This window comes from Pseudomonas sp. R25(2017) (genome assembly GCF_002112565.1).
GTDB lineage: Bacteria > Pseudomonadota > Gammaproteobacteria > Pseudomonadales > Pseudomonadaceae > Aquipseudomonas > Aquipseudomonas ekonensis.
Genome location: NZ_NEHZ01000010.1, coordinates 172,216 through 221,703 on the forward strand (window position 1 = coordinate 172,216; position 49,488 = coordinate 221,703).

42 protein-coding genes, 3 tRNA genes and 1 pseudogene (1 of these 46 only partly in view) are annotated in these 49,488 nt (G+C 64.8%); 23 read left to right on the plus strand and 23 right to left on the minus strand.

Annotated elements, in window-relative coordinates:
- Positions 1-556 carry the 3' portion of an SDR family oxidoreductase gene (locus CAG31_RS15275; RefSeq protein ID WP_085582502.1) on the plus strand. It extends 191 nt beyond the left edge of the window, so only the last 556 of its 747 coding nucleotides appear in the window; its start codon lies off the left edge, out of view; the stop codon is at positions 554-556.
- A gap of 173 nt (positions 557-729) precedes the next feature.
- On the opposite strand, the gene CAG31_RS15280 is transcribed toward CAG31_RS15275, so the two are convergent.
- The 6 genes from CAG31_RS15280 to CAG31_RS15305 form a co-directional block, all read right to left on the minus strand.
- Positions 730-1,806 (minus strand): diguanylate cyclase, encoded by a 1,077-nt coding sequence (locus CAG31_RS15280; protein WP_085582504.1) that lies wholly within the window; start codon positions 1,804-1,806, stop codon positions 730-732.
- A complete protein-coding gene (locus CAG31_RS15285; RefSeq protein WP_085582506.1) occupies positions 1,790-2,668 on the minus strand; it encodes a DUF4434 family protein in 879 nt (292 codons plus the stop codon). The genes CAG31_RS15280 and CAG31_RS15285 overlap by 17 nt, the downstream gene beginning before the upstream one ends.
- Positions 2,668-5,826: a phage receptor gene (locus CAG31_RS15290; protein ID WP_085582508.1), complete on the minus strand. Its 3,159-nt coding sequence runs from the start codon at positions 5,824-5,826 to the stop codon at positions 2,668-2,670. The genes CAG31_RS15285 and CAG31_RS15290 overlap by 1 nt, the downstream gene beginning before the upstream one ends.
- Positions 5,823-7,997 (minus strand): cyclic di-3',5'-guanylate-activated glycosyltransferase NrfB, encoded by a 2,175-nt coding sequence (nrfB, locus tag CAG31_RS15295; protein ID WP_085582510.1) that lies wholly within the window; start codon positions 7,995-7,997, stop codon positions 5,823-5,825. Before nrfB ends, CAG31_RS15290 begins: the two co-directional genes overlap by 4 nt.
- Positions 7,994-9,148, minus strand: coding sequence for a non-hydrolyzing UDP-N-acetylglucosamine 2-epimerase (gene wecB / locus CAG31_RS15300; protein ID WP_085582512.1), 1,155 nt, complete (start codon positions 9,146-9,148; stop codon positions 7,994-7,996). The genes nrfB and wecB overlap by 4 nt, the downstream gene beginning before the upstream one ends.
- 175 nt (positions 9,149-9,323) lie before the next feature.
- On the minus strand, positions 9,324-9,761 hold the full coding sequence (locus CAG31_RS15305) for a co-chaperone YbbN (protein WP_085582514.1): 438 nt from the start codon (positions 9,759-9,761) through the stop codon (positions 9,324-9,326).
- Between the two features lie 322 nt (positions 9,762-10,083).
- Here CAG31_RS15305 and CAG31_RS15310 point away from each other — a divergent pair, with 322 nt between their 5' ends.
- The 10 genes from CAG31_RS15310 to CAG31_RS15355 all read left to right on the plus strand — a co-directional run bounded on the left by CAG31_RS15310 (position 10,084) and on the right by CAG31_RS15355 (position 17,599).
- Positions 10,084-10,332, plus strand: coding sequence for a type II toxin-antitoxin system Phd/YefM family antitoxin (locus CAG31_RS15310; protein ID WP_085582516.1), 249 nt, complete (start codon positions 10,084-10,086; stop codon positions 10,330-10,332).
- Positions 10,322-10,603 carry a type II toxin-antitoxin system RelE/ParE family toxin gene (locus CAG31_RS15315; protein ID WP_085582518.1) on the plus strand — a complete coding sequence of 94 codons (282 nt, stop codon included), beginning with the start codon at positions 10,322-10,324 and terminating at the stop codon, positions 10,601-10,603. Before CAG31_RS15310 ends, CAG31_RS15315 begins: the two co-directional genes overlap by 11 nt.
- 305 nt (positions 10,604-10,908) lie before the next feature.
- On the plus strand, positions 10,909-11,757 hold the full coding sequence (locus CAG31_RS15320; protein ID WP_085582520.1) for a transporter substrate-binding domain-containing protein: 849 nt from the start codon (positions 10,909-10,911) through the stop codon (positions 11,755-11,757).
- Positions 11,758-11,808: 51 nt separating this feature from the next.
- Positions 11,809-12,471 (plus strand): amino acid ABC transporter permease, encoded by a 663-nt coding sequence (locus CAG31_RS15325; protein ID WP_085582588.1) that lies wholly within the window; start codon positions 11,809-11,811, stop codon positions 12,469-12,471.
- Positions 12,472-12,480: 9 nt separating this feature from the next.
- Entirely contained in the window at positions 12,481-13,143 is a 663-nt protein-coding gene (locus CAG31_RS15330) for an amino acid ABC transporter permease (protein ID WP_085582522.1), read from the plus strand.
- A complete protein-coding gene (locus CAG31_RS15335) occupies positions 13,140-13,937 on the plus strand; it encodes an amino acid ABC transporter ATP-binding protein (RefSeq protein WP_085582524.1) in 798 nt (265 codons plus the stop codon). Before CAG31_RS15330 ends, CAG31_RS15335 begins: the two co-directional genes overlap by 4 nt.
- A 30-nt stretch (positions 13,938-13,967) precedes the next feature.
- Positions 13,968-14,357, plus strand: a complete 390-nt coding sequence (locus CAG31_RS15340) for a RidA family protein (protein ID WP_039768794.1) — start codon at positions 13,968-13,970, stop codon at positions 14,355-14,357.
- Between the two features lie 127 nt (positions 14,358-14,484).
- Positions 14,485-15,249: an IclR family transcriptional regulator gene (locus CAG31_RS15345; protein WP_085582526.1), complete on the plus strand. Its 765-nt coding sequence runs from the start codon at positions 14,485-14,487 to the stop codon at positions 15,247-15,249.
- Positions 15,250-15,288: 39 nt separating this feature from the next.
- Positions 15,289-16,506 carry an amino acid deaminase gene (locus tag CAG31_RS15350; protein ID WP_085582528.1) on the plus strand — a complete coding sequence of 406 codons (1,218 nt, stop codon included), beginning with the start codon at positions 15,289-15,291 and terminating at the stop codon, positions 16,504-16,506.
- 160 nt (positions 16,507-16,666) lie between these two features.
- Positions 16,667-17,599, plus strand: a complete 933-nt coding sequence (locus CAG31_RS15355; protein ID WP_085582530.1) for a sugar kinase — start codon at positions 16,667-16,669, stop codon at positions 17,597-17,599.
- Positions 17,600-18,019: 420 nt separating this feature from the next.
- Here the strand turns inward: CAG31_RS15355 and CAG31_RS15360 are convergent, their stop codons facing one another.
- Positions 18,020-18,295 carry a peptidylprolyl isomerase gene (locus CAG31_RS15360; protein ID WP_003225447.1) on the minus strand — a complete coding sequence of 92 codons (276 nt, stop codon included), beginning with the start codon at positions 18,293-18,295 and terminating at the stop codon, positions 18,020-18,022.
- 40 nt (positions 18,296-18,335) lie between these two features.
- Positions 18,336-20,876, minus strand: a complete 2,541-nt coding sequence (locus CAG31_RS15365; protein WP_085582532.1) for a PAS domain-containing sensor histidine kinase — start codon at positions 20,874-20,876, stop codon at positions 18,336-18,338.
- Between the two features lie 104 nt (positions 20,877-20,980).
- On the opposite strand from CAG31_RS15365, the gene CAG31_RS15370 reads away from it, so the two are divergent.
- Positions 20,981-22,090 (plus strand): PilT/PilU family type 4a pilus ATPase, encoded by a 1,110-nt coding sequence (locus CAG31_RS15370; protein ID WP_085582534.1) that lies wholly within the window; start codon positions 20,981-20,983, stop codon positions 22,088-22,090.
- Positions 22,091-22,306: 216 nt separating this feature from the next.
- Here CAG31_RS15370 and CAG31_RS15375 read toward each other — a convergent pair whose 3' ends face one another.
- The 9 genes from CAG31_RS15375 to CAG31_RS15415 form a co-directional block, all read right to left on the minus strand.
- Positions 22,307-24,262, minus strand: coding sequence for an acetoacetate--CoA ligase (locus CAG31_RS15375; RefSeq protein WP_085582536.1), 1,956 nt, complete (start codon positions 24,260-24,262; stop codon positions 22,307-22,309).
- Between the two features lie 166 nt (positions 24,263-24,428).
- Positions 24,429-25,202, minus strand: coding sequence for a 3-hydroxybutyrate dehydrogenase (gene hbdH, locus CAG31_RS15380; protein ID WP_085582538.1), 774 nt, complete (start codon positions 25,200-25,202; stop codon positions 24,429-24,431).
- Between the two features lie 7 nt (positions 25,203-25,209).
- On the minus strand, positions 25,210-26,601 hold the full coding sequence (locus CAG31_RS15385) for a GntP family permease (RefSeq protein ID WP_085582540.1): 1,392 nt from the start codon (positions 26,599-26,601) through the stop codon (positions 25,210-25,212).
- A 446-nt stretch (positions 26,602-27,047) separates the two neighbouring features.
- Complete coding sequence (locus tag CAG31_RS15390; protein WP_085582542.1) at positions 27,048-28,463, minus strand: sigma-54-dependent Fis family transcriptional regulator; 1,416 nt, start codon at positions 28,461-28,463, stop codon at positions 27,048-27,050.
- 109 nt (positions 28,464-28,572) lie between these two features.
- On the minus strand, positions 28,573-30,147 hold the full coding sequence (locus tag CAG31_RS15395) for an ABC transporter ATP-binding protein (protein ID WP_085582544.1): 1,575 nt from the start codon (positions 30,145-30,147) through the stop codon (positions 28,573-28,575).
- 13 nt (positions 30,148-30,160) lie between these two features.
- Complete coding sequence (locus CAG31_RS15400) at positions 30,161-31,183, minus strand: ABC transporter permease (protein WP_085582547.1); 1,023 nt, start codon at positions 31,181-31,183, stop codon at positions 30,161-30,163.
- Positions 31,183-32,244 (minus strand): microcin C ABC transporter permease YejB, encoded by a 1,062-nt coding sequence (locus CAG31_RS15405; RefSeq protein ID WP_085582549.1) that lies wholly within the window; start codon positions 32,242-32,244, stop codon positions 31,183-31,185. The genes CAG31_RS15400 and CAG31_RS15405 overlap by 1 nt, the downstream gene beginning before the upstream one ends.
- The gene (locus CAG31_RS15410; protein ID WP_085582551.1) at positions 32,244-34,112 is read right to left on the minus strand and encodes an extracellular solute-binding protein; all 1,869 of its coding nucleotides are present in this window, start codon (positions 34,110-34,112) and stop codon (positions 32,244-32,246) included. Before CAG31_RS15410 ends, CAG31_RS15405 begins: the two co-directional genes overlap by 1 nt.
- Before the next feature lie 135 nt (positions 34,113-34,247).
- On the minus strand, positions 34,248-34,529 hold the full coding sequence (locus CAG31_RS15415; RefSeq protein ID WP_085582553.1) for a peptidylprolyl isomerase: 282 nt from the start codon (positions 34,527-34,529) through the stop codon (positions 34,248-34,250).
- 399 nt (positions 34,530-34,928) lie between these two features.
- Between CAG31_RS15415 and CAG31_RS15420 the strand changes: the two genes are divergently transcribed.
- Positions 34,929-35,975: a hypothetical protein gene (locus tag CAG31_RS15420; RefSeq protein ID WP_085582555.1), complete on the plus strand. Its 1,047-nt coding sequence runs from the start codon at positions 34,929-34,931 to the stop codon at positions 35,973-35,975.
- Between the two features lie 58 nt (positions 35,976-36,033).
- Here CAG31_RS15420 and CAG31_RS15425 read toward each other — a convergent pair whose 3' ends face one another.
- A complete protein-coding gene (locus CAG31_RS15425; protein ID WP_085582557.1) occupies positions 36,034-37,104 on the minus strand; it encodes a 3-deoxy-7-phosphoheptulonate synthase in 1,071 nt (356 codons plus the stop codon).
- Between the two features lie 620 nt (positions 37,105-37,724).
- On the opposite strand from CAG31_RS15425, the gene CAG31_RS15435 reads away from it, so the two are divergent.
- From CAG31_RS15435 to CAG31_RS15480, 10 genes are all read left to right on the plus strand, one after another.
- Positions 37,725-38,483 carry a carbon-nitrogen hydrolase family protein gene (locus CAG31_RS15435; RefSeq protein WP_085582560.1) on the plus strand — a complete coding sequence of 253 codons (759 nt, stop codon included), beginning with the start codon at positions 37,725-37,727 and terminating at the stop codon, positions 38,481-38,483.
- Positions 38,484-38,927, plus strand: coding sequence for an N-acetyltransferase (locus CAG31_RS15440; RefSeq protein WP_085582562.1), 444 nt, complete (start codon positions 38,484-38,486; stop codon positions 38,925-38,927).
- A gap of 128 nt (positions 38,928-39,055) precedes the next feature.
- Complete coding sequence (gene uvrY, locus CAG31_RS15445) at positions 39,056-39,697, plus strand: UvrY/SirA/GacA family response regulator transcription factor (RefSeq protein WP_085582564.1); 642 nt, start codon at positions 39,056-39,058, stop codon at positions 39,695-39,697.
- 2 nt (positions 39,698-39,699) lie between these two features.
- Positions 39,700-41,523 carry an excinuclease ABC subunit UvrC gene (uvrC, locus tag CAG31_RS15450; RefSeq protein WP_085582566.1) on the plus strand — a complete coding sequence of 608 codons (1,824 nt, stop codon included), beginning with the start codon at positions 39,700-39,702 and terminating at the stop codon, positions 41,521-41,523.
- Positions 41,524-41,555: 32 nt separating this feature from the next.
- Positions 41,556-42,116: a CDP-diacylglycerol--glycerol-3-phosphate 3-phosphatidyltransferase gene (gene pgsA / locus CAG31_RS15455; RefSeq protein ID WP_085582590.1), complete on the plus strand. Its 561-nt coding sequence runs from the start codon at positions 41,556-41,558 to the stop codon at positions 42,114-42,116.
- Positions 42,117-42,176: 60 nt separating this feature from the next.
- Positions 42,177-42,252: transfer RNA gene (locus CAG31_RS15460), tRNA-Gly, on the plus strand.
- A gap of 46 nt (positions 42,253-42,298) precedes the next feature.
- A tRNA-Cys gene (locus CAG31_RS15465) sits at positions 42,299-42,372 on the plus strand.
- A 194-nt stretch (positions 42,373-42,566) separates the two neighbouring features.
- Positions 42,567-42,653: transfer RNA gene (locus tag CAG31_RS15470), tRNA-Leu, on the plus strand.
- 369 nt (positions 42,654-43,022) lie between these two features.
- On the plus strand, positions 43,023-43,925 hold the full coding sequence (locus CAG31_RS15475) for an NAD(P)-dependent oxidoreductase (protein ID WP_256578274.1): 903 nt from the start codon (positions 43,023-43,025) through the stop codon (positions 43,923-43,925).
- A gap of 121 nt (positions 43,926-44,046) precedes the next feature.
- Positions 44,047-44,484 (plus strand): GNAT family N-acetyltransferase, encoded by a 438-nt coding sequence (locus tag CAG31_RS15480; protein ID WP_085582568.1) that lies wholly within the window; start codon positions 44,047-44,049, stop codon positions 44,482-44,484.
- An 8-nt stretch (positions 44,485-44,492) separates the two neighbouring features.
- Here CAG31_RS15480 and CAG31_RS15485 read toward each other — a convergent pair whose 3' ends face one another.
- The 5 genes and pseudogenes from CAG31_RS15485 to CAG31_RS15505 form a co-directional block, all read right to left on the minus strand.
- Positions 44,493-46,346 carry an ABC transporter ATP-binding protein gene (locus CAG31_RS15485; RefSeq protein ID WP_085582570.1) on the minus strand — a complete coding sequence of 618 codons (1,854 nt, stop codon included), beginning with the start codon at positions 46,344-46,346 and terminating at the stop codon, positions 44,493-44,495.
- Between the two features lie 117 nt (positions 46,347-46,463).
- Positions 46,464-47,393: a DUF72 domain-containing protein gene (locus CAG31_RS15490; RefSeq protein ID WP_085582572.1), complete on the minus strand. Its 930-nt coding sequence runs from the start codon at positions 47,391-47,393 to the stop codon at positions 46,464-46,466.
- Positions 47,394-47,453: 60 nt separating this feature from the next.
- Complete coding sequence (locus tag CAG31_RS15495; RefSeq protein WP_085582574.1) at positions 47,454-47,930, minus strand: hemerythrin domain-containing protein; 477 nt, start codon at positions 47,928-47,930, stop codon at positions 47,454-47,456.
- A 197-nt stretch (positions 47,931-48,127) separates the two neighbouring features.
- The gene (locus CAG31_RS15500; protein ID WP_085582576.1) at positions 48,128-48,709 is read right to left on the minus strand and encodes a DUF4123 domain-containing protein; all 582 of its coding nucleotides are present in this window, start codon (positions 48,707-48,709) and stop codon (positions 48,128-48,130) included.
- Positions 48,706-49,488, minus strand: a pseudogene (locus CAG31_RS15505) (type VI secretion system tip protein VgrG); the annotation flags it as partial. The gene CAG31_RS15500 and the pseudogene CAG31_RS15505, both read right to left, overlap by 4 nt.

The following is a 49,488-nucleotide window of genomic DNA, read 5'->3' on the forward strand; positions in this document are numbered from 1 at the left end:
GGACGAAGTGGTCGCCCTGTTCCACCGGGTCGACACGGAGCTGGGCCGGGTCACGGCGCTGGTGAACAATGCCGGCACGGTCGGCCACAAGTCGCGGGTCGACGAAATGTCCGAGTTCCGTATCCTCAAGATCATGAAAACCAACGTGCTGGCGCCGATACTCTGCGCCAAGCACGCGATCCTGCGCATGTCGCCCAAGCACGGCGGGCAGGGCGGCAGCATCGTCAACGTCTCGTCGGTGGCCGCCCGCCTGGGCTCGCCCAACGAATACGTCGACTACGCCGCTTCCAAGGGCGCGCTGGACACCTTCACCATCGGTCTGTCCAAGGAAGTGGCGGGCGAGGGCATCCGGGTCAACGCGGTGCGGCCGGGCTACATCTACACCGATTTTCATGCCCTGAGCGGCGATCCGGACCGGGTCAGCAAGTTGGAGTCGGCGATTCCGATGGCACGGGGCGGGCGGCCGGACGAGGTGGCGGAGGCGATTGTCTGGCTGCTGTCGGACAAGGCGTCCTACGCCACCGGTACCTTTGTCGATTTGGGCGGCGGGCGCTAGGTTCACCGACGCTTGACCGGCGGCCTTGCTGGCGCCATCGCCAGCAGGCTGGCTCCCACAGGGCGCAATGGCGGGCAGACAATCCTTGGCCTGCACCGAACAGGGTGGGAGCCAGCCTGCTGGCGAAGAGGCCGGCAACGGCACCCCGTGCGGCCGGTCGTGCAGATTCTCGATCAGCCGTGAAAGGTGTAGCGGTCCTTCCCGGTGTGCTTGGATTCGTACAGCGCTTCGTCGGCCTTGATCAGCGCCTGGTTCAGGGTGTCGCCGTCCTCCACCCGGGTGACGCCGATGCTGATGGTCACCGGGTGCCGGGTCGGCCGTTCGCGCACGGTGCGGCACAGTTCGCCGGCCAGCGCCTCGACGTCTGCGTGGCGCACCCCGGCCAGGTAGATCGCGAACTCCTCGCCGCCCAGGCGCGCATATTCATACGGCGCCATGACCGACTTGATGTCCGCCGCGATCCCCTTGAGCACTTCGTCGCCGATGTCGTGGCCGTACACGTCGTTCACTTTCTTGAAGTTGTCGATGTCGATCATCGCCAGGTAGTGGTCCTGTTCGCGGGGGACGGCCATCAGGCGTTTTTCGGCGCGGGCCATGAACGAACGGCGGTTGGGGATTTCCGTGAGGGTGTCGTTGTAGGCCTGGTCCAGCAGCAGCCGGGACATGATGTAGTTGTACAGCTTGGCCTCGCGCAGCTTGAGGAAGGTGTACATGGTCAGTCCGCAGAGGAACACGCTGTAGCACGCCGTCAGCACGCCCCGCAGCTCGAACAGCCCGATGTCGGTGAACAGGAAGGGATTGAGTACCAGCCAGATCGTCGCCTGCGCGGCATAGAACGACCAGCGGCTGATCGGCAGCACCGACGTGCTGTAGAGGATGCTGGAGGCGCCGAGCACCAGCCACGCCGGCTGGAAGCTGGACGGCAGACCGTCGATCAGCAGGCGCACGCCGAGGGTCATGGTCAGCACGAACAGCAGGTTGAGCACGTCGAAGTGCCGGGCCCGGCGGGTGAACAGCAGGATCACCGTCAGCACCGCAAACACCGCCAGGAACGCCATCGAGCGCCAGGTGAGGCCCTGGCCGCCGAGAAAGCTCACGATCAGGTCGAAGATGACCCACACGCTGATGCTGGCGACGAAGATCAGCAGGCAGAACGAGCGCAGGCGCTCGAACTCATGCTGGATGAACTCGGCCCACAGCTCGGCGGGCGCGGTTCGCTTCAGGACTTCATCTTCAATGGTTTTGTACATCGCGCTCCTGATGTTCGCGCTGGTTGTCGAGGATCACCCGGCCCCACGGCCGATACCGCAGGGAAAACACTGCGTCCGGGTGACAGCCGGCGGCGCTGGCGTCCGGCGCGGCGGGGTCGGCGCGGAACGGCTGGCCTTCGGCGCTGGTCTGGCGGAACGCCTCGCGCACGATGCCCACGGAGCAGGGCAGGGCCTGGGCGTAACCGTTGCGCACCAGCGGCGGCAAGCGTGCGGTGCCGGCGCCGTCCTGCCACCACACCTGAATGCCCGCCGCGCTCATCTCGCCCAACCATTGGCCGTTGACCGCCGGCGCCAGCTTGCCGGCGCTGAACGCGCTGACATGCAGCGGCGCATCCAGCTGGCCGGCGAAGTCCTTGAGCTGGCGTTGCAGGGTCGCCCGCCGGTCCGCCGCCAGGAAGTGCAGGTCGTCCAGCTCCAGCGGCAGATACCAGCCGGCGACCGGCAGTTGCCAGTCCTGGCGCAACGTCCGTTGCTGGGCCAGCGAGCGTCCCAGCTGCGCTTGCCAGTAGGTGCCGAGGCCGGCGCTGTCCAGCTCGTCGATGCGCCGGTAGTAGGCCGGATCCATCGCCAGCCCGAGCACCAGTTCCAGGCCCTGGCGCTGCGCCAGCCGGAGGCTTCGGGCCAGCCAGCCGTCGGCGCCGCCGAAGTCCGAATCGCCATAGCTCGTCCACTGCACGATCAGCGTGCGGGTGCCCTGGCGGGCGGTGTCCTGCCAGATCTTTTGCCATTGCGCCTGGGTCAGCCGCGCATCGACGTTAAGCGGCTGATAGAACACCCGGGCGTCGGCCTGAGCCACTGTCGCGCCCAGCACCAGGCAGAAAAACACTAACCATCGCGCCATCAGAAATTCCACTCCACACCCAGCAGCACACCGTTGCCGCCTTCATACAGATTGCCGCCCAGCGATTGCTGGTATTCGGTGCGCACCGTCAGTTTCGAGCGGTAGGCGTTGTAGCGGTCATCGTCGTACCACCATTGCCAGCGCAAGCCGACGCCGGTGCGCAGGTCCTGGCGCCAGTCGTTGCCGGGATCCTGGCTGGCGAACTCAAGGAAGCCGTACGGCATGAGGGTCTGGGCGCCGTTGAACGGCAGCTTCCAGGCATGGCCCTGCTGGAAGCGCGACAGCCACTGGTGGTCGCCGGCCTTGGTCCACCACGCGGCGTCCAGGTAGAGGAAACGTTCGTCCCAGTCGCTCTCGTCGACGCGCCAGTCGTTGCGGTACCGGCCCTGATCGAGGAACGACGCCGTGGCGCGCAGCAGGTAGTCGGTGCTGGTGTGGCCGTCCTGACGGTGGTCGCCGATCTGGTCCAGCAGCTTTTCCGGCACCAGCATCTGGCCCAGGTTCAGGCTGTGGCTGTCATCGTCGTCGAACTGGCTCTGTTTGTAGATCTCGCCGTAGAAGTTGATGTTCTGCGTGCCCCACGGCTTGTAGCGCAGGCCGACGCCGGCGGCGAGGGATTCGGCGTAGCGCGAGCGGCCCTGGCCGCCGAGCAGCACCCGGCCATACACCGACAGCGTGCTGCCGGCGCGGCTCGGCTCTTCGCCCAACGCATGGTCCCACATCGCCAGTTGCACGTTCTGCGAGTCGGCGCGGCGGTTCGTGCCTTTGCTGTCGTCGGGGCGCACGAAGTCGTTGGTCGACACCCCGGCCGGCGACCAGGTGCTGGCCAGCGTTCGGCTGTCGCGGCGCGACAGGGTTTCGTGGGCGCGGCGCTGGCGGTAGCGGCGGGCTTCCATGCTGCCGTCCTCGTCGTCGGCGGCCACCGGGTTCTGCTCCAGGTCGATCACCCGGCGCAGTTCCCGGCGGGCCGACGCACTGTCCTCGGCCTCGTCGTAGCGCCAGGCGAGGGTCTCGCCGAGGCGATAGTCCTCGGGAAAATCGCGGGTGGCCTGTTGCAGGTACGGGATGGCGGCGGCGCGCTCTTCGCGGGTTTGGGCACCGGCCAGACGCATGCCGTAGTCGGCGCGGTAGCGCGGATTGGTCGGGTCGCGGCGCACGGCTTCGGCCAGCCAGGCGGTGCTTTGCGGCAGGTCGCCGGCCTTCTGCGCCGTGACCGAGGCGGCGTAGAAGTGCCCGGCGTCCGGTTGCTGCCGCAAGGCCTGGCGCTGGCGCTCCAGGGCCTGGGTACGGTCGCCCCGAGCGTCGGCGATCGCCGCGCCGAGGGCCCATTCGTTGGCGCCGCGTGTGGTGCTTTGTTGCCAATAGCGTTCGGCGGTCTGGCTGTCGCCCACGTTGAGCGCGCTGCGGCTGGCGGTGAGGCGGGCGTTGTCGCTCAGTTCAGAGGCCGGCAGGCTGCGCCACAGGGCCAGGGCCCCGGCGGAATCTCCGGCTGCCTCCAGCGCATAGGCCAACGGCAGGCGGCTGCCGCGGTCGCCGAGCTTCTCGGCCTGCCGGTAATACACGACGGCTTCCCCCGGTCGGTCCGGCATCGCGCAACGGCCGAGGGCCCGGAAGTCGCCGGCGGCCAGCGGCTGGCTGCCGATGGCTTGCCGCACGACGTCGCACTGGCCGCTTTCCGCCAGTTGCGCCAGCAGTTGGCCCCGGGTGGCAGCGTCGACGCGGCCCAGCAGCGATGCCATGCGCCGTCGCTGGGCCGGCGTCGTGCTGGGCGACGAAGCGTAGAGCCCGGCCAGCCGCTGCAACGCCGTGGCGGACAAGCGGCCGCCATGTCGGTCATACGCGTCTTCCAGCAGCGTCTGCGCGCGCTCGCGCTGCCCGGCGTTCAAGGCGATGTAGCTGGCCTGATCCAGCGACGCGAGGTTGCCGGTCTGCCGGTAATGGCGTTCCCACAGCCCGGCGGCTTCCTGGCTGCGACCCTGTTTCTGCAACAGCTCGGCCCGGCGCTTGATCACCTCGGCGGTCTGCGGCTGCGCGGCGAGCCAGGCCATGACCTTGTCGCTTTGGCCCTCGGCCTGCCAGACATCGAGCAGTTGCGCCTGCCGGCGGCTGTCCCAGGGCTGGGGCAGGCGGGTGGACTGCAACAGGTCGGTGGCTTGCAGGCGCTGGGCGAGCACCAGCCAGGCCTGCGGATCGTCCGTGGGGTTGCAGCGGCGCAATTGGGCGCTGGCGGCCTCCGGGTCATGGCGGGACAGCCACTCGACGGTCTCCAGGCACGGGCGCTGCAAGTCGTTGCTCAGGCGCTGGACACTGGCGCTGTCGCCGGTCTGCCGGGCCAGTTCCCACAGGCGCTGGCGCTGGGCCGGGTCGGCCAGGTCGCTGGCCGGCAACGACTGCATCCAGCGTTCGGCCTGCTGCTCGTGGCCCATGGCGATGGCGCGGTCGACCATCGCCAGACGGATCTTGCGCGCCGCTTCGGGGCTGGGCGCCTGCTGCAACAGGTCTTGCAGCGGCTTTTCGTCCAGCCGCTGCACGTAGGCGTTGGCCAGGCGTTGCCAGCCCTCGGCGTCGAGCTGCTTGCGCGCGGCCAGCGGCGCCAGTTGTTCAATGGTGCCGTTCCAGTCGCGCAGTTGCTCGGACCAGTTGGCCCGGGCCAGGCGCAGGATGTTGTCGTCGCCCTTGGGCGCCAGTTGCGCCAGCCAGTCGTGGGCCCGCGCCGCGCCGCCGAACTTGGCCAGGCTCAGGCTGTAGGCCTGCCACAGGCGGACGCGGTCGTTCAGGCTGCTGTTGGCCATCCAGTTTTCCACCTGGGTGCTGGTCGGCGGATCCTGCTCGATCCAGGTCAGGCGCAGATCGAGCAGACCGTCGCTGTCGTTGCCCAGCACCTGCAAGGCGTCCTTGTAGCGGCGCTGCTTGGCCAGGGCTTCCACCAGCAGGGCGCGGGCCTCGTCGTTTTTCGGCACTTTTTCCAGCAGGTGGCGCATCAGCCGTTCGACTTCCTTCCAGTTGCCTTTCTTGGCTTCCCGGTAGCTGCGGTCCATGTAGGGGTAACTGCGGAACTGCTCGAAATCGCTCAGCGGCGCCGCCAGCGACGGCTGTGCGCTCAGGCCGAGCAACAGGCTGCCCATCAGCAGGGTGCGGCGGTTGACCACAGGCTTCATGCGACCTCCCGGACGATGCGGTAGGCGGCTTGCTGTTCGCTGGCCTGGTCGGCCAGAGCCTGCTCAAGGATCTCCTGGGTGATCATGCCCCGAGAGATAAGGTGTTCGCCGAGGGACATCTGTTCGGCGTCGAAGTCGATCAGGGCCTGATTGAACAGGGTCGGCGGCACCATGCCGCGCACCTGCAGCAGGTTGCCCAGCAGCACCTGGTGATGGCTGACCCGCTCAAGCAGGGCTTCGTCGTCCTGATGACGTTCCAGCACTTGCAGCATATGACGCACTTCCTCGGTCTGGCGGGGGCTGGCGTACCAGTAACGGATCCCCAGGGTGACGCGGCCCTGGGGCGCCAGGCGGCAGCGCACCGGGCGTTTGAGTTGGCGGCCGATCGCGCCGAGCGAGACCTGGCTGACCGGGCCTTCGGAGGCCAGCACCAGGGTGTCGCCGTCCTCGGCCACCGGCAGCACGCCGTAGTGGGAGGCCACGCGGCGCGGCACAGCGTCGATCAGGCGCTTGTCCAGCTTGAACGGATTGAGCGGCGCCCATTCCAGATCCAGCTGTTCGGCCAGGGTCTGCACCAGTTGCGTGCTGTCGATGTGTTCGCGCAGCAGCAGTTCGCGGCCGAGCCGGCGGCGCACGGGGCTGGTGATCGCGGCTTCGAGCTGCTCTTCGCTGAGCAGGCCTTTCTCCACCAGCCGGTGGCCGAGCGGGGTGCGCTGGGCCTTGGTCAGGGCCGGGAACTCGTGGGTGGTCTTGTCCCACGCCACGCGCCGCGAATCGCCCATTTCCATGACCTGGCGCAGGGCGCGCAGGTTGGCGAAGAAGTTGACGAAGTTGCTCCACATCATGCGCGGCGCCGACAGCAGGCCTTCGACGATGCCGTAGTAGCGGGTGACGAACCAGCCGCGCTGGAACAGGCGGTTGAGCAGCATCAGGCCGTTGAGCCACAGCAGCGCCGAGAGCAGCGCGCTGTCGGCCAGGATCGACGGATAGCGCCAGGCCTCCGGGGCGATCACGGTGATCAGCCACATCGCCAGCAGCACCAGGAACAGCAGGTTGACCATGAAGCTCAGCAGGTAGGCGATCAGCCCGCGCCGGTCGCGCCACAGGAAATAGTTGAGCAGGCCCTTGCGGCTCCAGCCCAGGTTCTTGGTGCCCTGGAACACGATGCCGACGATCCAGCGCGACTTCTGCCGGATGGCGTGCTGCAAGTCACGGGGGAAATGCTCGCGTACGCAGATCACCTGGGCGAACTCGCGGTTCATGCCGAACACCCAAGGCTGTTCCAGCGCCAGTTTCGGATCGGTCACCGAGTAGCGGGCGAAGATGCACTTCATGCCTTTCTGCTTGAGGCGGAAACCGATGTCGTAGTCCTCGGTCAGGCTCTGCACGTCGAAGGCGATGCCGTCGCCGTCCTCTAGCAGCGCGCTGATCGCCTTGCGGCTGAAGCAGGTGCCGACCCCGGCGCTCGGCACCTGACCGGTCAGGGCCTCGCGCACGATGACGTCCTTGCCGTGGTTCTCGGCGAACTCGTCCACGTAATGGCCGGCGGTGAAGCCTTTCCATTCCGGCGCGTAGGGGTAGACCGGGATCTGGATCAGATCCTTGTTCGGCAGCAGGTAGTTGTAGAGGCGCAGCTCCATCGGCGAGATCACGTCTTCGGCGTCGTGGAGGATGAAGCCGGCGAACTGGATCTTCGCTTCGCTCTCGAACCGGAAGATCGCGTCGATGATGTTGTTCAGGCAGTCGGCCTTGCTGGTCGGCCCAGGTCGCGCGCACACCACTTTGTGCACGTTGGGGTAGTGCAGGCAGACCGCGTCGACGTCGGCCTGGGTCTCGGCGTCGTTGGGGTAGGTGCCGACGAAGATCTGGTAGTTCTCGTAATCGAGGGTCGAGGCGGCCAGGCGCGCCATCTCCCCGACCACGCCGACCTCGTTCCAGGCCGGCACCATGATCGCCAGCGGCTTTTCCGGAATGGCGTACAGGCGCTCCTCGTCGGCGCGCTTGAATTTCTCGTAGATGCGCCAGCGCCGTATGAGCTTGCGGCCCCAGTACACCAGGTCGATGAACAGATCGTCGAGGCCGAGGATGAACATCAGCAGGGCGAGAAGGATCGCCACATACTTAAGACCGAACAGCACATACGCAAAGAAATCGATCCAACCCAGGCTCATACCCCGTTACCCGCCGCCGAGCGTGCGCTCAGCCAGGCGTGGAGGCGGGTGGCGATCAGTTCGCTGGCGTGGCCGTCGCCGTAGGGGAAGTGCACGCGGCTCATGCGGGTGTAGGTCGCTTCGTCGTCGAGCAACTGGCTGGCCTCCTGGACGATGCGCGCCTTGTCGGTGCCCACCAGCACCATGGTGCCGCTTTCCAGCACGGACGGCCGCTCGGTCACGTCGCGCAGCACCAGCAACGGTTTGCCGATGGCGGGCGCTTCCTCCTGCACGCCGCCGGAGTCGGTGAGGATGAAATGCGCGCGGCCCATGAGCCAGACGAAGTGGGGGTAGTCCTGCGGGGCGATCAGGTAGAGGTTGGGCTTGCCCGCCAGCATGCCGTACACCACTTGCTGCACCTGGGGGTTGAGATGAACCGGGTAGACGAACTGCACGTCGGGGTAGCGCTCGGCCAGTTCCGCCAGTGCCTCGCAGATGTTGTTGAACCCGCCGCCGAGGTTCTCCCGGCGGTGGCTGGTGATCAGCACCATCCGGCGGCTGTCGTCGAGCGCCGCCAGGGGCGAGTCGGCGGCCGGGTGCCAGCCGGTCTCGCGCTGGTGCTCGCGCATCCACAGCAAGGCGTCGATCACAGTGTTGCCGGTGATTTCCAGGTTGTCCTGGGGCACGCCCTCGCGCAGCAGATTGGCGGCGGACTTGGAGGTCGGCGGGAAGTGCAGGTCGGCGATCACGCCGGTCAGGCGCCGGTTGGCTTCTTCCGGCCACGGCGCGCGCAGGTTGCCGGTGCGCAGCCCGGCCTCGACATGGCCGATGGGCAGTTGTCGGTTGAACGCGGCGAGGGCGGCGATGAAGCTGGTGGTGGTGTCGCCGTGCACCAGGACGATGTCCGGTTTGACCCGGTCGTAGGCCTGGTCGAGTTGTGTGAGCAGATGTTGCGAGAGGCCGTTCAGGGTCTGGCCCTGGGTCATCACTTGCAGGTCTTCATCGACGGTGAGTTCGAAGGCGTCGAGCACCTGGTTGAGCATTTCCCGGTGCTGGCCGGTGGAGCAGATGTTCAGTCGGATGTCGGGCCACTGACGCAGAACCCGGGCCAATGGGGCCATTTTGATGGCCTCCGGTCGGGTGCCGAAAACCATCATGACGTTAAAGGACATGGACCCCTCCTGGGACGTGAGCGCGCTGACGGCCGTGGGCCGGCGCGCTGAATCTCGTTTTGAGAAATGAAAGAAAAGCAGCCGGATCGGAGCTTGTCCAATCCGGCCCGGAGCGCGATTGATGTCTATCAGTTGGAACGAAAGTACCAGTGATGATGGCTCTTAGGTGGCACTTTCAGGAAAAGTTCCGTCGGCGTGCATCGGGGATGGTGCGCAGGGTGCGCAAGGTGACGTGGAGCCAGGTCAGGTCATGGCGGCACTGGTGCCGACGGTGCCGGGCGGGCGGCTTGACCCGGCCGATGTGCAGCGCGAAGTCTTGCCTGAGGGTGTCCTCGGTGCCGATGCCCTTGAGTTTCTTCATCAGCTTGCCGTCCCGGTAAAACAGCACCGTCGGCGTCCCGGTGACGTTCGGGTGCCGGGGCGCTTCGCGGGTGTTGAGCATGTAGATGTCCGCGCGCAGTCGATAGGGCTCGGCGACATGCCGGAAGATCGGCCCGGCCATTTCGCAGGCGGGGCAGTGTTCGTTGGTGAAATAGAGGATCACCGGACGCCAGGTCTTCAGGGCTTTGCGGTAGGTGGGGGGCAGCATTGCAAGAGGTAGGATCGCCTTCATCAGAGACTCCTCCAGACGACCGTTAAAGGTTTCCTGACGTTAAGGCAGGGAAGGAGGCGGGTCTACTGTCAGAAATTACAGGTGGGCTCGGAAAACGCGCACTTTTCCCACACAAATGCAGGAGCGCCCCGACATTCGATGCCGAAACGCACACCGGCTGACCGTGATACTGTTTTTTGCATCAGATTTGAGCGTGTGAAAGGGATTCCCGATGGACAGCATCATTTTTCCGCAAGCGGTTTCAGAGACAAAAGGGTTGAGGTCAGATGTGTCCTGGAGTGCTATTTTTGGCGCTTCAAAGAGCACCCTAGGGAGTCCCTTCATGACACACATCGTGCTTTCACAAGTCGTAGCGAGCATCTCCGAGCTGAAAAAGAACCCGATGGGCACTGTCGCCGCAGGCGGCGGTGAACCCGTTGCGATCCTCAACCGCAATGAGCCGGCGTTCTACTGCGTGCCAGCCAAAGCGTACGAAGCAATGATTGAGCGCCTTGAGGATCTGGAACTGATTGAACTGTGCAAGGAGCGGGAAAACGATCCGACCATAAAGGTCTCGATCGATGACCTATGAGCTGGAGTTCTCGGAGAAGGCTTGGAAAGAGTGGAACAGACTGGGAGGCAATCTGAAGGAGCAGTTTGCACGCAAGCTTCGAGAACGGCTCAGTAATCCGCCTGTTCCGGCGGATCGGCTGAGAGGCCTTGGACTGGCCTACAAGATCAAGCTTAGAAGCGCCGGCTATCGTTTGGTTTATCGCGTCATCGATGAAGTGCTGGTCGTTACCGTCATCGCGGTGGGGAAACGTGACGGAGCAGATGTGTACAACGCAGCAGCGCAGCGCTGACTTCCCAGTCTTTTTCAGCGCCTGACGAATTTCTTCCTGATCCCCCTGTTATTGCCTCGCACAATCCCGCTCCATCTGCACTCATTGAGTACCTGTTACCCGTCCCCTGTGGCCATTGGTAGCGCTCCACGCCATCGGGGTGAATTGCGCCACTTTCCCTTGTTCGACGTATCTCATTGATTCCCTGAAATTTTCAATCCGGTACAGATTCCCCCCGAATCCTGTGGCACACTTTCTGCTGTCTATTCCGTTGTTACATACCTAGTTCCGGTATAACGGAATAAACTTCCTCAGGAGTCCTTGCCATGCATCGCCGTCCTTCGTTGTTCAAAGCGTGTGTTTTCGTTCTCGCGGCTTCGTCCGCCGTTGCGGGCATGGCCCAGGCGGCCGACAGCAAGCTCGACAGTGTCCTGGCCCGGGGCAAGCTGATCGTGGGCACCGGCAGCACCAACGCGCCATGGCACTTCCAAGGGGCGGACGGCAAGTTGCAGGGTTTTGATATCGACATCGCCCGAATGGTGGCCAAAGGGCTGTTCAACGACCCGAGCAAGGTCGAGTTCGTGGTGCAGTCGTCCGATGCGCGGATTCCTAACCTGTTGACCGACAAGGTCGACATGAGCTGCCAGTTCATCACCGTCACCGCCAGCCGCGCGCAGCAGGTGGCGTTCACCCTGCCGTACTACCGCGAAGGCGTGGGCCTGCTGCTGCCGGCCAACAGCAAGTACAAGGAGATCGAGGACCTGCAGGCCGCCGGCGACGGCGTGACCGTGGCCGTGCTGCAGAACGTGTACGCCGAGGAACTGGTGCACCAGGCGCTGCCCAAGGCCAAGGTCGATCAGTACGACAGCGTCGACCTGATGTACCAAGCGGTGAACTCCGGCCGCGCCGATGCCGCCGCCACCGACCAGTCTTCGGTCAAGTACCTGATGGTGCAGAACCCCGGCCGCTACCGCAGCCCGACCTATGCCTGGAGCCCGCAGACCTACGCCTGCGCGGTCAAGCGCGGCGACCAGGACTGGCTGAACTTCGTCAACACCACCCTGCATGAAGCCATGACCGGCGTGGAGTTCCCGACGTACGCGGCCTCGTTCAAGCAGTGGTTCGGCGTCGACCTGCCGACCCCGGCCATCGGTTTCCCCGTCGAATTCAAATGATCCCGTGAGAGCGGGGCGATGCGCGTCGCCCCGCTCAAGGTACTGCCAACCATGAACTATCAGTTGAACTTTGCCGCCGTGTGGCGCGATTTCGACACCTTGCTGGCGGGGCTCGGCCTGGGCCTGGAGCTGGCGTTGGTGTCGATCGCCATCGGCTGCGTGATCGGCCTGCTGATGGCCTTCGCCTTGCTGTCCAAGCATCGCGCCCTGCAGGTGCTGGCTTCGGTGTACGTGACGGTGATCCGCAACACGCCGATCCTGGTGTTGATCCTGTTGATCTATTTCGCGTTGCCGAGCCTGGGGATCCGACTGGACAAGATCCCGTCCTTCATCATCACGCTGTCGCTGTACGCCGGGGCCTACCTGACCGAGGTGTTCCGCGGCGGGCTGCTGAGCATCCCGAAAGGGCAGCGCGAGGCCGGTCTGGCCATCGGCCTGGGCGAGTGGCAGGTGAAGGCCTACGTCACCGTGCCGGTGATGCTGCGCAATGTGCTGCCGGCGCTGTCGAACAACTTCATTTCGCTGTTCAAGGACACCTCGCTGGCCGCCGCCATCGCGGTGCCGGAACTGACCTATTACGCACGCAAGATCAACGTCGAGAGCTACCGGGTGATCGAAACCTGGCTGGTGACCACGGCGTTGTACGTTGCGGCCTGTTACCTCATCGCCATGCTGCTGCGTTACCTGGAGCAGCGTCTGGCGATCCGCCGATAGGAGGCTGCGATGTACGAATCCCAAGGTTGGTTGCATGAGTTGTGGGTGGCGCGCGAGCCGCTCTGGCAGGGCTTTGTCACCAGCGTGCAGGTGTCGGCGCTGGCGATCCTGCTCGGGACGCTGGTCGGCGTGGTCGCCGGTCTGATCCTGACCTACGGCCGCTTCTGGATGCGCGCTCCATTCCGTTTCTACGTCGACCTTATCCGCGGCACCCCGGTGTTCGTGCTGGTGCTGGCGTGCTTCTACATGGCGCCGGCGCTGGGCTGGCAGATCAGCGCGTTTCAGGCCGGTGCCCTGGGCCTGACGCTGTTCTGCGGCTCCCATGTCGCCGAAATCGTGCGCGGTGCGCTGCAGGCGTTGCCCCGCGGGCAGATGGAGGCGAGCAAGGCCATCGGCCTGACGTTCTACCAGGCGCTCGGCTATGTGCTGTTGCCCCAGGCGCTGCGCCAGATCCTGCCGACGTGGGTCAACTCGTCCACTGAGGTCGTCAAGGCCTCGACCCTGCTGTCGGTGATCGGCGTGGCGGAGCTGCTGCTCAGCACCCAGCAGATCATCGCCCGCACGTTCATGACCCTGGAGTTCTACCTGTTCGCCGGATTTCTGTTCTTCGTCATCAACTACGGCATCGAATTGTTCGGCCGGTTCATTGAAAAGCGGGTGGCCTTGCCATGACTCAAGCTCAAGTTTCTTCACAGCCCCAGACCCAACCTCTGCTGGACATCCGTGGCCTGCACAAGCAATACGGCGCGGTGGAGGTGCTCAAGGGTGTCGACCTGAGCATGCAGCGCGGCAACGTGGTCACGCTGATCGGCTCCAGCGGCTCGGGCAAGACCACGCTGCTGCGCTGCGTGAACATGCTCGAAGAGTTCCAGGGCGGGCAGATCCTGCTCGACGGCGAGTCCATCGGCTACGACGAAGTCAACGGCAAGCGCGTGCGTCATGCGGAGAAGGTCATCGCCCGCCATCGTGCGATGACCGGCATGGCGTTCCAGCAGTTCAACCTGTTCCCGCACCTGACCGCGTTGCAGAACGTCACCCTCGGCTTGCTGAAGGTGAAGAAGATGCACAAGGACGAAGCCGTGGCGCTGGCCGAGAAATGGCTGGAGCGGGTCGGCCTGCTGCAGCGCCGCGACCACTTTCCCGGCCAGCTGTCCGGCGGCCAGCAGCAGCGCGTGGCGATCGCCCGGGCCATTGCGATGAACCCGAGCCTGATGCTGTTCGACGAAGTCACCTCGGCCCTCGACCCCGAACTGGTGGGCGAAGTGCTCAACGTGATCAAGGGCCTGGCCGAAGATGGCATGACCATGTTGCTGGTGACCCACGAAATGCGCTTTGCATTCGAGGTGTCGGACAAGATCGTTTTCATGAATCAGGGACGCATCGAAGAGCAGGGGCCACCCAAGGAACTGTTCGAGCGTCCGCAGTCGCCGCGCTTGGCGGAATTCCTCAAGAGCACGCGGTTCTGACCTTTCACTTTTCAATCAGGAGACACACCCATGAGCATCACCCGATACGGCACCGGCAGCACCGCGGCCGGCGGCCAGCCCCGTCCTTTCGCCCGCGCCGTTGAGGCCGACGGCTGGCTGCACGTGTCCGGCCAGGTGCCGGCGGTGGACGGCGAGATCATCGTCGGCGGCATCGTCGAGCAGACCCACCAGACCATGAAGAACCTGATCGCGATCCTCGAAGAAGCCGGTTACGGCCTGGAGGACGTGGTGCGTGCCGGCGTGTGGCTGGACGATCCGCGGGACTTCACCAGTTTCAACAAGGTGTTCGGCGAGTACTTCAAGCCCGAGCACGCCCCGGCGCGGGCGTGCGTGCAGGCGAGCATGATGGTCGACTGCAAGGTCGAGATCGATTGCATCGCCTACAAGAAGAAGGCCTGAAGCGGGGTGGCTCTATCGCCAGTGGTATGCGTTCTCCTGTGGGAGCCAGCCTGCTGGCGATGGCCGCCTACCGGTCAGCCTGGCACTCTCGGTACACTCCCGGCACTGTGAATGGGAACCTGAAGACATGACCGAAGACACCATCAAACGCCGGGCCCGGGGACTGGACCGGGCGTTCGACATTCTCGATTTCCTCAAGGAGATCGGCCAGCCGCTGCGCCCCAACGATATCGCCAACGGCATCGGCAGCCCGAAATCCACGGTCTACGAACTGGTGGCGTCGCTGCTGGAGCGGCGGATCCTGGAGCCGGTGGGCAAGGACGGTCACGTCTATCTGGGCCGTCAGCTGTACTTCCTCGGCCAGGCGCACCTGCGGCATTTCGACCTCAGCCGCGAGGCCGACCACGCCTTGCAGGAAATCGTCAGCCAGACCCGGGAAACCGCGCAGATGTGCCTGCTCAACGGGCGCAAGTACACGGTGGCGCTGATGAAGGAGGGCGAGCGGCACTTTCGCATTTCCTCCGATATCGGCGAAAACGCGCCGATCCCGTGGACCGCGTCCGGGCGCCTGCTGCTGGCGCACCTGAGCGACCAGCAAATCATTGATCTGATCGACCCCGACGACTTCATCCTGCCGGACGGCAAACGCCTGCCGCTGGAGACGTTCCTGGGGGAAATTCGTCAGGCCGGCATCGACGGGTTCTTTTCCTTCGACAGTGTCGCCGACACGTTCACCCACTGCTTCGCCGCGCCGGTCAAAGACCCCGCTGGCGTGGCCATCTGCACCTTGTGCATCGTCGCCCCGCGCGCCGACGCCAAGAACAACTACAACGACTATCGCCGGGTCTTGATCGAGAGCGCCAACAGCCTCGCCCGGCGCATCAACGACTGACCGCGCCCGCCGGCGGGCGCGACTGTGAGGAGTTCGACCATGACGACCGTGAACACTACCGCTGCCGTGGAGAAGGGCGATGCCGCCGTCGGCGCCCACCTGGTGCGCGATGTCAGCCTGCCGGCGCTGGTGCTGCACCGCGCGGCGCTGGAGCACAACATCCGCTGGATGCAGGCGTTCGTCAGCGACAGCGGCGCGGAACTGGCGCCCCACGGCAAGACCAGCATGACGCCTGCGCTGTTCCGCCGTCAGCTCGACGCCGGCGCCTGGGGCATCACCCTGGCCAGCGCCACCCAGACCCGCGCCGCCTACGCCCACGGCGTGCGCCGGGTGCTGATGGCCAACCAATTGGTCGGCACGCCGAACATGGCGCTGATCGCCGATCTGCTGGCCGATCCTGGCTTTGACTTCTACTGCATGGTCGATCACCCGGACAACGTCGCCGATCTGGGCGCGTACTTCGCCTCCCGAGGCGTTCGGCTGAACGTGATGATCGAGTACGGCGTGGTCGGCGGCCGGTGCGGTTGCCGCAGCGAGCAGGAAGTCATCGCACTGGCCGAAGCCATCGCTGCGCAACCGGCCCTGGCCCTGACCGGCATCGAAGGCTATGAGGGCGTTATCCATGGCGATCATGCCGTCAGCGGCATCCGCGAATTCGCCGCGTCGCTGGTGCGCCTGGCGGTGCAGTTGCAGGACAGCGGCGCGTTCGCCGTCGCCAAGCCGATCATCACGGCGTCGGGGTCGGCGTGGTACGACCTGATCGCCGAGTCCTTCGAGGCGCAGAACGCCGCCGGGCGCTTCCTCAGCGTGTTGCGTCCGGGCAGCTACGTCGCCCACGACCACGGCATCTACAAGGAAGCGCAGTGCTGCGTGCTCGACCGGCGCAGCGACCTGCACGAAGGGCTGCGCCCGGCCCTGGAGGTCTGGGCCCATGTGCAGTCGTTGCCGGAGCCGGGGTTCGCGGTGGTCGCCCTGGGCAAGCGCGACGTGGCCTTCGACGCCGGCCTGCCGGTGCCGCTGCTGCGCTACAAGGCCGGGGTGCTGCCGGCGGTGGGGGATGACGTCGGCGCGTGCAAAGTGACGGCGGTGATGGACCAGCATGCGTTCATGACCGTGGCGCCGGGGGTGGAGCTGCGGGTCGGCGACATCATTTCGTTCGGCACCTCGCACCCGTGCCTGACCTTCGACAAATGGCGGGTGGGGTTGCTGGTGGATGAGCGGCTGACGGTGATCGAGACGATGGGCACCTGCTTCTGAGACCTCAGCCGGCACCGCGCCCGGTGGCGTTTGCACCGACGCCATCGCCGGCAGGCCGGCTTCCACAGGGACATGTGTTCGACACAGTTCCAATGTGGGAGCCAGCCTGCTGGCGATGGCGGCCGACAGAACACCCTTGAACTGCCAGGACTCCATTCAGATGACCACTCTCAGCCCCCTGGGCCCCCACCTCCCGCGCATCGCCCTGATCGGCGAATGCATGATCGAACTTCAGCAGCGCGCCGACGGCAGCCTGCAGCAAAGCTTCGGCGGCGACACCCTCAACACCGCCGTCTACCTGTCGCGGGCCATGGGCGACCGGGCCCGGGTCGATTACGTCACGGCCCTGGGCGACGACAGCTTCAGCGACGAGATGTGCCGCCGCTGGGCCGACGAAGGCATCGGCCTGGACTGGGTGCAGCGCTTGCCCGGTCGGCTGCCGGGCCTGTACTGCATCCAGACCGACGCCGCCGGCGAGCGGCGCTTCCTGTACTGGCGCAACGAAGCGGCCGTGCGCGACTGCTTCACCCTGCCGAACGGCGCCGCGACGCTGGCGGCCTTGCCGGACTACGACGTGCTGTATTTCAGCGGCATCACCCTGGCGGTGCTGGGCGCGCAAGGGCGGGAACGCTTGATCGAGGTGTTGGCCGAAGCCCGCCAGCGCGACACCCGCGTCGTCTTCGACAACAACTACCGGCCCCGTCTGTGGGCTTCGCGGGAGGCAGCGCAGGCGGCCTACCGCAGCGTGTTGCCCTATGTGGACCTGGCGTTGCTGACGGTGGAGGATGAACAGGCGCTGTTCGGGTTCGCCGATTGCGACGCGGTGTTCGAGGCCTACACGCAGATCGGCACGCCGGAAGTGGTGCTCAAGCGCGGCGCCGAGGCGTGCCTGATCCGCTGCGACGGGGAAGCGTTCGAAGTGCCGGCGCAGAAAGTCGAGAAGGTGATCGACACCACGGCGGCGGGGGACTCGTTCAGCGCGGCGTACCTGGCCAGCCGCCTGTCAGGCGCCAGCCCGGCGGACGCCGCCGAGGCAGGGCACCGGCTGGCGAGCCAGGTGATCCAGGTGCCGGGTGCGCTGATCCCGAGGTGAAACCGGCCGTCCGCAAACCCAGCGAACACCTGAGAACCCTGTGGGAGCTGGCTCGCCAGCGATGAGGCCGGCACATCCAGATTCGGTGTCGCCTGACCGGGCGCCATCGCGGGCAAGCCCGCTCCCACAGGTATTGTGGCTGTCCGCAAGGCCTGGGAACGACTGAGAACCCTGTGGGAGCTGGCTTGCCAGCGATGAGGCCGGCACATCTAGCCTCGGTGTCGCCTGACCGGACGCCATCGCGGGCAAGCCCGCTCCCACAGGTATTGTGGTTGTTCGCAAGGTCGGCGAACGCCGGAGATTCTTGTGGGAGCTGGCTTGCCAGCGATGAGGCCGGCACATCCAGATTCGGTGTCGCCTGACCGGACGCATCGCCAGCAGGCTGGCGATGGCGGCGGCCGGGGCGCCGCGGGGCAGGGTTCAGTCGCGGAAGAACACCTGCACCAGGTGATAGCCGAACTTGCTCTTGATCGGCCCGTGCACGGTGCGCAGCGGCTTCTTGAAGATCACCGCATCGATGGCGCCGACCATCTGCCCCGGCCGCACTTCGCCCAGGTCGCCGCCGCGCTTGCCGGACGGGCAGGTCGAGTATTTCTTGGCCAGCACGTCGAAGGCTTCGCCCTTGGCGATGCGTTGCTTGAGCTGTTCGGCCTCTTCGGCGGTCTTCACCAGAATGTGGCGGGCTTGGGCTTTCATGATGCGGTACCTGATTGCGGGGCGCGGATTATGCCTCAACTCACGGGGTTTGGCTGAGCATCGTGCGGATCTTGGCCGCCAGCGCCTCGATGGAAAACGGCTTGGCCACCATGTCCATGCCGTCTTCCAGGAATCCTTGGCGTTCGGCGGCGTTCTGCGCATAACCGGTCATGAACAGCACCTTGAGCCCCGGCCGGTGCTGGCGGGCGATTTCCGCCAGTTGCCGGCCGTTCATGCCCGGCAGGCCGACGTCGGTCACCAACAGGTCCACCCGCTGGCCGGACTCGAACAGCGGCAGGGCGCTTTTCGCGTCTTCGGCCTCGAAGGCGCGGTAGCCCAGTTCCCTGAGCAGATCGAGCACCAGCATGCGCACCGCCGGATCGTCCTCGACCACCACCACGCTTTCGCCGGTCGCCGCGGCGGGGGGCTGGTTGACCGGTTCGGCCGCCGGCCGCTCGGGCTCCAGCGCATGCAGGCGCGGCAGGTAAAGCCGCACGCAGGTGCCGCGGCCCGGCAGGCTGTCGAGGCTGACGTGCCCGCCGGACTGCTGGGCGAAGCCGTAGATCATCGACAGCCCCAGGCCGGTGCCTTGGCCGATGGGTTTGGTGGTGAAGAACGGGTCGAAGGCCTTGGAGCGCACCGACGGCGTCATGCCGGTGCCGTTGTCGCTGACGGCGAGCATCACGTAGTCGCCGGCCCTGACCGGTTCCAGGGTGGTGATGTCGCTGCCGTCGAGGTAGACGTTGGCGGTCTCGATCAGCAGTTCGCCGCCCTCGGGCATGGCGTCGCGGGCGTTGATCACCAGGTTGAGCACGGCGTTTTCCAGCTGGCTGACGTCGGTGCTGACTAGCCACACGCCGGCTCCCAGGCGCAGGGTGAGTTCGATCGGGTCGCCCTTGGTGCGGCGGATCAGGTCCTCCAGCGAGTGGATCAGCTCGTTGACGTCCAGGGTCTTGCGGTCCAGCGACTGGCGCCGGGAAAACGCCAGCAGCCGGTGGGTGAGGGCGGCGGCGCGGTTGGCCGACGACACGGCGGCCTCGGTGAACCGGCCGATCTCGTCGGTGCGGCCGCTGGCGATGTAGCGCTGCATCAGGTCGAGGCTGCCGATGATGCCGGTGAGCATGTTGTTGAAGTCGTGGGCGATGCCGCCGGTCAACTGGCCGACGGCCTCCATTTTCTGGGCGTGGCGCAGGGCGTCTTCAGCGCGTTCGCGTTCGAACATCTCGTTCTGCAGGCGCTGGTTGGCCTGGGCCAGTTGCTTGGTGCGGGCCGCGACGCGTTCCTCCAGCGTTTCGTTGAGGTCGCGCAGAGCCTCTTCGGTCTTTTTGCGTTCGGTCTCGTCGATCACGAAGATGTAGAAGCCGTTGACCGCGCCGTCCGGCCCGTGGCGCGGCAAGTAGTTCATCAGCGCATGGCGCAGGCTGCCGTCGCGGTGCGGCGAGTACAGGCTGAAGGAACAGGGGCGCCCGGCCAGCGCTTCGGCGATGTAGGGCTTGCGCGGAAAGTAGCCCTCGTCGCCGAGCACGTCGCGGATGGTGCGGCCGTACAGCTCCTGGGGCGTGAGGCCGTACCAGTCCAGGTAGGCGGCGTTGTTCAGGCGAAAGCGCTCTTCGCGGTCCACATAGCTGATCAGGATCGGCATCGCGTTGATGATCAGCTGCAGCTCGGTCTGGCTCTGGCGCAGCGCCTGTTCGGTGAGCTTGCGCTCGGTCAGGTCCAGCGCCGCGCCGAGGAAGCGCACGGGCCGGTCGTGGTGATCCTTGTAGCAGCGCCCCCGGGCGAACACCCAGCGCACCTCGCCGTTGGCTTGCTGCAGGCGGTATTCCTCGGCGTATTCGGTGCCGTGGGTGATGCAGTGCTTGATGCTGCGGGCGATCAGCGCGCGGTCTTCGGGGTGCACGCCGTGCAGGTATTCGCTGATCGGCAGGCGGTTGGCCAGCGCCGGATCGACGCCGTGCAACTGGGCGAAATGCGCATCGGCGATGAAGCGGTCCTCACCGATGTCCCAGTCCCAGGTGCCGACCGCGTCGGTGGCGGCCAGCGCCAGTTGCAGGCGTTCTTCGGTTTCGCGCTGGGCCTTGAGGCTGTCTTCGGAACGCTGCTTGAGCTCCTGGGCCATGCGCCGGCGCTCGTTGGTCTCGATGGCCGTGACCAGAATCCCGGCGACCTGGGCGCTTTCGTCGCGGATCGGGCTGTAGGTCAGGTCCAGCCAGAAGTCGGATTCCCGACCGTCCCGCTGCGGCAGGGTGAAACGCTGCTCGTGGTAGGTGCGCACCTGGCCCTGTAGGACGGCGCTGTAGATCGGGTCAGTGAAGTCGCGAAATTCCGGCCATATGTCGTGCGTCGGCTGTCCGAAAGCGCGCGGGTGATTGCTGCCGGCCAGCAGGGCGAAGCCGTTGTTGTAGATCTGCGTCAGGTGCGGCCCCCACAGCAACAGCATCGGCATCGGCGAGTGGATCACGATGTCCACCGCCGTGCGCAGGCTCTGCGGCCAGGTGCCGGCGGCGCCCAGCGGCGTGCGGCTCCAGTCGGTGCAGGCGATCAGCGCCTGGGCGTCATCGGTGGCGGGTACAGCGTTCATCGGTCGGATCCTGATCGTCGGTCAGCGGGCCGGCGTCGACTATCCTGATGCGGTAGTCGCCTGCCTCTGCGGGTTCATTGAAAACTTTGCGGGTGCTTTTTGCCATGGAAATCGACGCACTGTTGAAACAACTGGCCAGCCGCCACGGTTCGGATCTGTTCCTCTCCACGGGCGCGCCGCCCAGCGCACGGTTCGACGGGGTGCTGACGGCGCTGGACGCCGGGCCGTTCAAGCCCGGCGAGGTGGCCGCCATCGCCGCTTCACTGATGGACGCCGAACAGCGCCGGGAGTTCGACCGCGAGCTGGAAATGAACCTGGCGATTTCCCGCACGGGCATCGGGCGTTTCCGGGTGAACATCTTCAAGCAGCGCAACGATGTATCGGTGGTGATCCGCAACGTCAAGCTCGACATCCCGCGCTTCGAGGACCTGAAGCTGCCGCCGGTGCTGCTCGACTCGGTGATGCTCAAGCAGGGGCTGATCCTGGTCGTCGGCGCCACGGACTCGGGCAAGTCCACGTCGCTGGCGGCGCTGATCGACCACCGCAACCGCCACAGCAGCGGGCACATCGTCACCATCGAGGATCCGGTGGAGTACATCCACCGGCACAAGCGTTCGATCATCAATCAGCGTGAGGTCGGGGTCGACACCCGCAGTTTCCATGCGGCGCTGAAGAACACCCTGCGCCAGGCCCCGGACGTGGTGCTGATCGGCGAGATCCGCGACCGCGAGACCATGGAGCATGCGCTGGCCTTCGCCGAGACCGGGCATCTGGTGCTGTCGACGCTGCACGCCAACAACGCCAACCAGGCGCTGGAGCGGATCATCAATTTCTTTCCCGAAGAGCGGCGTCCGCAATTGCTGCACGCCTTGGGCAATCACCTCAAGGCGTTCGTGTCCCAGCGCCTGGTGCGCACCCGCGACGGCCAGCGGCGGGCGGCGGTGGAGGTGATGCTGGGCACGCCGACCGTCGGCGACCTGATCCGCCGCGGCGAGTTCGTGGAATTGAAGGCGATCATGGAAAAGTCCACGGAACTGGGCATGCAGACCTTCGACGGCGCACTGTTCGACCTGGTGGCCGAAGGCGTGATCGACGAAGAACAGGCGCTGAAGAACGCCGATTCGGTGAACAACCTGCGCCTGCGCCTGAAGCTGCATGCCGACACCTTGCCGCCGCCGGCGGGCGCGGCCGGGGATTGGGGGCTGATGGACTGATCCTCGCTGGGCGCGACTGTCCTGAACCTGCGGTGCCTTGACTGACGCCATCGCCAGCAGGCTGGCTCCCACAGAAAATTTGGGTGGATGCAGAATCTGCGGCCACCGCAAAGACCTGTGGGAGTGAGCTTGCTCGCGATAGCGGTGCATCAGTCATATCCGGGCAGACCGACAGGACGCCATCGCCAGCAGGCTCGTTCCCGCAGGGGAGCGGGCTCAGGCCTGAAGCTCAGGCCGGTCGCGAAACTGCTCCAGCGCCTCGGGGTTGGCCAGGGCATCGGTGTTCTTCACCGGCTCCCCGTGCACCACGTTGCGCACGGCCAGTTCCACCACCTTGCCGCTGAGGGTGCGCGGGATGTCGGTGACCGCGACGATCCTGGCGGGCACATGGCGCGGCGTGGTGTTGGCGCGGATCACCTGGCGGATCTGCTGCTGCAGCGCTTCGTCGAGTTCGATACCGTCCTGGAGGCGCACGAACAGCACCACCCGCACATCGTCCTGCCAGTGCTGGCCGATGGCGACGCTGTCCAGCACTTGAGGCACTTTTTCCACCTGTCGGTAGATTTCGGCGGTGCCGATGCGCACGCCGCCGGGGTTGAGCACCGCGTCGGAGCGGCCATGGATCAGCATGCCGCCGTGGGGCCGCTCCTCGGCGTAGTCACCCTGGGCCCAGACGCCCGGGAACAAACTGAAATACGACTTGCGCAGCTTTTCGCCGTCCGGGTCGTTCCACAGCCCGATGGGCATGGCGGGGAAGTGCCGGGTGCACACCAGCTCGCCCTTTTCGCCGATCACCGGTTGGCCGGCGTCGTTCCAGACCTCCACGGCCATGCCCAGGCTCTTGCCCATGATCTCGCCGCGGCGCACCGCCGACAGCGGGTTGGCGTTGACGAAGCAGGAGACGATGTCGGTGCCGCCGGACATCGAGGCCAGGCACACGTCCGTCTTGAAGTCGCGGTAGACGTAATCGTAGCTCTGCGGCGACAGCGCAGACCCTGTGCACAGCAAGGTCTTGAGGCTGCCCAGGTCGTGGCTTTGGCGAGGTTTGACGCCGCTGCTTTCCAGGGTCGCGAGGAACTTGGGGCTGGTGCCGAACACGCTGATGCGCTCGGCGTCGATCAGGTCCAGCAGCCGTTCGTTGGCCGGATGGAACGGCGAGCCGTCGTACAGCACCACGGCGCTGCCGACCGCCAGGGCCGACACCAGCCAGTTCCACATCATCCAGCCGCAGGTGGTGTAGTAGAACAAGCGGTCGGCGGGGCCGAGGCCAACGTGCAGGCCATGCTCCTTGACGTGTTGCAGCAGCACGCCGCCGGTGCTGTGGATGATGCATTTCGGCACGCCGGTGGTGCCGCTGGAATACAGCACGTACAGCGGATGGTTGAACGGCACCGGCACGAACTGCGGTTCGCCGCCGGGGCGGTAGAAGTCGCCCCAGCGCGCCACGTCGGCCTCGGTGCGGTACACCCCGGTGTCGCTCTGGGCTTCGGGGCCGGGCACGATGATCAGCTGTTGCAGCGACGGCAGCTGCGCCAGGATCTCGTTGATCTTGACGGTCTGGTCGACGGTCTTGCCGGCGTAGCGGTAACCGGCGCAGATGATCAACGCTTTCGGTTCGATCTGGCCGAAGCGGTCGATCACCCCGTGGGTGCCGAAGTCCGGCGAGGAGCACGACCAGATGGCGCCGAGGCCGGTGGTCGCGAGCATCGCCACCAAGGTCTGCCAAGTATTGGGCATGCACGCGGCCACGCGGTCGCCGAAGCCGATGCCGGCGGCTTGCAGGCCGGCCTGGAAACCGGCGACCTGGCGGGCCAGTTCCGCCCAGCTCAATTGTTCGCGCCGACCGTCTTCAGCCACGGCCACCACCGCCACGGCCTCGTCGCGGCGGCGCAGCAGGTGTTCGGCGAAGTTCAGGGTGGCGCCGGGAAACCATTCGGCGCTGGGCATCTGCGGGCCTTCGCGCAGAACCGCCTCGGGCGGCGTGCGGAAGCGGATGTCGAAGAAATCGACGATGGCCTGCCAGAACGCCTCGCGCTGCCCGACGCTCCAGGCATGCAAGGCCGGGTAGTCGGCCAGGGTCAGGTGATGGCGTTGCTCGACGAAGCGCCGGAAGGCGTCCATGGGCGAATCGGCGATGCGCCGGGCGTCGGGTTGCCAGAGGATGTCGGACATGGGTTGCCTCTTCTTATCGTATGCACACAAAGATTCGATGGCCTCACTGTCCCCCTGTGGGAGCGGGCTTGCCCGCGAAGAGGCCGTGTCAGTCGACCTTTGCGCTGAATGACACAGCGCATTCGCGGGCAAGCCCGCTCCCGCAAAGGAGGAAGGGCCGTGACGGCTACTGCGCCAACCACCCGCCATCGATGTTCCACGCCGCGCCGCGCACCTGGCTGCCGGCCTCGCTGCACAGGAACAGCACCAGCTCACCCAGGTGTTCCGGCGTCACGAACGCCAGCGACGGCTGCTTCTCGGCCAGCAAGTCGTGCTGCGCCTGCTGCGGATCGACGCCTTTGGCCGCCCGGTCGTCGATCTGCTTCTGCACCAGCGGCGTCAGCACCCAGCCGGGGCAGATCGCGTTGCAGGTGACGTTGCTGGCGGCGGTCTCCAGGCCGACCACCTTGGTCAGGCCGATGACCCCGTGCTTGGCCGCCACATACGCCGCCTTGCCGGTGGAGCCCACCAGGCCGTGCACCGAAGCGATGTTGATGATGCGGCCCCAGCCCTTGCCGCGCATGCCCGGCAGGCTCAGGCGGGTGCTGTGAAACACCGAGGACAGGTTGATGGCGATGATCGAGTCCCAGCGCTCCACCGGGAAATCTTCGACGGCGGACACGTGCTGGATCCCGGCGTTGTTCACCAGGATGTCCACGCCGCCGAACTCGCGCTCGGCGTAGGCGACCATGTCGGCGATCTGCGCCGGGTCGCTGACGTCGGCCGGGTGATGGCCGACCTTGCCGCCGTGCCGCCCGATTTCCGCGACCGCCGCCTGGGCGTCGCCGAAGCCGTTGAGGATCAGGTCGGCGCCTGCCTTGGCCAGCACGTGGGCGATGCCCAGGCCGATGCCGCTGGTGGAACCGGTGACCAGAGCGGTCTTGCCCGAAAGAGTCGTCATGAATACCTCACACAATGCCGGTGGCGTAGAAAGTGCCGATCACCACGAAGACCGCCAGGGTCTTGATCAGCGTAATACAGAAAATGTCCTTGTAGGCTTCGCGGTGGGTCAGCCCGGTGACCGCCAGCAGGGTGATGACGGCGCCGTTGTGCGGCAGGGTGTCCATGCCGCCGCTGGCCATGGCGGCCACCCGGTGCAGCACCTCCAGCGGAATGTTCGCCGCGTGGGCGGCGTTGATGAACTGCTCGGACATCGCCGCCAGCGCGATGCTCATGCCGCCCGATGCGGAGCCGGTGATGCCGGCCAGCAAGGTGACGGTGATGGCCTCGTTGACCAGCGGGTTGGGAATGCCCTTGAGCCAGTCGGCCAGCACCAGGAACCCCGGCAGCGACGCGATCACCGCACCGAAACCGTATTCCGACGCCGTGTTCATCGCCGCCAGCAAGGCGCCGCTGACCGCGCTCTTGCTGCCTTCGGCAAGCTTGCTGCGGATCGCCCCGAAGCCGAACGCCAACACCATCAGGATGCCCACCAGCAACGCCGCCTGCACCGCCCAGATGGCTGTGAGCTTGGCGATGTCTGTGGTCACCGGCGCAGCCATGCCCGGCAGCGCCAGGCTGTGGGTCTTGCCGTACCACTGGGGGATCCACTGGGTGAACAGCAGGTTCATCACGCCCACCGCCAGCAGCGGCGACAGCGCCAGCCACGGGTTCGGCAGCGTGAGGTCGTCGGCGGTGTCCGGCTCGTTGCGCAGTTCGCTGCCGTAGCCTTCGCCGGCCTTTTGCGCCTTGTGGCGCTGGCGCTGGAGGAACAGCATGCCGGCGCAGAACACGAACACCGTGCCGATCACACCGAGCCAGGGCGCGGCCCACGCGGTGGTGTTGAAGAAGGTGCTGGGGATGATGTTCTGGATCTGCGGCGTGCCGGGCAGGGCGTCCATGGTGAAGGAGAACGCACCCAGGGCGATGGTCGCCGGGATCAGGCGCTTGGGGATGTCGCTCTGGCGGAACATCTCGGCCGCGAACGGATACACCGCGAACACCACCACGAACAGCGACACGCCGCCGTAGGTGAGCAGGGCGCACACCAGCACGATCACCAGCATCGCCTGGCGGGTGCCGAGCAGACGGATCGCCGCCGCGACGATGGAGCGCGAGAAGCCGGACAGTTCGATCAGCTTGCCGAACACGGCGCCGAGCAGGAACACGGGAAAGTAGAGTTTGATGAAGCCGACCATCTTCTCCATGAACACGCCGGTGAAGGCGGGCGCGACGGCGGACGGGTCGGTGAGCAGGACAGCGCCGAGGGCGGCGATGGGGGCGAACAGGATGACGCTGTAGCCTCGGTAAGCGGCCAGCATCAGCAGCGCAAGCGCCGCCAGGGCAATGATCACACTCATGGTGTGTCTCCAGGGATTGTTATTTTTGTGGGTGGTGCGGGTACGCAGAGGCTGTTAGCGAGTTCTGTGCCAACACGTTAAGTCATTGAAATATAAGGAATTGATTCTGGTTTTATGGGGGTGTGAGGGTTTTTTGTCTCTGTTTGGAGATTTCTGGTGGTTGGAAGGGCCCCATCGCCAGCAGGCTGGCTCCCACAGAGGACTCGGTTGAATGCAGAACCTGTGTTCACCCCAGAACCCTGTGGAGCCAGCCAATAGCCCCAGTCAAATCACCAAAGAATCCTGTGGGAGCCAGCCTGCTAGCGATAGCGCCAGTCAATTCACCACAGAACCAGGGCAAGCCCCGTGTCCCTGGGCCTGACAAAAATCCCTGCGGGAGTTGCGGTGCGACGACTCGACTTGCCTGCGATGCTTCTGCACTTCTCTATCAAGAGACACAAGTCTCTCTAGTGAGACTCGGCAATCCCCAACGCCACCATTTTCTTGTACAGCGTCGACCGCCCCAGCCCCAGCCGCTGCGCCGCCTCGACCACCTTGCCCCCGCATTGCGCGAGGGTGGCCTGGATCAGCTGCCGGTCAAACCGCTCGCGGGCCTGGCTGAAGGTCTCGTGGGTCAGCGGCTCAGGCACCGGAGACGGCCCGCGCTCGACCGGCACAAACGTGCCGATCGCCGCCCGGATGTCATCGGCCGTGAGCACCAGGGCGTCGCTGAGCAGCGCCGCCCGTTCCAGCACGTTGCGCAGTTCGCGGATGTTGCCCGGCCAGGCGTGCTGCCCCAGCAGCTCCAGCGCCTGGCGGTCGAGTTCGTGCTGGCTGCGCAGGTCTTCCAGGATCGCCTCGCTGAGCGCCGGCAAGTCGTCGAGGCGCTCGCGCAACGGCGGGACATGGATCGGCAGCACGTTGAGGCGGTAATACAGGTCGGCCCGGAACTCGCCGCGCTTGATCGCCGCCTCCAGGTCGGTGGACGTGGCGGCGATCACCCGCACATCGCTCTGGATCACGTCGTTGGAGCCGACCGGCTCGAACTCCTTTTCCTGCAGCACCCGCAGCAGCTTGCTTTGCAGCGGCAGCGGCATGTCGCCGATCTCGTCGAGGAACAGCGTGCCGCCCTGGGCGATCTGCAATTTGCCGGTGCGGCCCTTGCGGTCGGCGCCGGTGAACGCGCCGGGGGCGGTGCCGAAGAACTCCGCCTCCAGCAGCGCCTCCGGGATCGCCGCGCTGTTGATGCTGACGAACGCCTTGTGCGCCCGGGGCGAGGCGCTGTGGATCGCCTGGGCCAGCAGCTCCTTGCCGGAGCCGGTTTCGCCCAGCAGCAGGACGGGCGATTCGGCGCTGGCGCTGCGCCGGGCCCGCCGTTTGACTTCCAGGCTGGCGGCGCTGGTGCCGATGAAGTGGGCGAAGTTGTATTTGGTCTGGCGTGCCCGCAGCAGCGAGCGGGTCGAGGCCAACTCCTCCTGCAGGCTCAGGTAGCGCTTGAGCATCGGCGACAGGCTGCGCAACTCGTCGAACAGGGCGAAGCCGATGGCGCCGATCACCGCGCCGGCGTTGTCGTGGATCGGCAGGCGCATCACCACCAGGGGCTCCTTGGGCGTGTCCTGCATGTCCAGCAGGATCGGCCGCCCGGTGCGCACCACCTCGCGCAGCAGGCTGCCGGGGATCACGCTCTCGCAGGGCTTGCCGATGGCGCCGGCGGCGGACGCCAGGCCGAAGCGCCGGGCATAGCGCTCGTTCATCCAGACGATGTTGGCGTCGCGGTCGACGATCACCGTGCCTTCGCTGGACTGCTCGATGATCTCGAACAGCGAGCGGATCGCCAGGGAGCGCACCCGTTGGTAGTCCTTGAGGTTTTCGCTGGTGTTCATGGGGCGGATCCTGAATGTGTGTGGCCGCAGCGGCCCCGCACCCCCAGGCGCAGTAAAGCACTCTGAGGGAGCGAGCCTGCTCGCGATGAATGCGACACGGTGCACCTGATCACTGAGGATGCGCCGCCGCCAGCAACTCCTTGGTGTACGGATGCTGCGGCGACTCGAACACCTCATGGCTGGCGCCGCGCTCGACCACCTTGCCGTCCTTGATCACGATCATGTCGTGGGCCAGGGCCTTGACCACCGCCAGGTCGTGGCTGATGAACAGGTAGGTGAGGCCGTGCTTTTCCTGAAGCTGGCGGAGCAGGGCGACCACTTGTTTCTGCACGGTGCGGTCGAGGGCCGAGGTCGGCTCGTCGAGCAGGATCAGCGCCGGCTTGAGCACCAGCGCCCGAGCGATGGCGATGCGCTGGCGCTGGCCGCCGGAGAACTCGTGGGGGTAGCGGTGGCGGCTCTCGGGATCCAGGCCCACCTCCTTGAGCACGCGGATCACCTGTTCGTCGCACTCCAGGGCGCTGGACTCGCAGTGCACTTCCAGGCCTTCGCTGATGATCTGCGCCACGGACATCCTCGGGCTCAGGCTGCCGAACGGATCCTGGAACACCACCTGCATCTGCCGGCGCCAGGGCCGCAACTGTTTCTGGTTGAGGCCATCGAGCGGTTCGCCCTGAAAGCGGATGGCACCTTCGGAGTCGAGCAGGCGCAGGATCGCCTGGCCGAGGGTGGACTTGCCGGAGCCCGACTCGCCGACGATGCCCAGGGTCTTGCCGCGCTGGATGTTGAGGCTGATGCCATCCACCGCGCGCAGGTATCTCTTGCGTTGGAACAAACCGCCGCCCACCGCAAAGTCCACCCGCAGGTTGTCCACTTCCAGCACATTCTCACGCTCATCCCGAGGCAAAGCCTCGCCTTCGGGTTCGGCGTTGAGCAACACGCAGCTGTAGGGATGCTGCGGCGCGGTGAACAGGGTTTCGCACGGTGCCTGCTCGACGATCTGCCCGGCCTTCATCACGCACACGCGCTGGGCGATGCTGCGCACCAGGTTGAGGTCGTGGCTGATCAGCAGCAGCGACATGCCCAGGCGCTGCTGCAGGGATTTGAGCAGCAGCAGGATCTTGCGCTGCACGGTCACGTCGAGGGCGGTGGTGGGCTCGTCGGCGATCAGCAGCTCCGGCTCGCAGGCCAGGGCCATGGCGATCATCACCCGTTGCCGTTGGCCGCCGGACAACTGGTGAGGATAGGCCTTGAGCCGTTCCTCGGGTTTCTGGATGCCCACCAGCTCCAGCAGTTCGAGAATGCGCGCCCGGGCCGCCTTGCCGCCCAGGCCCCGGTGCAGCAGCAGGGTTTCGCCGATCTGCTTCTCGATCGTGTGCAAAGGGTTGAGCGAGGTCATCGGCTCCTGAAAGATCATGGCGATGCGGTTGCCCCGCAGATCGCGCAGGGCAGCGGGCTCGGCGCCGACCAGCTCGCGGCCGCGGTAGCGGATGCTGCCGGTGGTGAGGGCTTCGCCTTCGGGGAGCAGTTGCAGGATCGAGTGGGCGGTCACCGACTTGCCCGAGCCCGACTCGCCCACCAGGGCCAGGCACTCGCCGGGGCGGATGTCCAGGCACAGGTCGCGCACCACGGTCTGGCCGCCGAAGGCGACATTGAGGTCACGGATTTCGATCAGGTTGTCAGTCATTTCAGGATCCGCCTCAGGCGCGTGGGTCGAAGGCATCACGCAGTGCCTCGCCGATGAACACCAGCAGTGAAAGGATCAGCGCCAGGGTGAAGAACGCCGTCAGGCCGAGCCACGGCGCTTGCAGGTTCTGCTTGCCTTGGCCGATCAATTCGCCCAGCGAGGCGCTGCCGGCGGGCATGCCGAAACCCAGGAAATCCAGCGCCGTGAGGGTCGAGATCGCCCCGGTCAGGATGAACGGCAGGTAGCTCAAGGTCGCGTTCATCGCGTTGGGCAGGATGTGCCGGAAGATCACCTTGCGGTCGCTCAGGCCCAGTGCCCGTGCGGCCTTGACGTATTCCAGGTTGCGCCCGCGCAGGAACTCGGCGCGCACCACATCCACCAGCGCCAGCCACGAGAACAGCGCCATGATCCCCAGCAGCCACCAGAAGTTCGGCTCGACGAAGCCCGACAGGATGATCAGCAGGTACAGCACCGGAAGCCCCGACCAGACCTCCAGCAGCCGCTGCCCGAGCAAGTCGACCCAGCCGCCGTAGTAACCCTGCAAGGCACCGGCGGCGATGCCGATCAGTGCGCTGACGAAAGTCAGCATCAAGGCGAACAGGATCGACACCCGCGCGCCGAAGATCACCCGGGCCAGCACGTCCCGCGCCTGGTCGTCGGTGCCCAGCCAGTTGACCGTCGTCGGCGGGCTGGGGGCCGGTTTGTTGAGGTCGTAGTTGGGCGTGTCGTCGCTGAACGGGATCGGCGGGAACAGCAGCCAGCCGCCGTCCTTGCGGATGAGTTGCTGCACATAGTCGCTGCGGTAGTCGGCCTGGAACGGCAGCTGGCCGCCGAACTCCTGTTCGGTGTGGCGCTTGAACACCGGGAAGTACCATTGGCCTTGATAGCTGACGACCAGCGGCTTGTCGTTGGCGATCAGTTCGCCGCCCAGGCTCAAGACGAACAGGCCGACGAACAGCCACAGCGACCACCAGCCCCGGCGGTTTTTCTTGAACCGTTGGAAACGGCGGCGTCCCAGAGGCGAGAGCTCGAACATCAGGCGTTCCTCGCGGCGAAGTCGATGCGCGGATCGACGAGGGTGTAGCACAGGTCGCCGACCAGTTTTATCAGCAGGCCGAACAGGGTGAAGATGAACAGCGAGCCGAACACCACCGGGTAGTCCCGCGACACCGCCGCCTCATAACTCATGCGGCCCAGGCCGTCGAGGGAGAAGATCACCTCGATCAGCAGGGAGCCGGCGAAGAACACACTGATGAACGCCTGGGGAATCCCCGACACCACCAGCAGCATCGCGTTGCGAAACACATGCCCGTACAGCACCCGGCGCTCGCTCAGGCCCTTGGCCCGTGCGGTGACCACGTACTGGCGGGTGATTTCGTTGAGGAACGAGTTCTTGGTCAGAATCGTCAGCGTGGCGAACCCGCCGATCACCAGCGCCGTCACCGGCAGCACCAGGTGCCAGAAGTAGTCGGCGACCTTGCCCAAGGTGGACAGCGACTCGAAATTGTCCGAGACCAGCCCGCGCACCGGGAACCAGTTCAGCGACGTGCCGCCGGCGAACACCACGATCAGGAACATCGCGAACAGGAACGCCGGCATCGCATAGCCGATGATGATCGCGGTGCTGCTCCAGATGTCGAAATGGCTGCCGTGGTGCACCGCCTTGCGGATGCCCAGCGGAATCGACACAAGGTAAGTGATCAGCGTCGCCCACAGGCCGAGGGAAATGGTCACCGGCATCTTCTGCAGGATCAGGTCGGTGACCGTGGCGCCACGGAAGAAGCTCTTGCCGAAATCCAGCTGCGCGTAGTTCTTGAGCATCAGCCACAGGCGCTCATGGGCCGGCTTGTCGAAACCGTACTGTTTTTCGATGTCCTTGATCAGTTGCGGATCCAGGCCGCGGCTGGCCCGGGACGTGCCGCTCATGGTTTCGCCGGAGCCGCCGCCGACCGCGGCGCCGCCGATGCCCTGCAAGTGGGCGATGGCTTGTTCCACCGGGCCGCCGGGGGCGGCCTGGATGATCACGAAATTCACCAGCAGGATGATCACCAGGGTCGGGATGATCAGCAGCAGGCGCCGCAGTATGTAAGCCCACATCAGTGCGGCCCTCCGGGTCTGCCACGGCTGATCTTCTCAGCGGTCATCTCTTGGTTGGTCAACGGCGTGCGGCTGATTTCCCACCAGCTCTCGATGGCCTCGTCGTTGCTGGCCTGCACGGCGGGAATGCCGAAACGGTTCCACCACACCGTGGAGGTGCCGGGCGGGTAATAGTTGGGTATCCAGTAGTAGTTCCATTGCAGCACCCGATCCAGCGCATGGGCGTAGCGCAGCATGTCGGCCTGGGTCGAGGCGCGGATCAGGCCGTTGATCAGGGTGTCCACCGCCGGGTTCTTCAGTGCCATGTAGTTGTTCGCGCCGGGGTCGTTGGCCGACGCCGAGCCGAAATAGTTGAGCAGCTCGCCGCCCGGCGACGTGGTGACCGGGTAACCGGTGACGATCATGTCGTAGTCACGGCTCATCAGGCGGTTGACGTACTGCGAAGAGTCGATGCGGCGGATGCTGAGGTCGATGCCGATCTGCTTCAGCGTGCGCTTGTACGGCAGCAGCAGGCGGTCCATGCCGTTCTGGCTGACCAGGAAGGTGAACGCCAGCGGTTCGCCCTGGGCGTTGACCAACTGGTCGCCGTCCGGTTTCCAGCCGGCCTGCTCCAGCAGTTCCAGCGCCTGGAGCTGCTTGTCGCGGATCAGGCCGCTGCCGTCGGTCTTCGGCGCTTCGAAGACCTGGGTGAACACCTCGTCGGGAATCTGCCCGCGCAGCGGTTCGAGGATCTTCAGCTCGGCGGCGTCCGGCAGTTCGCGGGCGGCCAGGTCGGTGTTGGAGAAGTAGCTCTGCTGGCGGATGTACAGGTTGCGCATCATCTGCCGGTTGCTCCACTCGAAGTCCCAGAGCATGGCCAGCGCCTGACGCACGCGGCGGTCCTGGAACACCGGCTTCTGCAGGTTGAACACGAAGCCTTGGGCCGATTGCGGCGCCTCGGTGGCCAGGTGGGCCTTTTGCAGGCGGCCGTCGCTCAGGGCCGGGCTGTCGTAGCCGATGGAATAGCCAGTGGCGGAGAACTCGCGGTTGTAGTCGTAGGCACCGCCGCGCAGCACTTGGCGGGCGACGTCGGTGTCGCCGAAGTATTCGATGCTGAAGTGATCGAAGTTGTAGAGCCCGCGACTCACGGGCAAGTCCTTGCCCCACCAGTCGGGATTGCGCTCGAAGGTGATGCTGCGCCCGGAATCGACCTTGCCGACCCGGTACGGGCCGCTGCCCAGCGGCGGCTCGTATCCGCCGCCGCCGGCGAAGTCGCGGCTCTTCCACCAATGCTGCGGAAACACCGGCAGGGTGGCGATGTCCAGCGGCAGGGTGCGGTTTTCGTTGCTCTTGAAATCGAAACGCACGGTCAGCGGCGCTTCGACCTCGACGCCTTTGACGTCGGCGAACTGGGTGCGGTAGCGCAGGCTGCCCTGGGTCATCAGCAGGTCGTAGGTGTAGCGCACGTCTTCGGCGGTGATCGCCTGGCCGTCGGCGAAGCGCGCCTTGGGGTTGATGAAGAAGCGCAGGGACAGGCCGTCCTCCGAGCGTTCCATCTTTTGCGCGACCAGTCCGTAGACGGTGTAGGGCTCGTCCAGCGAGCGCTGGGCCAGCGGCGAATAGAGCAGACCGTCGATCTGGGTGACGCCGATGCCTTTGTCGATGTACGGCAGGACATGGTCGAAGTGGCCGATCTCGATGGCCGAGCGGCGCATCGTCCCGCCCTTGGGCGCCTGCGGGTTGGCGTAGTCGAAGTGACTGAAGCCGGCGGGGTACTTGGCCGGCTCGCCATAGACGGTGAGCGCGTGTTGCGGTGCGGCGTCCACACCGGCGGCACCCAGCAGCAGGGCCACGGCAGTGAACATCAAAGTGGGGAAAGCCAGTCGCATTGTCAGCCTTAGAGCCGGGTGATCGATAAGCGCCAGTTGTACGCGAGCGACGGGCCAGTCGCCAGCCGTATCGCACAACCGAAACGCAACGGCCCACCGAAGGGCGGGCCGTTGCACTGCAGACCGGACGGTGGATCAGTCCTGACGGCTGGTGACTTCCAGCAGGTGGTAGCCGAACTGGGTCTTCACCGGGCCTTGCACGGTGTTGACCGGTGCGCTGAACACCACGGTGTCGAATTCCTTGACCATCTGGCCCGGGCCGAACGAGCCCAGGTTGCCGCCGTCGCGGCTGGACGGGCAGGTGGAGTTCTTCTTGGCCACTTCGGCGAAATCGGCGCCGGCTTCGATCTCGGCCTTGAGTTCGTTGCACTTGGCTTCGGTGGAAACCAGGATGTGGCGGGCGGTGGCTCGGGCCATGGGTAACTCTCCAATCAAATCGATAAAGGGTGGAGCCTACCGGATTCGGCGGGCGATTTCTCGGCAATGTTCCGTCCGGCTGTCCGGTGCCTGGGTGTCAAAGGTTAGCCGTTTGCGGACGGATTGCCTGTCGGGCAGGCGGCAGGAGCGGATTCGGCGCGACCTGAGTGCGATTAGAGAGCGTAGGAGGGTTCATCCCTTCTTGAGGCTTGAGTCGGAACAATCGGAAATCCTTTGCCCGGTTTGCTCGATCTCGCCAGCGGATGCCTACCGTGCGTGGCGGCAGTTTCCGGACGCCGTATCGAAAAGCCCCGACATCTCTTTTGTTCCGGACAGCGTTCAATGGGCGGTACACGACGCTTTATCGCAAAGCGGTCAATCCAAGGAGTGGATCGGTAAATGAACATGAATGAATCAATCCTCACGTGCGCCGCGGCCCCGACCTTGCCGGCGCCCGCGGTCGCCCACCTGAATGACGGCATGCTCGATCCGGCCTGGAACAAGGCCGTCGTCACGGTGGCGGCTTACCCCGGCATGACCAACGGCGACAGGCTGGTGCTGCACTGGAGCGGCCTGGACGCCGAAGGCATTCCCGAGGGGCACTCCCTGATCCGTCATGTCAGCCGGCAACAAGTGGGGTGCGACGTGGTGTTCGTCATCAAGGGTGACCGCATCGCCGCGCTGGAGGGTGGCAGCGCGCAGGTGCACTGGACGCTTTACCGCGCAAGGCACGGCGAGACGGTCTCGTCCGAGCGGCTGTCGTTGCTCATCGGCGAGCCGCAAGGCGGGCTGCTTGCGCCGATCGTCGAGGAAGCCGTCGGTGGTGCCCTCGATCCTGATCGGGTGCCCGAGGGAACCCCCGTCACGATTCGCCCATACCCCGCCATGGCCGAAGGCGACTGCATTCAGCTGTCCTGGCAAGGTGAAACGGGGCAGGTGGAGGATGCCTTGACCGTAGCGCCGGCTTCAATGGGGGCACCGCTTACTCTGTGGATCGCCCATGACAGGATCGCAGCGTCCTTGGGCGAGGAGGTCACCGTCAGTTACCGGGTAGAACAGAAGCAGGGAAAGGTTAGACAGTCGGAGACGACCCGAATCAAGGTCGCGCCGTTGGTGCGGGAACCGCTGGCCGCTCCACAGGTGGTGGGCGCCGAAGGCGGTGTGCTTGACGTGGACCAGACCCTTGACGGCATCACTGTGGTGATCGGCAACGCACAGGCCGAAAACGGTGAGCTGGTGTACCTGCGATGCGACGGTGAACGCTTCAACCATCGCGACTATCGGGAAATCACCCCGGAAACGGCCTGGCAGTCCTTGGACTTCATCGTGCCGTACCGGTTCTGGAGAGAACATCGAGGCACCGTGGTGCGTGTTTCCTACTCGGTCGAACGGCTGGACGATGTCAGTCAAGAGTCTGAGGTGGCGTGGGTGCAGATCAGCGCGTAGCCGGGCGTGGGCACAGGCCTTCCGGTTCATGGCGATCCGGAAGGCTGTCGTTGCCGGTCTACGCCTGATTGCGCAAACGTTCTGCGGCCTGCAGCAGAAGCTGTTCCGTTGGGATGAATCCCAAGCAACCGTCAGTGATCGAAACGCCGTAACGCAAGGTTCCGCTCAAGGGTTGGCAGCCGTCGAACAAATGGGACTCCAGCATCATGCCGATCAATGCGCGGTTGCCTTGCAGGCGCTGTTCGAGCACGTCGTTGAACACGGCGGGTTGACGCAGGGGATCCTTGCCGCTGTTGGCGTGGCTGCAATCGACCATGATCCGGCCCGAAACCGGCTGGCGGGCCAGGGCAGTCTGGATGTCGGCAACGCTGTTGCGGTCGAAGTTCGGCCCTTTGTGGCCTCCGCGAAGCACCAGGTGGGTGTCGGGATTGCCTGGGGTCTGGACGACGGCCGGGTGGCCCTGGCTGTCGATGCCGAAATGCCGGTGACCATGGGCGGCGGAACGCATGGCATCCACGGCGATGGCGACGCCGCCGTCCGTGCCGTTCTTGAAGCCGACCGGCATGGGCAGGCCGCTGACCATCTCCCGGTGGATCTGCGATTCGGTGGTGCGTGCGCCGATGGCGGCCCAGCTGAGCAGGTCGTCGAAGTAGCCGGCGGCCATGGGCTGCAGCAATTCGGTGGCGATGGGCAGGCCCAGGCGGATCATCTCCAGCATCAGTTCGCGCGAGAGCGTCAGGCCGCCGGCCATGTCGTCGCTGCCGTCCAGGCGCGGATCGTAGGCCAGGCCTTTCCAGCCGACCGTGGTACGGGGCTTTTCGACGTAGGCGCGCATCACCAGCAGCATCTGGTCGCTGACATCGTGGCTCAAACGGGCGAGCTTTTCGGCGTATTCGAGGGCGGAGCGGGGATCGTGAATCGAGCAGGGCCCGACAATGACCAGCAAACGATGGTCTTCACCGTCGAGAATGGCACGGATCGCCTGGCGGTGGGCGGCGACTTGTTGGCTCAGGACATTGCCGAGGGGCAACTGCTGCTTGAGCTGCAACGAGGTGGGCAGGCGCAGGGTCAGCGATTCGTTGGCGGAATCGAGGGTGGACAGCGGCAACGCAGAAACGGACGAGTTCATATTCAAGCTTCCTGGGCGAGTGGCGGGTGCTTCCCGCGCACTCGTCCCTACTGGGGTGTTCGACAAGGGGCCGTATTGGCTTCGAGTGTGTGCTTGCCACCTTGGGGTGACCGATCGGAGGCGGCAGGCTGTCCCGAGCGGAGGCTGGTAAATCGCCAGGCGGTAAAACTGTCGTAGCGGTAATAGGTGGCGTAGTTCATGTCGTGATTCCTCAAAAGTGTCTGGTGTGTCGCGGAAAAAGGTTTGGGCCTGAAAAACAAAACCCCCGGTCGGGAGGCCGACCGGGGGTTGAGAATTCTCTGGTGGGCGACCCGTTCATATGGGCGCCATGTGGGTATCAGGCGCGCCAGTGGCTAAACCAATACCCAAAATAAAAACCGGCCGGAGCGCAGACGTCAGCCGACCGGGCAGCGGCAACCGAGCGCAGGGCGCTGGCGGTGTCGAGCTGGGAAGGGACGTTGAACATGGTGTGTCTCCGTTAGGTTGGGGCCGAGCTTACTAGAGGCCTGTGCGGCTCAGCAATCAGAAATTGCTATCGCAGGTTCCGTCAGTCTCTATCGCTTGAGTGCAGTCGATGTTGTGACACACTCTGGCATCGAGCCAATTCCCAAGGACAAACCATGTCAGATCTGACGATCGCCGCCGCCCAGTCCGTTTCCGTGAAAGGCGATCTGTGCGCCAACATTGCGCGCCACTGCGGCTTCATCCGGCAGGCCGCCGATCAGGGCGTGGAGCTGCTGGTCTTTCCGGAGCTGTCGCTCACCGGGTACGAGGGCGCGCTGGCCGCCGGGCTGGCCGTCGATCCCCAGGACGCCGTGCTGCAACCGTTGCGCGATCTCGCCCGCGAGCTGAGGGTGACCGCGGTGGTCGGCATGCCGATTCGGCTGCAGCCGCACGGTCCGGTGCTGATCGGCGCCTTGGTGCTGGGTGCTGACGGTTCGCTGGGCATCTACGGCAAGCAGCACCTGCATACGGGCGAGGATCGCTATTTCGCGCCGGGCCAGGGCGGTGCGGCATTGACGATCGGCGGCGAGACCGTCGCGCTGGCCGTCTGCGCCGACTTCACCCATGCCAGCCATGCTGCAACGGCCCGACGGCTGGGCGCGCAGTGTTATGCCGCCGGTGTGCTGATAAGCGAAAAGGGCTATGGGCCCGACAGTGCCATGTTGCAAAGCTACGCCCGTGAGCATGGGATGACGGTGCTGATGGCCAACCATGGCGGCGAGACCGGCGGATGGCAGTCGGCCGGGCGCAGCGCCATCTGGGCCGAAGATGGCGCCCTGGTCGTTGCGGCGCCCGGTGCCGGAAGCTGCCTGGTCGTCGCCCGGCGCCGGGCCGGCGTATGGCAAGGGCAGGTCACCGCTGTGCCGGAGGTCTGAATGGCGTTTGAGCGACGGCCGGCAAGCCCCGCCGATCTGGCGTTCGCCCGGGAACTCACCTGCCGGAACATGCTGCGTTACTACATTCAGTACGATCTGCTGTGGCAGGACGAAGGGTTCGACGCGGGCTGGGCGGGGCGTGAGAGCTGGCTGATCGTGCATGACGGGGTGACATCCGGCTTTTTCAGCCTGAGCCGCGATGCGCGGGCGATCTATATTCGTGAGTTGCAGGTTGTCGAAGCCCACCGTCGCCAGGGTGCCGGCGCCTGGGCAATCGGTCAGGTTGCTGCGATGGCGCGTCAGGAACGGCGCCCGGCCGTGCGCCTGACCGTGTTCAAGAGCAATCCGGCCCGGAACTTGTATGAAAGACAGGGATTTGCCGTGCAGGGCGAGGACGAGTGTTTCCTGCGGATGGAATTGGATCCGAGTACGCTTGTGCTCTGAAACGCAGGCCCGGCAAGGGCTGGATGAAAAATTGAAACTTTTTATCTTCGGCTTTTCGCTAGGTCTGTCCGGTACTTTTTTGCTAAGGTGTCCGGCAACTCAATAAGACCGTTTCGCGAGGTGTCTGCTTGATTAGGGTGCTAGTGGTCGATGACCATGATCTCGTTCGTACAGGCATTACACGGATGCTGGCCGATATCGATGGCCTGCAGGTGGTTGGCCAGGCCGAGTCCGGGGAAGAGTCCCTGATCAAGGCCCGGGAACTGAAGCCCGATGTGGTGCTGATGGACGTCAAGATGCCCGGCATCGGCGGCCTGGAAGCCACGCGCAAGCTGCTGCGCAGCCATCCGGACATCAAGGTGGTCGCGGTGACCGTGTGCGAGGAAGACCCGTTTCCGACGCGGTTGCTCCAGGCAGGGGCCGCCGGTTACCTGACCAAGGGCGCGGGCCTTGCGGAAATGGTGCAGGCCATTCGCCTGGTGTTCGCCGGTCAGCGCTACATCAGCCCGCAGATTGCCCAGCAACTGGCGATCAAGTCCTTTCAGCCCACCAACGACTCGCCGTTCGACGCCCTGTCCGAGCGTGAGATCCAGATCGCGTTGATGATCGTCGGTTGTCAGAAGGTTCAGATCATTTCCGACAAACTGTGCCTGTCGCCCAAAACCGTCAACACCTACCGTTACCGCATCTTCGAGAAGCTTTCGATCAGCAGCGATGTCGAGCTGACGCTGCTGGCGGTTCGTCACGGCATGGTGGACGCCAGCCTCTGACCATGGCCGACCCATTCGATTCCGGCGCCTTCCTGTCGACCGTCAGCGGGCGCCCCGGCGTGTACCGCATGTTCGACAGCGACGCGCGCCTGCTGTACGTCGGCAAGGCCAAGAACCTGAAAAAGCGCTTGGCCAGCTATTTCCGCAAGACCGGCCTCGCACCGAAGACCGCTGCGCTGGTGGGCCGCATCGCCCAGGTCGAGACGACCATCACCGCCAACGAAACCGAGGCGCTGCTGCTTGAGCAGACGCTGATCAAGGAATGGCGGCCGCCGTACAACATCCTGTTGCGCGACGACAAGTCCTATCCCTACGTGTTCCTGTCGGACGGCCCGTTTCCGCGGCTGAGCATCCATCGCGGCGCCAAGAAGGCCAAGGGCAAGTACTTCGGCCCCTATCCCAGCGCCGGCGCGATCCGCGAAAGCCTCAGCCTGCTGCAGAAGACGTTCTTCGTCCGTCAGTGCGAGGACAGCTACTACAAGAACCGCACCCGTCCGTGCCTGCAGTACCAGATCAAACGTTGCAAGGCACCTTGCGTCGGGCTGGTCGAGCCGCAGGTGTACGCGGAAGACGTGCGCCACTCGGTGATGTTCCTTGAAGGGCGCAGCCATGCGTTGACCAATGAGCTGTCCACGGCGATGGAAGAGGCGGCGATCAATCTGGAGTTCGAACATGCGGCCGAGCTGCGTGACCAGATAGCGCTGCTGCGCCGGGTTCAGGACCAGCAGAGCATGGAGGGCGGCACCGGCGACATCGATGTCATCGCCGCCTTCGTCAACCCGGGCGGCGCATGCGTGCACCTGATCAGCGTGCGGGGCGGGCGGGTGCTGGGCAGCAAGAACTTCTTTCCCCAGGTCGGGATCGAGGAGGATGTCTCCGAGGTCATGTCGGCGTTCCTGGGCCAGTATTTCATCAGCAGCCCGGAGCGCGACCTGCCGAGCGAGCTGATCGTCAACGTGATGCACGACGACTTCCCGGCGCTGATCGAGGCGATCCACACGCTGCGCGGCCGGGAGCTGACCATCAGCCACCGTGTGCGCGGCACGCGGGCGCGCTGGCAGCAACTGGCGGTGACCAACGCGGAGCAGGCCCTGGGCGCGAGGCTGGCCAACCGGCAGCATGTCGCCGCACGCTTCGAGGCCTTGGCCGACGTGCTGAACCTGGACGAACCGCCGCAGCGCCTGGAGTGCTACGACATCAGCCATTCCAGCGGCGAGGCCACCGTCGCCTCCTGCGTGGTGTTCGGCCCCGAGGGGGCGATCAAGTCGGACTACCGGCGCTACAACATCGAAGGCGTGACGGCCGGTGACGACTATGCCGCCATGCACCAGGCCCTGACCCGGCGCTTCAGCAAGCTGAAGGACGGGGAGGGCAAGCTGCCGGACATCCTGCTGGTGGACGGCGGCAAGGGGCAGCTGTCGATGGCCCGCGATGTGCTCAACGAACTGGCTGTGCCGGACCTGATCCTGCTCGGGGTGGCCAAGGGTGCGACCCGCAAGGCGGGTTTCGAGACTTTGTATCTGAATGATGCCGCGCATGAGTTCACCTTGCGCGGCGACTCGCCGGCGCTGCACCTGATCCAGCAGATCCGCGACGAGGCCCACCGGTTCGCGATCACCGGCCACCGGGCCCGGCGCGGCAAGGCCCGGCGCACCTCGACGCTGGAAGGCGTCGCCGGGGTGGGGCCGACCCGCCGCCGCGACTTGCTGAAACATTTTGGTGGATTGCAGGAGCTGTCTCGTGCAAGCATCGAAGAAATCGCCAAAGCACCGGGCATCAGCAAAAAGCTTGCAGAGTCGATTTATGCGAACCTGCATAGTGAGTAATATGCCCATTCACCTCGTAGCCAGTTGTGTCGATGAATATCCCGAACCTGATCACCGTACTCCGCGTCCTGCTCATCCCGATCTTCATTCTGCTGTTCTATTTGCCTTACCAGTGGAGCTACCTGGCCTCGAGCTCGGTGTTCGCCTTCGCTGCGGCAACCGACTGGCTTGACGGGTACCTGGCTCGCCGCCTGAAGCAAAGCACACCGTTCGGGGCGTTCCTCGATCCGGTGGCGGACAAGCTCATGGTGGCGGTAGCCCTGGTGCTGCTGGTGCAGGAACACGGCAACTTCTGGCTGACGCTGCCGGCCGCCGTCATCATCGGCCGCGAAATCGTCGTCTCGGCACTGCGCGAGTGGATGGCGGAACTGGGCGCCCGCGCCCATGTCGCCGTCTCGAACCTGGGCAAATGGAAAACCGCCGCGCAGATGCTCGCGCTGGTGATCCTGCTGGCCAACCCGAAGGACTTCAGCTTCTGGGTCCTGCTGGGCTATGCGTTGCTGATGGTCTCCGCCGGCCTGACGCTGTGGTCGATGGTTCAGTACCTGCGGGCTGCCTGGCCGCACCTGAAGACCGATGTGGAAAAAAAATAAAACTTTTTTGAATCAAAGGGTTGACGGCGCTTCTTAAATCTATAGAATGCGCCACACCAAGCGGGAATAGCTCAGTTGGTAGAGCACGACCTTGCCAAGGTCGGGGTCGCGAGTTCGAGTCTCGTTTCCCGCTCCAATTTGTACACGTTTGTTGTTGTGCTACTAGACAGCAAATGTTTTGAGGCCGAGTAGCAAAATGGTTATGCAGTGGATTGCAAATCCACCTACGCCGGTTCGATTCCGACCTCGGCCTCCACTTTAAATAAGCTCCGTAGATCCATGATTTACGGAGCTTTTTTATTTTCAGCGCTGGCAGCATTCAGACCTGAAAACGGCTTATGCCAACTTGCTTCACAGGGAAGTGATGTATATATTTCCCCGTCTGCTGTGCAACCGCTCTTTCTGCCGAACCGGGAGAAGGGCAAAGACGCAGAGCGACACCGCGCTACCGCCCGAATGGCGAAACTGGTAGACGCATGGGACTTAAAATCCCCCGCTCGTAAGGGCGTGCCGGTTCGATTCCGGCTTCGGGCACCATACAAATCAAAGGCTTGCGTGAGATTTCTCACGCAAGCCTTTTTGTTTTTGTTCCGCAAAAAAGAACGTGTTTCCACAATTCACTTCGTAAGCCTGACTTTTTCCGGCTGCCAGGCTGTGGACATCATTCGCCAACGATCGCTTCAAAAATACCCATGTGGTCGCACTCCGCCGACGTAGCCGATGCGCATTGGGTATGAATGTACCAGCCTACCTCGCCCGTTAAAGCGTAAGTATTTGATTCCCATCCTCTGCCTTGATCCGTTGAGATCTGGCACATCGCTTGCTTTTTATCATCTGACTTGGTCGGTTGATCATGTTCAGCAACTCCGTAACCACAGAGCATGCATAGACAAAGGGGACAATATCGTGCGCGACAGTGGCAACTCTCAATCCGGCTTTGATGTGTCCGTCCTGGGCCTTGGGGCTATGGGGAGGATTATGGTGCGGGCGTTTCTCAAGCAAGGGAAACGCGTGGCGGTCTGGAATCGTTCGCCAGGCAAGGCTGAGACGCTCGTCGCCGCCGGCGCCCACCTCTGTGAGTCTGCAGAAGCCGCCCTGGCGGCGAGCCCTGTTGCAGTGCTCGTGCTTTTGGACGACGCCGCAGTACACGAGCTTCTTGGGGCGGATGGCATGAGTCGTGCGCTCGACAACCGTACGATCGTCAATTTCTCAACGGGCTCGAGAGAGGACGGCCTGTCGCTTCAGGCACTCGTCAATCGCGCGGACGGCCGTTACGTCAAAGGCATGATCGTGGCGTATCCGCGCAATGTCGGGAATCCCGAAAGCTATTGCATCTACACCGGCGAGCATGATGCTTTCGAGCAACACCGAGAGTTACTGAAAGCGCTCAGCGGAAACGCGGTGTTTCTTCCCTGGGACGAAGCGCTGGCGTTTGCGACCATGCTCCACGCGTACTCATTTGCCGCGATGGTCGCCTTTTACGAAGCCGTAGGCGCGAGCCGGCCTTTTGGAATGTCCGCCGCGAAGACGGCTCGGCTTCTGTCCGATGCTTCGCGGTTTTTCGTCTCCGATGCGCTTTCAGACGCAGTGCGCCGGATCGAGGAGCAAGATTTCGCGGGCGATCAGGCGACGCTCGATGTGCACGTAGGCGCGTTCGGGTACATTGCCGAGTCTATGCACGCGTGCGGTGCCCGTACCCCGCTCTTCGACGCTGTGTGCCAACTGGCCCAGCGCGCGCAATCCATGGGGCATGGCGACCAGGACGTATCGGCCATCGCCCAATCATTCATGGCCGAGGCTGTCGACTGAGCCCCTGGTGGCTCGGCAGGAGGCTTGAGTCGGAGAAGGGTACATGGCCATGACGGGATGACCGGGAAATGGCCATGTCTCCATCATTTGCCGGCGCCTATCCAACCGGAGGGAAACGATCATGCACAGGGTCATCAGGCAAGCGTTACCGGGCGATCTGGAGAGCCTCTACCGCCTCGATCCGCTGGCGGCAAGCGATGCCGGCCGCCGCGCATTGATCGAAACGGCCGTGGGCTCGTCCGAGTGCTGGGTTGCCCTCGGATCCCATGATGCGAGCGCTCCGGTTGGCTATGGCTGCCTGAACCGGGGCTTCTTCGGGCAATGGTTCATTTCGCTGGTGATGGTTTCCGGCGCCCACCGGCGCTCCGGGGTTGGGCGGCAGATCTTGGCCCATTTGGAGCGCATCACAGGCGCTGAGAAGATCTTCACGTCAACCAATGCGTCGAACGGCCCCATGCGCCAGTTGTTGGCGCAGTCCGGGTTTCAGGCGAGCGGCGTCGTCGAGAATCTCGATCCGGGCGACCCGGAACTGATTTTTGTGAAGTTCCTGAGCCGCTGATCGCTCATCTATTCCATCGCCTGCGCCAACCCTTGGTCTTCACCCAGGAACCCACCGCTCTGATGCTGCCAAAGCCGGGCATAGATGCCGTTCCGCTCGAGCAGTTCGGCGTGGGTGCCTTGTTCGACGATACGTCCCTCGTCCATGACAATCAGGCGATCCATGGCCGCGATGGTGGACAGCCGGTGGGCGATGGCGATGACGGTCTTGCCCTGCATCATCTCGTCGAGGCTTTCCTGGATGGCGACTTCGACTTCCGAATCCAGGGCGCTCGTGGCCTCGTCGAGCAACAGGATCGGGGCGTTCTTCAGCATCACGCGGGCAATTGCGATGCGCTGGCGCTGGCCGCCGGACAGCTTGATGCCGCGCTCGCCCACCAGTGTGTCGTAGCCGGTGTGGCCTTGCCGGTCGCTCAGCTGGCGGATGAAACCATCGGCCTGGGCGTTGGCGGCGGCCAGGTGGATTTGCTCATCGGTCGCGTCCGGGCGGCCGTACGCGATGTTGTCGCGGATGGAGCGATGGAGCAGGGAGGTGTCTTGCGTGACCATGCCGATGGCGCTGCGCAGGCTGTCCTGGGTGACCTTGGCGATGTTCTGCCCGTCGATGCGGATCTCGCCGCTGTCGACGTCATGGAAACGCAGCAGCAGATTGATCAGCGTGGACTTGCCGGCGCCGGAGCGGCCCACCAGGCCGATCTTTTCGCCGGGACGGATGCTCAGGCTCAATCCGTCGAACACCTGGCGCTCGCCGTTGTAGGTGAAACGCACCTTGTCGAAGGTCACCGCGCCGCCGAAGGGCACCAGCACGCCGGCGTTCGGCGCATCTTGCACCTTAGGTCCGCGGGTCAGGGTGGCCATGCCGTCTTGAACGGTGCCGATGTTTTCGAACAGCGACGTCATTTGCCACATGATCCAATGCGACATGCCATTGATGCGCAACGCCATGGCGGTGATGGCGGCGACCGCCCCGGTGCCGACCTCGCCGTGGTGCCACAGCCACAGCGAATAACCGCCGGCGCCGAGTATCAGCGCCACCACCAACGCCTGGTTGACGATCTCGAACTGGCTGACCAGGCGCATTTGGCGAAACCCGGTCTGCTTGAAGTCCTCCATCGCCGCGCGGGCGAAATGGGCCTCCCGTTTGGAGTGGGAGAACAGCTTGACGGTGGTGATGTTGCTGTAGGCGTCCGAAACCCGTCCTGTCATCGAAGACCGGGCATGGGCCTGCTCCTGTCCGACTTGCCCCAGGCGCGGCACGAAATACAGCATGGCCAGCCCGAACAGGGCCACCCACGCGATGAACGGCAGCATGAGCTTGAGATCGAAGCCGCCGGCCAGGGCGATGATCGCAATGAAGTAGACCCCGATGCCGGGGGCGATTTCGATGACGGTGAACAAGACTTCCCGCACGGACAACGCCGTCTGCATCACCTTGGTCGTGACACGGCCGGCGAACTCATCGGCGAAGAATGAAAGGCTCTGGCGCAGCATCAGCCGGTGGAAGTCCCAGCGCAGTCTCAGCGGCAGATTGATCGCCAGTATCTGGTGCTGCACCATCGTGCGCAGGGCCACCAGCCCGACGCTGGTGAGCAGCACGATGCCGATGCCCCACAGCACTTGCGTTTCCTGGTCGCTCACCGCGCCGCCGGCCTGCCAGGTGGCGAGCAGATCCACCACTTGCCCGAGGAAGGCGAACAGCCAGGCCTCGTACACCGACACGCCGGCGCTCAGCAGGGCGAGCGCAAGGACATAGCCCCGGGCGCCGCGCGTGCAGGCCCACAGGAAACGGGCCAGGCCTACCGGCGGAGGCGGTGCCTCATCGGGCGGAAAAGGATCCAGCATTCGTTCAAACACGCGAAGCATTGTGGCCTCCGAAGGCGTCAAGATGAGGGGATTGTGCCACTGCGCGGTGGTCTTGAGGGTAGACGGTCAAGAACGGATGCCAAGGGATCGGCGTTGCGCCGATGCAGGGCCCTGGCCTCATGAGAGCATGGAATCGTCGTCCGGCAACCTGCCGGGCGTGACGGACAACTGACCGGCCAGGTCGAGCATCTGCAGCAGCCGGTAGGCGTCATAGGGGGCCCGCACCTTGATGTCATTGTCGAAATAGCAGAAGACATCCCGCGACCTGCGCCGCCTGCCTGCCTTGTGCTGCACCAGCCGGGCATCGTCGGGCTGCTTCCCCTGACGCCAGAGATCGATGCGTTCACTCCAGCGCTTCAGGGCCTTTTCCGAATACCCGCTGCTGTAAAGCTTCTTGTCGCCATGCAGTCGCAGATAGACGAAGTCGCCGGTCAGGTCTTCGATGCAGGGCCACTTGCCGGCGGTGTCGGCCACCACCAGCGCAACGCCATGCCGGCGTAACAGGTCAATGAAGGCCGGGGACAGGAAACTGTCGTTGCGGATTTCCACCGCGTGGCGCATGGCCAATCCGGCAGTGCTCTCCAGGTAGCCTTCTTTGTGCAGGCGTTCCTGGCTGTGTTTCGCCAGGCGCTTGGCGGCGTTGCTGGTGTGGGGCAATTGCCGGAGAAATTCGTCGAACAGGGTTTCGTCGAACTTGAAGCTGGGCGGAAACTGCCACAGGATCGGCCCCAGCTTACGGCGCAGCGCGAGCACACCTGACGCAAAGAAGTTGGCCAAAGGCTCTTCGATGTCCCGCAGGCGTTTGACGTGGGTGATGAAGCGGGGCGCCTTGACGCTGAACACGAAGCCGTCGGGGGTCTGCTGCGCCCATTGCGCGTACCGCTCGGGCGTTTGCAGGGCATAGAACGAGCCGTTGATTTCGATGCTGTTGACGGCCCGCGAAGCGTAGGCGAGTTCTTTCCTTTGAATAAGGCCTTCGGGATAGAAATCGCCTCGCCAAGGGGCATAGCGCCAGCCTGATAGGCCGATGCGCACCTCACTGCCCATCGTCAGCCCCCTTTGCTGCCGGATCGTCCTTGACGATGACGGAGCGTTCGCGACTTAGGCTCATGCCGCAACGTGCTCGTTGGCCATCTCTTTCTTGAGCTTGCCTTTCAGGGTTTCCATCTCCACGCCCAGCTCATCCAGCGCGGCTTTGCCCAGAAGTTTTCTGGCCTGGGGAAACATTTCCTTTTCCTCTTCTTCGATGTGATGCTCCAGCAGCTCGCGCACCACCTTCACTCGGCCGGCGAATTCGGGCGTTCCTGGGTCGGTGGCTTTGAGGTCGGGCAACACCAGGCTATCGACGGTGCGGTGTTCCTCCTTGGCTTCGAAATACATCACGTCCTGTTCTTTGCTGCCGGCCTGCTTGAAGGCCGGATAGAGGATGTCCTCTTCCAGGCGCGTATGGATGGAGATTTCCGTCTCCAGTTTGCTCAGCAGTTCGGTGCGTTTTTTCAAGGCCCGCTCCGTCGATTCGCTCAAGCGAGCGAGGATGTCCTTGACGCGTTCGTGGTCGGCTTTAAGGAGGTCGATGGCGTTCATGGCGCTTACCCTATGGTGGTGGATGGATCACAGGCGTGATTGCTGATTCATCGCACAGGGCGTGCCAAACCGGCGCTGAGGAAAGCGGCAAGCGAATCAGTGGGTTGCAGGCTCCAGTCGCAAAGGGCCTTCATGCAGCCTGCATGAAACGCGGCGAACGGGCATTGCAGATTACGGACGCTGAGCGGCCGCCCGCTTCATTTGAACGACGGCAGCGCACGCACATGCCCGCCGGCATCGGCAGAGGCAACGGCTGGATAGGCAATCAGCGAACCGGGCGTTGCGGTTTCCGCGATGAACCGCCTGCAAGGGCCGAAGAGCGCGGAACGTTCCTCCGGCAGGCAGGTGGGCAAGTACGTGCGCAGCACCCTCGGATCGTAAAAGCGGAACACCAGCGGGTTGCCTGTGAAATCCTCGACCTTGAGCAAGGTTCGAAAGTGACGTCGTAACTGGCGAAGGGATATGTCTGCCGGCGCAACGACAAAATAGCCCCAACTGGCTCCCCAGCCAGCATCCAGCAGTGCGCCGGTGAACGGCTGGTGCGGATCGAGATGAACCAGGTAGGGGGCGACGGCGGACAGCGCCGGTTCGAGCTTGCCGGCATACAGGCAGGTGAATTCCGCCCCGCTTGAACGGACCATGGGTTCGATCCGTTCGTCTCGGCCACCGTCGAGCAAGGCGTAGACCTGCGGTGCGCCGGGGTGAACGCCCTCGTGCCACAACTCGCCCATCAGCCATGTCATCAGACCCAGATCCAACTCAGGCAGGGCGTTGGTCATGAGCAGACCTCACAGAAAGGCGTGCCGTTTTCGGCCGCACGCTTGAGGGTCAGGGCCTGGCTGTTCTGGCGTTGAAGGCGGGCCTGCTTGCGTTCGGCGATCGTGGGGGCAGGTACAGACGCCTCGGGCGGCCCGGCAACCGTGGCGGGCTTCAACAGTTGCCCGTTTTTATCCCGGTCCGCTGCCCACGGGATGACGGGCGCCAGGATCGCAATCCCGCTCCCCACCCCCGGCGCCCCGCCGGTATTGGCCTTCACCTCGGCCCCGCTGATGGTCACCCCACCCGCGTCCACCTTCACGAAGCTGCCGCCGGCCTTGGCCGTCAGTTCCATGCCGCCCTCGACCACGACCTTCTCGCCGGCGTAGTAATGGATTTCGGTTCCAGCCTCGACGAACTGCCCGGTGCCGACCTTCACGTGCCGGGTCACTGCGACGGTGAGGTGGTCGTCGGCGCGCATTTCACTGATGCGATTCAGATGAGTGATGCGGTGCTCCTCGACCTTGAACTCGCTGTAGGCGTTGGCCTCGACGGTGTCGTGCCGTTCGTTGCCGATGCGGATCCGTTGGTCGTGCTCGATGTTCTCGTCCCAGTCGCGCTGGGTGTGCAGGTAGATCTGCTCGGCGCCCTTGCGGTCCTCGATGCGCAGTTCGTTGTAGCCCTTGCCGCCGGGGGAGCTGAGGGTCTTGAAGGTGCTGCGGGTCTTGTTCGCGGGCAGGTCGTAGGGGACGACGTTTTCCTTGTGGTACAGGCAGCCGGTGACCAGCGGCTGGTCGGGGTC

Excerpts from the sequence above, each read along its gene's own strand:
- CAG31_RS15280 (WP_085582504.1), bottom strand. The coding sequence starts at position 1,806 with ATGTACAAAACCATTGAAGATGAAGTCCTGAAGCGAACCGCGCCCGCC.
- CAG31_RS15285 (WP_085582506.1), bottom strand. The coding sequence starts at position 2,668 with ATGGCGCGATGGTTAGTGTTTTTCTGCCTGGTGCTGGGCGCGACAGTG.
- CAG31_RS15290 (WP_085582508.1), bottom strand. The coding sequence starts at position 5,826 with ATGAAGCCTGTGGTCAACCGCCGCACCCTGCTGATGGGCAGCCTGTTG.
- nrfB (WP_085582510.1), bottom strand. The coding sequence starts at position 7,997 with ATGAGCCTGGGTTGGATCGATTTCTTTGCGTATGTGCTGTTCGGTCTT.
- wecB (WP_085582512.1), bottom strand. The coding sequence starts at position 9,148 with ATGTCCTTTAACGTCATGATGGTTTTCGGCACCCGACCGGAGGCCATC.
- CAG31_RS15305 (WP_085582514.1), bottom strand. The coding sequence starts at position 9,761 with ATGAAGGCGATCCTACCTCTTGCAATGCTGCCCCCCACCTACCGCAAA.
- CAG31_RS15310 (WP_085582516.1), top strand. The coding sequence starts at position 10,084 with ATGACACACATCGTGCTTTCACAAGTCGTAGCGAGCATCTCCGAGCTG.
- CAG31_RS15315 (WP_085582518.1), top strand. The coding sequence starts at position 10,322 with ATGACCTATGAGCTGGAGTTCTCGGAGAAGGCTTGGAAAGAGTGGAAC.
- CAG31_RS15320 (WP_085582520.1), top strand. The coding sequence starts at position 10,909 with ATGCATCGCCGTCCTTCGTTGTTCAAAGCGTGTGTTTTCGTTCTCGCG.
- CAG31_RS15325 (WP_085582588.1), top strand. The coding sequence starts at position 11,809 with ATGAACTATCAGTTGAACTTTGCCGCCGTGTGGCGCGATTTCGACACC.
- CAG31_RS15330 (WP_085582522.1), top strand. The coding sequence starts at position 12,481 with ATGTACGAATCCCAAGGTTGGTTGCATGAGTTGTGGGTGGCGCGCGAG.
- CAG31_RS15335 (WP_085582524.1), top strand. The coding sequence starts at position 13,140 with ATGACTCAAGCTCAAGTTTCTTCACAGCCCCAGACCCAACCTCTGCTG.
- CAG31_RS15340 (WP_039768794.1), top strand. The coding sequence starts at position 13,968 with ATGAGCATCACCCGATACGGCACCGGCAGCACCGCGGCCGGCGGCCAG.
- CAG31_RS15345 (WP_085582526.1), top strand. The coding sequence starts at position 14,485 with ATGACCGAAGACACCATCAAACGCCGGGCCCGGGGACTGGACCGGGCG.
- CAG31_RS15350 (WP_085582528.1), top strand. The coding sequence starts at position 15,289 with ATGACGACCGTGAACACTACCGCTGCCGTGGAGAAGGGCGATGCCGCC.
- CAG31_RS15355 (WP_085582530.1), top strand. The coding sequence starts at position 16,667 with ATGACCACTCTCAGCCCCCTGGGCCCCCACCTCCCGCGCATCGCCCTG.
- CAG31_RS15360 (WP_003225447.1), bottom strand. The coding sequence starts at position 18,295 with ATGAAAGCCCAAGCCCGCCACATTCTGGTGAAGACCGCCGAAGAGGCC.
- CAG31_RS15365 (WP_085582532.1), bottom strand. The coding sequence starts at position 20,876 with ATGAACGCTGTACCCGCCACCGATGACGCCCAGGCGCTGATCGCCTGC.
- CAG31_RS15370 (WP_085582534.1), top strand. The coding sequence starts at position 20,981 with ATGGAAATCGACGCACTGTTGAAACAACTGGCCAGCCGCCACGGTTCG.
- CAG31_RS15375 (WP_085582536.1), bottom strand. The coding sequence starts at position 24,262 with ATGTCCGACATCCTCTGGCAACCCGACGCCCGGCGCATCGCCGATTCG.
- hbdH (WP_085582538.1), bottom strand. The coding sequence starts at position 25,202 with ATGACGACTCTTTCGGGCAAGACCGCTCTGGTCACCGGTTCCACCAGC.
- CAG31_RS15385 (WP_085582540.1), bottom strand. The coding sequence starts at position 26,601 with ATGAGTGTGATCATTGCCCTGGCGGCGCTTGCGCTGCTGATGCTGGCC.
- CAG31_RS15390 (WP_085582542.1), bottom strand. The coding sequence starts at position 28,463 with ATGAACACCAGCGAAAACCTCAAGGACTACCAACGGGTGCGCTCCCTG.
- CAG31_RS15395 (WP_085582544.1), bottom strand. The coding sequence starts at position 30,147 with ATGACTGACAACCTGATCGAAATCCGTGACCTCAATGTCGCCTTCGGC.
- CAG31_RS15400 (WP_085582547.1), bottom strand. The coding sequence starts at position 31,183 with ATGTTCGAGCTCTCGCCTCTGGGACGCCGCCGTTTCCAACGGTTCAAG.
- CAG31_RS15405 (WP_085582549.1), bottom strand. The coding sequence starts at position 32,244 with ATGTGGGCTTACATACTGCGGCGCCTGCTGCTGATCATCCCGACCCTG.
- CAG31_RS15410 (WP_085582551.1), bottom strand. The coding sequence starts at position 34,112 with ATGCGACTGGCTTTCCCCACTTTGATGTTCACTGCCGTGGCCCTGCTG.
- CAG31_RS15415 (WP_085582553.1), bottom strand. The coding sequence starts at position 34,529 with ATGGCCCGAGCCACCGCCCGCCACATCCTGGTTTCCACCGAAGCCAAG.
- CAG31_RS15420 (WP_085582555.1), top strand. The coding sequence starts at position 34,929 with ATGAACATGAATGAATCAATCCTCACGTGCGCCGCGGCCCCGACCTTG.
- CAG31_RS15425 (WP_085582557.1), bottom strand. The coding sequence starts at position 37,104 with ATGAACTCGTCCGTTTCTGCGTTGCCGCTGTCCACCCTCGATTCCGCC.
- CAG31_RS15435 (WP_085582560.1), top strand. The coding sequence starts at position 37,725 with ATGTCAGATCTGACGATCGCCGCCGCCCAGTCCGTTTCCGTGAAAGGC.
- CAG31_RS15440 (WP_085582562.1), top strand. The coding sequence starts at position 38,484 with ATGGCGTTTGAGCGACGGCCGGCAAGCCCCGCCGATCTGGCGTTCGCC.
- uvrC (WP_085582566.1), top strand. The coding sequence starts at position 39,700 with ATGGCCGACCCATTCGATTCCGGCGCCTTCCTGTCGACCGTCAGCGGG.
- pgsA (WP_085582590.1), top strand. The coding sequence starts at position 41,556 with ATGAATATCCCGAACCTGATCACCGTACTCCGCGTCCTGCTCATCCCG.
- CAG31_RS15480 (WP_085582568.1), top strand. The coding sequence starts at position 44,047 with ATGCACAGGGTCATCAGGCAAGCGTTACCGGGCGATCTGGAGAGCCTC.
- CAG31_RS15485 (WP_085582570.1), bottom strand. The coding sequence starts at position 46,346 with ATGCTTCGCGTGTTTGAACGAATGCTGGATCCTTTTCCGCCCGATGAG.
- CAG31_RS15490 (WP_085582572.1), bottom strand. The coding sequence starts at position 47,393 with ATGGGCAGTGAGGTGCGCATCGGCCTATCAGGCTGGCGCTATGCCCCT.
- CAG31_RS15495 (WP_085582574.1), bottom strand. The coding sequence starts at position 47,930 with ATGAACGCCATCGACCTCCTTAAAGCCGACCACGAACGCGTCAAGGAC.
- CAG31_RS15500 (WP_085582576.1), bottom strand. The coding sequence starts at position 48,709 with ATGACCAACGCCCTGCCTGAGTTGGATCTGGGTCTGATGACATGGCTG.